The sequence below is a fragment of the Flavobacterium hibernum genome (genome assembly GCF_000832125.1).
In the GTDB taxonomy this organism is placed as follows: domain Bacteria; phylum Bacteroidota; class Bacteroidia; order Flavobacteriales; family Flavobacteriaceae; genus Flavobacterium; species Flavobacterium hibernum.
On the sequence record NZ_JPRK01000008.1, the window covers coordinates 1 to 57,671 of the forward strand.

The following is a 57,671-nucleotide window of genomic DNA, read 5'->3' on the forward strand; positions in this document are numbered from 1 at the left end:
CCTCACTTGTCAGTACTTCGAAGAGCGTATATCGCTGTTGCGGGTGCAAAAGTAGACCCTTTATTTGCATTTCCAAGCTTTTTAAGGAGTTATTTTTAATCTTTTTTATCTCTTTTTCTTAACTCTCTGATAACACTAAACTTAACTTTCTATGTTTTTAAACTTTTGAAAGGTTTTTCCTTAACTGTTTGTGCTTTTTGTAATTTTTACTTTTATAAGGGGGGCTGTTTTGTCGACTTTGCAACTTTTTACTGATTATATAGAGATTTAGCATCTACAATATAAGGTACAATGACATCTCTATCAAACTCGCAAAGACACTAAGGAGCTAAGTTTTGTTTTATACTTATATATAATAGGTATTAAAAAACAAACCCGACACGTTATAAAACCTGTCGGGTTGTGGAATCAAAATCTCTCCTTATTATAAGGAGAGATTATTTTTTACTTTGAGTCTTTGCTCTACCTTCCCAATAATTCATGAGTTCTTCATAGTTTACTGGATTCGCAGATTTCTGATTAACTAAGCGACCCGATTCGAATGCTCGCAAAAGAATGGTTTCTATTAAATAATCTTCATTAACCTCAAAGGGTTTATATTCCGTTTTTAAACTTATGTCAAACAAATTTGCAGTAGTATTCGACACAAAGGCCTTGAATCCGCTTTTTAAGGTTCTAATTAATTCATAGGTTGTTATTCCGGTTTGCCTATGGATTAGTTTTACGAGAATCTGACCTTGTTTACGAGATAACTTTTTAAGTCTTTCTTCAAATTCATTATTCAGATAGTCTTCTACAATCTTAAAGTACTTTTTCTTTTCGCGATTGGTTTTCAAACGAGCCATGCCGCTATTTAAAGCTGTTAATCTATCCGCCGCTAATCTGGCGTACGGATATACTTTGTAAACTCGGTTCTGAAGAATCAAGAATTGTTTTTGTGCCTCGGGATCTAACTTTTCTTTAGAAATAATTATCTCAGGCAATTCTATAGTATCGTTTAAAATAGAGTCTTTTTCGGTTAATATATATCCCATTTCCTGATTTGGCTTTGGTGTAACCTGCGCCTGACTTGAAAAGGAAATTAATATAAAGAATAAAAGGCAGTAACTAAATTTCATCGAATCATAATTTAAGTGTAAAATTATATATTTATACACAACTCTAATACCAAATTTATAAATTAGCAAAAAAATATTTTTATGAGTACTAAATCTATCTTAAAAGATACATCAATTGCTTTCCTGGAAAGCTACTTAAATAACGCCTCTCCTACCGGATATGAGAGTGAAGGGCAAAAACTTTGGATGAATTATTTAAAACCTTATGTTGATACTTTTATTACAGACACTTATGGAACGGCTGTTGGTGTAATTAATCCTGACGCTCCTTTTAAGGTGGTTATTGAGGGACATGCTGATGAAATTTCGTGGTATGTAAATTATATTACAGATGATGGCTTACTATATGTTATTAGAAATGGTGGATCAGATCATCAAATCGCACCTTCCAAAAGAGTTCACATTCATACTAAAAAAGGTATTGTAAAAGGTGTTTTTGGATGGCCTGCTATTCACACACGCTTACGCGACAAAGAGGAAGCTCCAAAAATTAGCAATATTTTTATCGATTTGGGTTGCGAAACTAAAGAACAGGTTGAAGCCATGGGCGTTCATGTTGGCTGTGTAATTACATATCCGGATGAATTTATGATTTTAAATGAAAACAAATTTGTTTGTCGCGCTATCGATAACAGAATGGGTGGTTTTATGATTGCCGAAGTTGCTCGTTTATTGAAGGAAAACAAAAAAACACTTCCTTTTGGTTTATATATTGTAAACTCTGTTCAGGAAGAAATTGGGCTTCGTGGTGCAGAAATGATTGCACAAACGATTAAACCAAACGTTGCTATTGTAACAGATGTTTGTCATGATACGACTACTCCAATGATTGATAAAAAGGTAGAAGGCGATCTTAAAATGGGTAAAGGTCCTGTAATTGCATATGCTCCGGCGGTACAAAATAAATTACGTGATTTAATTGTTGACACTGCTGAGGAAAACAAAATTCCTTTTCAACGTCACGCAACGTCAAGAGCTACTGGAACAGATACTGATGCATTTGCTTACAGTAATGGTGGTGTAGCATCGGCGTTAATTTCATTACCATTGCGTTATATGCACACAACTGTAGAAATGGTTCATAGAGATGATGTTGAAAATGTAATTCAATTGATATATGAATCTTTGCTAAAAATTGAAAACAACGAAACATTTTCTTATTTCAAATAAGACACTATTTAAAATGTAAATTCGGTTATTTGCATGAATAACCGAATTTACTAATATAAAAATCATGAAAATATTACTACTCGAAGACGATTTTACTTTATCGAAAGAGGTCTCGGCGTTTTTTACTTCAAAAAAATTCGAGTGTATTCCTTATTATGATGGTTCTTTATTATTAAAAAAGTATTTTCCGTATGAATATGATTTAATCATTCTTGATATAAATGTTCCTGGAACAAATGGTATTGACGTTTGCAGAGGAATTAGAGAAGTAGACAAAAAGACTCCTATAATAATGTTAACAGCTTTTAGCGAAATTGAAGACAAACTGGCTTCTTTTGATAGCGGAGCCGACGACTATTTAGTAAAACCTTTTCACTTCGACGAATTATTCGCCCGAAGCTCTTCACTATTGAGACGAAAAGAAATTCCGCAACAAGTCGAGAAGAAAATAAACATTCTTGATTTAGAGATACTAGAAGACGAAATGAAAGTATATCGCTCAGGCGAAGAAATCAAACTTACTCCAAAAGAATTTAAACTTATTTTGATCTTGGCTCATGCCAAAGGAAAGGTATTATCGAAACAGTTTATTGCCGAAAAACTCTGGGATTATCATATAGAAACAAATCAAAATACGATAGAAGTCTATATTAACTTTTTAAGAAAGAAAATCGATAAGGATCACGAAAAAAAATTAATTCGTACCAAAATTGGTTACGGCTATTATTTAAGCGATCAGGAATGACATTAAAAAATCGGATATCACTTTTAGTAAGTTTACTTTTTACAATCCTTTTTGGATTGGCTTCTACATTGATATTTGTCTTGTATTCTAATTTTAGAAAAGAAGAGTTTAGAGATCGCCTTGAAATCAAAGCTCTTTCGAACATCAAACTTTTAGTAAATGTTAAACAAGTAGACAATCAGCTTTTAAAAATGATTGATCAAAACTCTATTAACAAACTCTATGACGAAAAGACTTTAGTATTTGATTCAAATTATAAATTAATCTACAGTAGTATTGACGATGCAAAAATTAACTGGTCTATTGATGATCTAAAATACCTTAAAAAGAATAAAACCTTTTTTAAGCAGCAAGGCGATTATGAAGTTTATGGAGTTTTTTATGACACAAAAGACAAAGATTTTTACGCCTTAATTTCAGCAACTGATGACTACGGAAAGAGAAAGCTACTTTTCCTGCGTTACACATTAGTTATATCATACATCTTTTTCACCTGTATTTGCTGGGTTTTAACCTCTTTTATGGTCAAAAAAGCAATGAGTCCTTTAGGTCTTTTTCATCAAAAAATAAGAAAAATAAATGAAAATAATCTAGATACTCGTATAGCATCTAAAAACAATAAGAACGAAATCGATTTGATTGCAAATGAATTTAATTTCATGATGGATCGAATTGAAATTTCTTATCAAAAACAAAAAGAATTTACAGCTCACGCCTCTCACGAACTACGAACTCCTTTATCGCGTATAACAGCTAAAATCGAAAATACTATTACCGATGATACGACATCTATAAAAGGTAAAACGTTTTTAAAATCTATTTTACTCGACGTTAATCAATTGACAGAATTGATTAATTCTTTATTGGTTCTTTCTAAAATTGATAATAAAAATCAAGAACATAATGACATCCAGCGTATGGATGAAATTTTGTTTTCGGCAATTGAAAACCTCAACAACAGTTTTCCGGATTTTGTTATTTTATTCGAAATGGAAGAAAATGACAATTTAGACACTGCTCTAGAGATTAAAGGAAACAAAAACTTATTGGAGATTGCTTTAAGTAATATCCTTAAAAATGCATGCGTTTACTCTGATAACAAACAAGCTAAAGTAAAATTTAGCATCGAAAATGATCATCTCGTTATTTCGATTTCAAATACAGGAGAAACTTTAAGTGAAAACGAACAGAAAAATCTTTTCCAACCTTTTATGCGTGGCAAAAATGCCAAAGGAACCAGTGGTTTTGGACTAGGTTTACGCATTGTTCAACGCATTTTAAACCTTCACAATTCTTCCATAACATACAGTACACCAGATATTAACACGAATTTATTTCGAATATTTTTTCATTCGTAACTTATTTTAAGCTATTTTTAAGGTAGATTTTAAGCACTCTTAAAGTCTGTTGATAGCATATTTGTATAAAATAAAAACGATACAATGAGAAAACTATTTGCATTATTACTACTTGTACTATTCAATCAAGTGGTTTTGGCTCAAAAAACACTCACCCTTCAAGACTGTGAAAGCCAATTTCTAAAAAACAATCTCTTTTTATTGGCGTCTCAGTATAACATTGATGCATCAAAAGCATTAACAATTCAGGCTAGAATCTGGGACAATCCAGTACTTAGCGCAGAACTTAATGCTTACAACCCAGAGCGAAATCAGTATTTTGATATTGGAAAAGATGGGCAAAAGGCATTTGCAATCGAGCAGCTTATTTATTTGGGAGGAAAAAAACGCAATGAAGTAAAGTTAGCCCAAACTAATGAAAAATTGGCTGAACTTCAGTTTAATGATTTATTAAGGACGTTAAAACTTCAATTACGAAAAAGCTTCTTCACTGTTTATTACAACACTAAAAGTCTCGAAACCACAGATAAACAGCTCGTTCATATCGAAGATTTAATAAACTCGTACACGGTACAGGCTCAAAAAGGAAACATTCCGTTGAGAGATGTAGTGCGTTTACAATCCTTATATCTAAATTTTAAAAATGAACGTATGGAAGTTGTAAATGATAATATTGAAGAGCAAGCAAGCTTAAAATTATTACTGAATACTTCTGATAATATTGTTCCTGTTGTTACTAGTGAAGATTTTAACAAATACACGAAAACAATTCCTTTTGATTTGAAAGTCTTACAAGATGATGCAATAATGAATCGGCCAGATTATTTAGCTCAACAAAAAACTATTGAGGCAAATGAGATAAATGTAAAATGGCAAAAATCTCTCGCGATTCCAGATATAACTGTTGGAGCAAACTACGATCAAAGAAGTGGCGCTTTTAATAAAGAGTCGAATTTAACCTTAGGAATTCCACTACCACTTTGGAACAAAAACAAAGGGAATATTAAATATGCCAAAACAATTCTGGAACAATCTAAAATTGAAAAACAGAATTTTGATCTTCAATTGCAAACAGAAATTACATCGGCCTGGAACAAGTGGGATGAATCTCGTAAGAACTATGTTGTTATAAAACCTACTGTAAATTCTGATTTTGAAGCTGTTTACAACGGAATCCTGAAAAATTTTCAGAAACGAAATATCAGCTTATTAGAGTTTACTGATTTTATGGAAAGCTACAATCAAGCCCAAATTCAAGTAAATGAATTAAAAAAGAAAGTGGTGCTTTCTGGCGAGGAATTAAATAGTACAATCAACAAAGACTTATTTTAAAACGGAACAAAATGAAACATAAACTAATTATAGCAATTGCTCTTGTAGCTTTATCAATTACAAGTTGTAAAAAAGAAGTCGAAAACCCAGAAACAAATACCTCATTTGCACTAAGCGATGCCATGCTAAAAACTACTACAACGGACGAAGCACAAACGCAACCTGTAAAAAATGTATTGAGTTTTTACGGAAAAATTACTGCCGATAACAACAAAATGATTGACGTTTATCCGCTTGTTGGAGGAAATGTAATTAAAGTGAATGTTGAACTGGGAGATTATGTAAAAAAAGGACAAGTTCTGGCTACTATAAAAAGTACCGATATCGCCGATTTTGAAAAACAATCTATTGATGCTAAAAATGATTTGTTGGTCGCAAAAAATCATTTGAAAGTTGCTCAGGAATTATTTGACGGAAAATTAAACTCAGAGAGCGATGTTCTACAGGCTAAATCTGAAGTAAATAAAGCACAATCGCAATTGGGTAAAATTCAGGAAACTTACAAAATTTATAATATTAAGGCTGGTTCTATTTATGAAGTTACAGCTCCAATTAGCGGTTTTATCATTCAAAAAAGTATAAATCAGGATATGCTTTTAAGAAGTGATCGCTCTGAAAACATTTTTGATATTGCAGAAATTAGCGAAGTTTGGGCATTAGCCAACATTAATGAAATTGACATTAATAAAGTAAAATTAGGAATCGATGCAGATGTTACCACTTTAAGTTATCCTGATAAAGTTTTTAAAGGAAAAGTCGATAAAATCTTTAATGTTATTGATCCCGAGACTAAAGCGATGCAAGCACGTGTCAAACTTCAAAATCCTGGTTATATGTTGAAACCAGATATGAATGCCAATATAAAACTGTCTTATAGCGAAGGTGAATCTATGATTGCAGTACCTAGCAAAGCAATCGTTTTTGATAAAAGCAAAAATTTTGTAATGATTTTCAAAGATCGTAACAACATAGAAACCAGACAAGTTGATGTATATAGAGTAGTTGGAGATACTACTTACATTTCTAGTGGTCTAAAAGAAAATGAAAGAGTTATTACCAATAATCAGTTATTTATTTATCGTGCTCTAAACGAATAGTTAAATGGAAAAATCTGTAAATATATTGAGTTTTGCAACGTTGTTTTTTACAACTATAGCATTTTCGCAAGAAACAGATTCTATTCGCAAATACAGTCTGAAATTTCAAATGACTTCTATCTATCAATATCATCCGGATTTTAATGCCGATTATTCTGGTACCAATAGTATGAAATCTCAAGAAGAAAGTGCTTTATCATTAACCTCAACTTTATATCTCGATGTTCCGCTTTGGAAGGGTGCAACTGCAACCTTTAATCCAGAAATGTCCGGAGGGCAAGGTTTATCGCAAGCACATGGTTTAGGAGGTTTTCCTAATGGAGAAACTTTTAGAATTGGAGACACAAAACCTGTTGTTTATGTTGCAAGAATGCTTTTGGAACAAAAATTTCAATTTAAGAATAATAAATCATTGCAATTGGTTTTTGGAAAATTTGGATTAGCAGATTATTTTGATAACAATACTTACTCGCACGATCCTAGAACACAGTTTTTAAACTGGTCGTTAATGGCACAAGGAGCTTGGGATTATGCGGCAAACACTCGAGGTTATACAGATGGATTATATGCCAATTATCAATTTGGAGATTGGCAAGTAAGAGCTGCTCTTACCGCTGTACCAACTATTGCAAATGGTCCAAATGTGGAATTTCGATTTAATGATTCTAATGCCGTAAATGTAGAAATTGAGAAAAAAATAACTTTCAATAACAATGACACAAGTAATATAAAATTGCTTGGATATAGAAATGTAGCCGGAATGGGAAATTATAACGAGGCCAATTCAAATTTTATAACCACTCCCGATATTGAAAGTACAAGGCAGAATGGTCGCACCAAATATGGAATAGGTTTAAATATGGATTATTCGCATGGAGATACATGGGGACTTTTTAGCCGAATAAGTTATAACGACGGTAAAAATGAAACCTGGGCATTTACAGAAATTGACAGATCGGCACAATTGGGTATTAATCTACAAGGAAAAATGTGGAACAGAACAAATGATTTTGCCGGTGTTGCAATAGTTGCCAACGGATTGTCTAAGCCTCATGAGGAATACCAAAAACTTGGCGGTAACGGTTTTATGATTGGCGACGGTACTTTAAATTATGCAGCAGAACAAATTGTCGAAGCTTATTATTCATTCTTAGTTCCTAACACACATATTACGCTTTCACCAGATTATCAGTTTGCAATGAATCCTGCCTATAATAAAGATAGAGGACCAATTCATTTTTTTGCATTACGTTTTCATACTGAATTCTAACTCGAAATGTTAGGTTAGACTACGGAATCAAATAATGGAAATATTACAATTTAAAATAAAAATTCATCATTAAAAATACTTTTTAAAATGAACAAATTCATACGAAATATTATCGCTTTCTCGCTTAAGAATAAAGCATTTACTTTTTTTTGGGTAGGATTACTGGCAGTTGCAGGATTTATTTCTTTCAAGAATATGCCCATAGATGCTTTTCCTGATGTAACCAATACGCAAATCATTATTATTACGCAATGGAACGGGAAAAGCGCCGAGGAAGTAGAACGTTTTGTTACTTCGCCAATCGAGATATCGATGAACTCTGTACAAAAAAAGACCAGTGTTCGTAGTATTACCATGTTTGGTTTATCGGTAATCAAAATTATTTTTGATGATGGTGTCGATGATACTTTTGCCCGTTTGCAAGTAAATAATTTACTAAAAAATGTTTCGCTCCCAGATGATGTTGAACCAGATGTTCAGCCGCCTTATGGACCTACAGGGGAAATTTTTAGATATATCGTAAAAAGTGACAGTCGAGATAGTAGAGAATTGTTAACCTATCAAAACTGGGTAATAGATAAACAACTACGTTCTGTTCCCGGCGTTGCGGATTTAAATGTATTTGGTGGACAAACTAAAACTTATGAAGTTGGAGTTGATCCTATAAAATTAGCAAAATACAACATTACGCCACTACAGGTTTATAATGCCGTAAATGGAGGAAACTTAAACGTTGGTGGTGATATTATCGAAAAAAATGGTCAAGCTTTTGTCGTACGTGGAGTTGGACTTTTAAAATCTGTTCAGGATATTGAAAATATTATCGTAGACGATGCACACGGAAATCCAATTTTAGTCAAAAATTTAGCTACCGTTTACGAAAGTGCTATGCCAAGAGTTGGACAAACTGGTCTAGCCAAAAATGATGATGTTGTCGAAGGTATTATTGTAATGCGTAAAGGCGAAAATCCACAGGAAACCTTAGCCCTAATTAAAGCAAAAATCCAAGACCTTAACGATAATATTCTACCAAAAGACATCAAATTAGAAACTTTTTACGATCGTGATAATTTAATGAATTTCACTACCGAAACGGTAATGCATAATTTATTCGAAGGAATTATTTTGGTTACTTGTGTTGTGTTTCTTTTCATGGCCGATTGGAGAACTACATTTACCGTTTCGATTGTAATACCGCTTTCCTTATTATTTGCCTTTTTATGTCTGAAAATGATGGGAATGAGTGCCAACTTACTGAGTTTGGGAGCAGTCGATTTCGGGATTATCATTGATGGTGCCGTGGTAATGGTCGAAGGATTATTTGTGGTATTAGACCATCGAGCACATCAGTTAGGAATGACAGCCTTTAATAAAATTGCAAAAGGAAGTTTGATTAAGAAAACGGGAGCCGAAATGGGTAAAGCCATCTTCTTTTCTAAATTAATTATTATTACCGCATTATTACCAATATTTTCATTTCAGAAAGTAGAAGGAAAAATGTTCTCTCCCCTAGCTTACACTTTAGGATTTGCCTTGATGGGAGCATTGCTTTTTACATTAACATTAGTTCCCGTCTTATCACATATACTTTTAAATAAAAATGTAAAAGAAAAAAACAATCCATTTGTTAATTTCTGGGATAGAATTGTTAGTAAAGGTTTTGCCTGGACTTTTAAGCATAAAGTTCAAACTCTTATAGGTTCTCTGGCTCTTTTAGTAACGGTTTTCTTTTCGGCCACATTTTTAGGAACTGAGTTTTTACCGCAATTAAACGAAGGTGCTTTATGGGTTACTGCAGAGTTACCAATGAGTACATCATTGCCTGAAAGTGTAAAAACTGCTGCCATTATTCGAAAGGATCTGGAAAGTTTTCCTGAGGTAAAAAAAGTTTTATCGCAAACAGGGCGAAGTAATGACGGAACAGACCCGAATGGTTTTGGTTTTATACAGCTTCAAGTCGATTTAAAACCAAAATCTGAATGGACGCGAAAAATAACCATGGATGATTTGATAAATGAAATGGATCAAAAACTAAAAGTTCATCAAGGAATTACCTATAATTACTCGCAACCTGTAATTGATAACGTTGCCGAATCTGTAGCTGGATTTAAAGCATCTAATGCCGTTAAGATCTATGGAGATGATTTAGATAAATTAGATGAATTATCGAATGAAGTTCTGGCAAAAATTAAAAACATTCCTGGAATAAAAGATGCAGGAGTACTTAGAAATGTTGGACAACCAGAAATTAGTGTAGTTCTAGACAGAGATAAAATGGCTGCATATGGAGTTACATTAACAGATGCTCAAGCAGTCTTGGAACTTGCTTTTGGAGGAAAAACAGCCACTCAAAAATATGAAGACGAGAAGAAGTTTGATGTTAGGGTACGTTTTTCTAAAGAATATCGTAAAGATGAAAATGATATTGCCGAACTTAAAGTTCCAACGATTAGCGGAATCAAAATTCCACTAAAAGAAATATGCGAATTAAAAACGATTACCGGTCCTGCTTTTATTTACAGAGATAATACAAAACGTTTTATTGGAGTAAAATTCTCTGTTCGTGATCGTGATTTAGGAAGTACTATTGCAGAAGCTCAATCAAAAGTAGCTAAAATGAAACTGCCAACAGGATATACTGTGGGTTGGACTGGTGAATTTGAAAATCAAGTTCGAGCCAGCGCACGCTTGGCTCAGGTTGTACCAATAAGTTTAATTGGAATCTTTGTTTTATTGTTTATTCTATTTGGAAATATTAAAGATTCACTATTGGTTTTGGCAAACGTACCATTTGCAATAATTGGAGGAATAATAGCTTTACATCTTACTCGAATGAACTTTGGAATATCGGCAGGAGTTGGTTTTATTGCTTTACTTGGAATTTGTATTCAAAATGGTGTTATTCTTATATCTGAATTTCACCATAATTTAAAAGCAAAATTCACCCTCGAAGAATCGATTTTCTTAGGAGTTAAAGCCAGAACAAGAGCTGTAGTAATGACTGCGTTAATGGCATCTATTGGTTTAATGCCTGCTGCAATTTCAACCGGAATTGGTTCAGAATCGCAAAAACCATTGGCTATTGTAATTATTGGTGGTTTAGTTACGGCAACAATATTAACGCTTTTAGTTTTCCCAATTCTATTTTGGGTATTCAACAGAAAAAAAGACGTTCCAATTGAATAAAAAATTCTAAGATTAATTAATTGGTTAAATTAATTTGATTAGGTTTTAAAGGAAAAAGCATCATTAGTTTTAATGGTGCTTTTTTTATTACAATAAATCTTAGTTTCTTATCTTGCGTTTGTTTAACTCTTTCATAAAAAACTATTAATGAAATACATCTATTTTTTAATTTCTGTTTTTACGGTCACTTTTCTTGCTTCAATCATAAATCCAAAAGAAGGTTTTACGTGTTTTCTTGAAGTAATTCCTGCGATTATAGGTTTTATAATATTAGCTTTTACCTTCAAGAAATTCAGATTTACAAACTTCACCTATACGCTAATTCTAATTCATTGTATTATTTTATTTGTTGGCGGACATTATACTTATGCCGAAGTTCCGTTGTTTGATTATATCAAAGAAATATTTCACCAATCTCGAAATAATTACGACAAAGTAGGTCATTTTGCCCAAGGTTTGGTTCCTGCAATGATTATAAGAGAATTGTTTATTCGCAAAAAAGTAATCAACAACAAAAGCTTCTTTAACTTTATTATTGTTAGTATTTGTTTGGCAATTAGTGCCACATACGAATTTATAGAATGGTTTGTTTCCTTAGCAACCGGAGACGGTGGCGATGCTTTTCTAGGAACTCAAGGTTATGTTTGGGATACACAATCTGATATGTTGTTTGCAACTATTGGAGCAATTGTGGGATTGATTTTATTTTCCAGGATTCAAGATAAACAAATTCAGAAGATTCAATTTTAAATTATCCAATCGCACCAGAGTTTTGTCTCAAAACTCATTTATAAATTAGTCTAAAGTTTATATATACCTTTCGACAATGCCAGGATCAACTTTAAATGCTGCAGAAAAATATAAAAAAACATATTCCTTAATTGTTTTTACCGCAAAGAACGCAAAGATTTTTATGTAAGAATGCTTCTAAAAGCACAAAGTTCGCTAAGCTAAATCAAAATAAAGCTTTGCGAACTTTGCCTTTTTTTATAAAAGCTGCGAGTAAAAAACTTAGCGTTGTCTGCGGTAATTTTTTCTGTACAGGATTTAATGTTAATCTTAATACTATTTTATACACCTAATTATAAAAATGAAAAACGACCTTCTGCTCAAGGAAGGTCGTTTCATGTACTAACTCAAAACTCTCGATTTAAACTGTTATTTTAAATCTTTCAAAATGGCAATTGCATCTGCCGCATTTGATAATTGTGCATATTTTAAAGCTGTGAAACCTTTATCATTTTTAACAGAAGGATTTGCTCCGCTTGCCAATAAAACTTTTAAAATTTCAACTTTGTTATAACGTGCTGCGATCATTAAAGGTGATAAATCTTCAGACATTTCGTTTACATCTGCTCCGTACTCGATAAGTTTTTTTACGAATGCAAGATCTCCTTTACCAACTGCCACATTCATTGGTGTTGAAAAACTATTTGAAATTTCGATTTGTGGTTTCACAAATGATTTTTGATTTGATGCCATTGAAACATTTGCAAATGCTACTAAAGCAACTCCTAAATAAACGATTGAATTTTTCATAATGATTGATTGTTAATTGATTGATTAATGATGATTTTTAATTTCTATGTAAATGTAATTCTAATTCATGTATTATGTATAACAAAGTACTATGTTTTAACTAATTCTTAACATTTCCTTAATAAAAGCTGATCAAACTTAAAAGTAATGTTATCTAATTAAATACTTCTCTATAGTAAGACTCCATTAAAAGCGAAATGTTACACTTAAAATGAAAATTTATAAAAAAAATCATCAAAAAAAATAGTATGCCACAAATCCAAGCCTTTAGTTTTTTAACTTTACTATAAATAAAAAGACTTAAAACGAGCGAATTACGATTTAACTAATCAAACAAAAACAGTTAATAACCTTAAAACCACAAACTATGGGAATTCTCAAAAAAATTCTGGTCATCCTGATTCTAATTGTAGCCATTGTACTAGTAGCTGCCTATTTTATGCCAAAGAATTATGCGATAGAAAGAGAAATAACGATTAATAAACCTGTTGATACTGTATTTAATTATGTTAAGTACTTAAAAAATCAAAATCAGTTTAGCGTTTGGGCAAACATCGATCCTAAAATGAAATCGACTTACAAAGGAACTGATGGAACTGTTGGATCGATATCGGCATGGGAAAGCGAAGTAAAAGAAGTTGGAGTTGGCGAACAAGAAATTACAAATATTACCGAAGGTAAACGTATTGACTTTGCTTTACGTTTTAAAAAACCAATGGAAGATACCGCTGTTGGTTTTATGTCAACTGAATCTGTCACAGCAAATCAAACAAAAGTAAAATGGGGAATTAGTGGTGTTATGCCTTACCCAATGAACATTATGTTGCCTATGATGAAGATGGATCAAATGATTGGAAACGATTTACAAAAAGGTCTTGAAAATCTAAAAGATAAATTAGAAAAATAATCTATTCGTCTAATAAATAAAAAAGCATCAGCGATAACTGATGCTTTTTTTTACGTCCTATTTTTTATTTTTCAAAATGGCAATCGATTCTGTTGATTGTGCATACTCTGCGTAATTTATTGCTTTTAAACCTTTTTCATTCTCAATTCTGGGATTGGCTCCGTTGTCCAATAAAACTTTAACGATTTCAAATTTATTAAAACGCGCTGCCAACATTAAAGGTGACATATCTCTGACCATCTTATTTACATTGGCTCCGTTTTCAATTAATTTTTTAACAGTTTCAATATCTCCTTCACACACTGCGTAATGTAATGGTGAGACTTCACTTGCAGGAGAATCGAATTGATCCTTCACTAATAGTTTGATATTGGATGCATTTGACACGTTTGTAGACATAGCAAGGGCTATACCTAGAATAATTACTGATTTTTTCATGTTGATTGATGATTATATGATTGATGTAAAAATTAAATTAATGCTTAAAATATCATTCTTAATTTTCTTTGATTACTCTATTAGTATTATAAACAATCAAATAAGTTACACCTAAATGCAAAAAAAATAAAAAATAAAAAAATGCAACTCGAACAAAATCCTCATTATACTTCTCTTAATTCTATATAGTCTTTTTTTCTAAAGTGCCTTTTTTGTATAGTCATCCAAATATTCACATCAATATTCCAACACATGTTGATGCCTTAGCAGAATTTATTTTTTTGTCTTTTTATTAATCTATGCAAAACAAAATGCCTTGCTATATAATAGCAAGGCATTTTTTATTTTAATAAACTTATGTCTTAAATAATTACTCTTTATTCGTAAGGTATTCAACTACATTTTTTTCGATACGCTGATCAATATTAGCAATGTCAGCTTTTACGAATTTTTCGCCTAAGATATTCTCGTACAACTCAATGTATCTTGCAGAAACTGACTCGATATATTCATCTGTCATATCTGGAATTTGCTGTCCATCTTGCCCTTGAAAACCATTCTCGATCAACCAACGACGAACAAACTCTTTAGATAATTGTTTTTGCTCCTCCCCTTTTTCTTGTCTTTCCTGATATCCATCTGCATAAAAATAACGAGAAGAATCTGGAGTATGAATTTCGTCAATTAAAACGATAACACCATCTTTAGTTTTTCCGAATTCGTATTTAGTATCTACTAAAATTAAACCACGAGAAGCAGCAATTTCAGTTCCTCTTTGAAACAAAGCGCGTGTATATTTTTCTAAAACAATATAATCTTCTTCCGTAACAATTCCTTTAGCCAAAATGTCTTCGCGAGAAATATCTTCATCATGAGAACCGTTATCAGCTTTTGTAGTTGGCGTAATAATTGGCTCAGGAAATTTATCGTTTTCCTTTAAACCTTCGGCCATAGTTACACCACAAATTTGTCTTTTTCCTAAAGCATATTCACGAGCCGCATGTCCTGAAACATAACCACGAATAACCATTTCTACTTTAAAAGGATCACATAAATGTCCAACAGCTACATTTGGATCTGGAGTTGCGATTAACCAATTTGGAACAATATCTTCGGTTAATTCCATGAATTTTGTTGCAATCTGATTCAGAATTTGTCCTTTGTATGGAATACCTTTTGGTAAAACCACATCAAAAGCCGAAAGCCTATCTGTCGCTACCATAACCAAAAGATCGTCGTTGATGTTGTAAACTTCTCTAACTTTTCCACGGTAAACTGATTTCTGATTCGGGAAATTAAAGTTTGTAGTTGTGATTGTATTACTCATTATCCTAGTGTTGTGTTGTTTTTTATGAATGCAAATTTAAAACTAATTAAAGTAAAAAAAGAATCTATTCAGATTCTTTTTTTTAGTCGCGGTTTTCGGTATTCAGTATTCAGTCTCAGTATACTGTTTACAGTCTCAGTTCAAAAACTCATATTAAAAGCTTTGTCAAAGTTTTAAATTTTGACAAAGCTCAAGTAAAAAATTAACTGTATACCGCGACTGAAAACTGTGACTGAAAAACTTATTTCTTAAGAAGCGTTGAATTAAACAAATTCAAGATTCTGCTATATTCGTCAATCCAGGAATACGTTTCTTTAAATCCGTGGGATTCTACAGGGAATGAGGCAAGAGTCCAATTCTTTTTTTGCAATTCAATAAAACGTTGCGATAAACGAACAATATCTTTATACTCCACATTATCATCAACCATTCCGTGTAACATAACTAGATTTCCTTTTAAGTTATCTGCAAAATAAATTGGAGAGCTTTTTTTGTAAGCATCAGGATCTGTCTCTGGAAAGTTTAAAATATTTCCCGTATATCCGTGATTGTAATGTGCCCAATCTGTAACAGAGCGCAATGCAGCACCCGAGGCAAATTCGCCCGGAGTCGTTAACATTCCCATTAAAGTAATAAATCCACCGTACGAACCGCCATAGATACCTACTCGATTTGCATCGATTCCGTATTTTTCCACCAGCAGTTTCTTTCCATCCAATTGGTCAGATAAATCTTTTCCGCCCATAAAGCGATAAATTCCAGTTCTAAAATCTCGTCCATAACCATCGCTTCCTCTATAATCGATATCTAAAACTGTATATCCTAAATCTGTCAGCATGTTATGAAACATGTATTCTCTATAATAATTGCTCCAATAATTGTGTGCATTTTGCAAATATCCTGCACCATGAACAAATATTACAGCTGCTTTGTTTATGTTTTCAGATTTTGGAGTATATAATCTCGCATTTACAGAAATCCCATCTTGCGCTTTAAAGGTTATTACCTCTGGTTCTCTCCATTTATATTTTTTGAAATCCGAAGAAACCGAAGAGGTTATTTGTTGTAAAGTTGTATTCTTTTTATTTTCGGCAACATAAAAATCCCAAGGAATATTTTTATAGGAATAACGAACCAATAATGATTTTTCGTCTGGAGAAACTACCACTTCATGCGCGCCATCTTTGGTTAAAATTGGTTCTAATGAACCTCCAGCAGTATTTAACTTGTAAAAGTTTCTGTTTCCAGGATGTGTGGTATTTGTAGTTAAATAAAATACTTTTTTATCTCTGGATAATGCTGCATCGCGAACTTCCCAATTTCCGTTTGTTAATTGCGTTTTCTTATCAGTCTTTAAATTATACGTGTATAAATGCGAATAGCCTGTTGCCTCAGATTGAAAATATACTGTTTCGTTGTCTGCTAAAAATCCAAGAACTCCAGAATCAAATGAATATGATGGAATTCCCGGGCCACCAATCCATGCATCATCATGTTGGTGTTCGATTTCTTTAAAAGTTCCGTTTTCAAGATTTAAACTTACCATCCATCTGTCTTTATTATCCTGACTTCTAATTTCGACAATACTTCTAGAACCGTCTACGTTATATACGGGAGCCTGAACGGTAATTAATTTATCTTCTTTGGCTTTATTTTTTAAATTATCATACGATTCGTAATACTTTGGTACATCTTGAATATGACTTAAAGTCGAAAAATTAACATAGTAAACGGTATCTTTTGCTACCGAATAAATTCCAAATTTGGTTTTGACCAAATTAGCTGTAGAAACTTTTTCTTTAGTATCGGGAGTTTTATTATAACCATCATCTGTTATAAAAACTTCCATTTTTTCAAGTTTAACATCTGCTTCTTCGACTAAACTAAATGTGGCAAAAGTTCCTTTTGGATTTGCTTTTAGATTGTACAAATTGTCTTTTCCGTAGAAATACTCTTTTGCAAAATCAGATTTCACAGCTTTATTTTTAGCCATATTCCATTCTTTTTTTGCTTCCTTATCTCTAATAAACTGAAATAACTCTTTTTGCTGCGTTTTTAAGAATGAATCTTTCTCTGGAGTCTTTTCTTTTTTAGTTCCTTTATTAAAGTTTGTAATTTGCAGAACTGTTCCTTCTTTAGCATCGTACTTAAAAATATTATTTCCTTGCTCAAAAAATACTATTCCTGCCGTTGCGCCAAGCTCCAGATTTGAAATTGCGGTACTTTGTTGAATAATTTTCTTAACAGCTTTTGTAGAAATTGTATAAGAATATAATCCTCCATTATCAATATAATAAACCACATCTGAACTTGGTTTTCTTTTAAAATCAAGTTTAGAAAAAGCTGCTTCTTTCGGTTCGACCAAAACAGGTTTTACAGCTCCTTTTTGCCAAGAATATGTACTTTCGCCAAGATCATTAGTTGGATTCCATTCAAAATACACTTTTTTTCCGTCCAAAGACCAGCGTCCGTTTGTTGGTTGATTTCCAATAAAAGATTCGCCTTTCATTATTTCTTCAAGCTTCAAAGTTTGGCTGTTGCCCGATATTGAAAGAATTAAAAAGGCAAGAATTAAAATGTTTTTTGTCATGGTTTTTTCTTTTGAAAAACAAAAATACACTTTGAAAATTATTAAAAAAACATTTCTGCAATTTGCTTGTAAAATCCTTAGTATATTATTCTTTTCATAAAAAAATCCTTGAAGAATTATCTCCAAGGATTCTATTTTTGTTAAAAGTTTAAAATTACAATTTCAATAACTTTCAATAATCTGTTTCGATCTAATTGCCACAATTAACTTTGGGCAAATTCTTTATTTAAAATTTTTGAAGCAATATATTTAGCTACACCATCTTCGGCATTTGTAGCAATAACTTCTAAATTTGGTAAAGTTTCTTTCAACAAAGCCGGAGCATTCCCCATAATCAAACCTTTTCCTGTTGCTGATAACATTTGAACATCGTTGAAACCATCTCCAAACGAAACTGCTTCACTTAATGTAAAACCAAGTTTTTCTAATACTTGTTCAATCGCAACAGCTTTATCTATTGATTTATCCATAAACTCCAAACAAGTTGGTAAACTGAATGCATGATGTAAATGTTCTGAAGAATTAGCTAAAATGGCATCTTTTAGTTTTACTAATTTTTCATGATTATCGCATGAAAAGAAAATTTTGATAGCACCAAAATCTTCAAGATTTTTATAATCTACCAATTCTGGACGATATTTCATATCAGCTTGAAAAGCATTTAATTTTTCGTTCCATTTATTGGTTTGCCAAACATTTTCTTTGAACAGAACTACAGTAATTTCAGGGTCAATTTCAACATTTAGGGCCGCTTTTACAACATCGCTATTCAAATTAAAAGAAAAAAGTTCTTCTTTCTCTGGTGAATGAATTCTTGCTCCGTTTGAACTTACCAAATAAACTGGCACTTCAAGAGTATCAATAATAGCCATTGCATCGAGGTGATGACGCCCGGTTGCCACTACAATAAGATAATTTTGATTGTGAAGTTCCTGAAAAATTGATTTAGTATAGTCTGATATTTTATGTTGTGGGTTGAGTAAAGTTCCATCAAGATCACTTACTACAACTTTTATATTTTTAAGTTTTGTCATATTAAAAGTCAAATATTTATAAAGTGCAAATTTACGGCTTTACGCTCAGAAGAGCAAAGAATAAAAACCTTTCAAGCCCGAAATAGGACAAGTTTATTATTTATTTAACTATTACGTTAAATATTGCATTATAAATACTCTAAACTTTTATAATGCCTGATTTGTATAAATTTAAGGCTTTCTCAACAACCATTTCAATTTGCTTTAAAGGCAAATCTTCGTTTGCATCAAAAAGCATAATTTTCATTCTCGAACGAGCTTCCTGAATTAAAAAGGACTCATCAAAGTGCTTTCCCTCAACAATCCCGATATAAGGCTGTTTGTATTTTTTATGCATCCATAAATAGCAGAACATTTTTCCTTTATAGCAGAAAAATGGCATTCCGTATTTTAAAACATGTGTGATATCATTGTCTTGTTTTAGAATAATTTCTCTTAATGCCAAAAACACACCTTTTGCAGGTTCTTCTTGTTTTAAATAGAAATCATCTAATGGTGTCATTTTCTAATCTTTTGTGTTCTTGCAAAAACAATTTTTAATGTATCTGAACATTGAGAATTTACCTTAAGTTTATAAAACAAGGAATCATTTTTAATGTAAAATGTTTCTTTTTCAAAAATTGCAAAAGATTTATCCTCTAAAGGATTACAATCTGTAATGGTCAGAACATCTTTTCTATTATTTTCCCCAAAAGGAATACAAAATATAAACGGAAACATTTTATAGCAAGTATCACTACTTGTACTATTTAATTCTAAAGAATCTCCAACTATCTTCCATTTTCCTTTAGAAATTACACGCCATTGACAACCTGCACTTTGATAACTAAATGAACTGTCTAAATTTATTTTAATACTTGATCTACCAGGAACTATATATTCAGTATCATACCAAGTACCAACGAATTTATTTGGCAAACTTTCTGATTTCTTACAGGACAATAAAAAAAACAATATCAAAAAACTAAATATCCTTAAATTCATCACTTGAGTTTATTCCTTTCCAATTTAAAATTTATCAAAAAAAATATTCGTTTTATACATTTCTTATAAAGATATGCATAAAACGAATATTAATAAATGTCAAAACACATTTCACGATTTACATTTGACATTTTATAAAATTAATCGTGATTTTCTATTTGTTTATAGGCATCAATTACCTTTTTCACTAATCTGTGACGTACTATATCTTTATCATCCAGATAAATAATTCCAATTCCGTCAACGTCTTTCAGTACCAAAATTGCTTCTTTAAGACCCGAAATAGTTCTACGAGGTAAATCGACCTGTCCAGGATCACCCGTAATCATGAATTTTGCATTTTTCCCCATACGGGTCAAAAACATTTTCATTTGCGAATGCGTTGTGTTTTGAGCTTCATCCAGAATTACAAAGGCATTATCTAGAGTACGCCCACGCATAAATGCTAATGGCGCAATTTGTATAATTCCTTTTAAAATGTAATCTTCGAGCTTTTCGTTGGGTAACATATCGCGCAAAGCATCATAAAGAGGTTGCATGTATGGATCTAATTTTTCTTTCATATCGCCGGGCAAAAAACCAAGATTTTCTCCTGCTTCTACCGCTGGTCGCGTTAATATGATCCTTTTTACTTCTTTGTCTTTAAGTGCTTTTACAGCCATTGCAACACCTGTGTAGGTTTTTCCAGTTCCAGCCGGACCAACCGCAAATACCATGTCATTTTTTTTAATGGTATCTACCAACAATTGCTGGTTGGGCGTCATGGCTTTTATTATTTTACCTCCAACTCCATGAACCAATATTTTGTCATGATCTAATGATTTTCTTTCATCCTGACCATCACTCATAATTACACGTTCAATTACATTGTCGTCAATGTTGTTGTATCGGGTAAAATGAAGCATAAGCCTCTGAAATCTTTTTTCGAATTCATCTAAAACTTCTTTTTCGCCAAATGCTTTCAAAGTCGTCCCTCTCGCTACTATTTTAAGCCTTGGGTAGTACTTTTTAATTATTTCAAGATGAGTGTCTTGAGCGCCCCAAAAGTCTTTTGGAGCGATGTCTATGAGCTCGATAATTCTTTCGTTCAAATGAGATAGTTTTAAATTAAAAATAAATCAGTTTTATAAAATTAGTGTTGTCGGGTGTTTTATTTTAAGTCGCAGTTTTAAGTCACAATCACAGTTTAAAATCACTTTTTTTTTTAAAACTGAAAACTGAAACTGAAAACTGACTCATTTTTATAATTTGTCTTTTCTTTCTTTCAATTTGCATTTACTATTGCTAGCTTTGCACTTCTCAAATTTAATGAAAATTAGATTTAAATACTACCAATAGTTATAAACAAAATTATGTCAATAATTACCCTTACTACTGATTACGGCTTAAAAGACCACTTTGTTGGTTCGCTAAAGGGTAAAATACTTTCTGAGTATCCAGAGGTTACAATTGTTGACATTTCGCATGACATTGATCCATTTAACACTGCCGAAGCTAGTTACGTTATTGGCGCAGCATATTTGAGTTTTCCAAAAGGAACTGTACACTTAATTGGAGTTGATATTGAACGTAATAAAGAGAATCAACATATTGTGATGCAATGGAATGATCATTTCTTTATTTGTGCCGATAATGGAATTTTAAGTATGCTTACGCAGAAGATTGTTCCGCAAAAAATTGTTGTTATTAATATCCATGATCGTTTTCCGAGTGAATTTACCGATCTAGATATTTTTATAAAAGTGGCCTCTCATATTTCTAAAGGCGGCTTGCTTAATGTAATTGGAAAAGAAATAACCGAAATCAAGCAAATTACAGAATTACAACCAGTTGTCTCAAATGATGGTAGTTCTTTAAAAGGATATGTGATTTATATTGATCATTTTGGAAATGTTGTTACCAATATTTCTAAAAAACAGTTTTCAGAAGTTGCCCGCGGACGATCTTATGAAATTGTAATGAAACCAAAAAGCATCAAAACAATTTTGCCCAATTATTCGGCTATTGCTACTTCTGATAAATATCCGATAAAAACTTACGAAGGAGAAAAACTTGCTATTTTTAATGAAGCTGGTTTTCTTGAAATAGCCATTTTTAGAAGTAATCCAACAAATGTAGGTTCTGCAAATAGCCTTTTAGGATTGAATTATCGCGATGTAATTACGATAAAGTTTTTATAAAAAAATAGCCCGCTGATTTTACAGATTTAGGCTGATTTACACAGCTTTTTTTATTCTATTTTCGTCGTTCCTCTAAACAACAATAACATAGCAAAACTATACTTTCAGAATATTTTATTTTTTCCTAAAAAGAACAATCAATTTTGGTATTTTTGCGCACCTGTAAGCGATTTTTAATCTAAAATCCATTATCAGAAATCTAAAATTACAAATATGTTTGTTAGAATTGTAAAAATGAGTTTTCATGAAGAAAAAATTCCTGATTTTCTGGAAAATTTCGAAACCGTGAAAGACAAAATACGAAATGCAGATGGAAATCGTTTTTTAGAATTGTATCAGGACAAAAATAACAAATCTATCTTTTTCACTTACAGTTATTGGGAAACCGAAGAGGATTTGGAAAATTATAGAAAATCTGAGCTTTTTAATACGGTTTGGGATTTCACAAAAAAACTATTCAATGCAAAACCGGAAGCCTGGAGTGTGGATAAAGTTTTTAGTTTAAATTAATTTGTTTCAAGTTATGTGCTGAATCTGAAAATTGAAATGAATTAACCGCAAAGAACGCAAAGATTATATTTAAAGGTTTTAGAAAACACAAAGTTCGCAAAGCTGAAACCTGAAACAAATTAAACTTGAAACAAAAATAAGTTACATGAAATCAATCATTTTACGAGAAATAAAATCCTTTTTTGGCTCTCCTATTGGCTATTTGGTCATTGCTATTTTCTTAATTAGCAATGGTCTATTTTTATGGGTTTTTGAAGGAGATTACAATATATTAAATACGGGTTATGCAGATTTGACTCCGTTTTTCACATTAGCACCTTGGATTTTAATTTTCCTGATTCCGGCTGTTACGATGAGAAGTTTCTCTGACGAAAAAAAACAAGGAACATTAGAATTACTTCTAACCAAACCCTTATCGATTTGGGAAATTGTAAACGGAAAGTTTTTTGGTTCTCTCCTACTCATCATTTTGGCAATTATTCCAACATTTATATATGTAAAAGTAATTTCTAATTTAGGCTTACCCGAAGGAAATATTGATATGGGAAGCACGATAGGTTCTTACTTTGGATTATTGTTTTTAATTGCTGCTTATTCTGCAATCGGGATATTTACTTCTACCTTATCAGAGAATCAAATTGTAGCTTTTATTATTGCCGTTTTTCTATGTTTTATCTTATATTTTGGCTTTCAAGGTTTAGCTTCGCTGATTCCCGGAAACTCTAATATAATTTCGGCATTTGGTATGCAAGATCATTTTAAGAGTATGAGTCGAGGCGTGATCGATTCTCGCGATGTTATTTACTTTCTAAGCATCACAGTATTATTTCTCTCTTTTACTGTTTATCAATTAAAATCTTTTAAAGCATAATGAAGGCATCTACTCAAAAAAATATCAAAACATTAGGTATTACTGTTTTTGTTTTAATCGTTTTAAATGTGCTAGGAAGTTTATTCTTTCACCGATTTGACTTGACTAAAGACAAACGATATACTTTATCCGAAACTTCTTTGCAAATCGTAAAGCAGGTTAAAAATCCTCTTTCGATCAAAATTTATATGCAAGGCGATTTGCCTGCTGATTTTAGACGTTTGCAACTAGAAACAAAACAATTATTAGAAGAATTTCAAGCCTATAACAGTAATATTGTTTTCGAATTCGTTAACCCAATGGAAAACGGAGAAGAAAATATGGATGTTGTAAAATCTCTGTATCAAAAAGGTCTTACACCCATAAACATTACCGTTGACGACAAAGGAAAACAATCGCAGGCAATGGTTTTTCCGTGGGCAGTGGCAGTTTACAATAACAAGGAAGTAAATATTCCTTTATTGAAAAACATCATGGGTGCTTCGACTACTCAAAAAGTAATTGGATCGATTCAGCATTTAGAATATTCTATTGCAGATGGAATCAATAAAATTACTAAAGACAAACAAAAAAAGGTTGCCATTATAAAAGGAAATGGGGAATTGAACGAAATTCACATTGCTAAGTTATTAAGGCAAATTCGCGAAAGTTATTACATCGGACCATTTACTTTAGATTCTGTTGCTAAAGATCCAAACGGAACTTTAAGTGCTCTAAAAAAATATGATTTAGCTATTATTTCTAAACCTACTGAAGCTTTTTCTGACGAAGAAAAACAAGTTTTAGATCAGTTCATTATGAATGGTGGAAAAACGCTATGGCTAGTTGACCAAGTTGCTGCCGATATGGACAGTTTATATAATCAAGCTGGTGCAACTTTGGCTTATCCAAGAGATTTGAATTTGAATGATATGTTTTTTAAATACGGATTTAGAATTAATCCCGACTTGGTAAAAGACGAACAAGGAAGTCCTATAAAACTAGCAACTGGCGAACAAGGAAGTGCAACTCAATATCAGGATTTTGTTTGGAAATATGCTCCACAAGTATATCCTACAAGTCAGCATCCTATTGTAAAAAACCTGGGCGGAATAAAATTTGATTTTGCCAGCCCGATTGATACTTTGAAAAACGGAATCAAAAAAACTGTTTTGCTACAATCGTCTCAATATTCAAAAACAATTGGAACTCCCTCAGAAATTAATTTGAATATTGTAACAGAGAAAACTTCTCCTCAGGATTATTTAAACAAAGGAAACATTCCGCTTTCTGTTTTGTTAGAAGGCTCTTTCCATTCTGCTTTTGAAAATCGTGTTTTACCTTTTAAAGAAAACTCATTTTTAGCCAAAGGAAAACCAAACAAAATGATTGTTATTTCTGATGGAGATTTAGCCCGAAATCAATTAGACAAAAATATGATGCCGGTAGAACTCGGTTACGATCAACGCACCGGAAACTTGTACGACAACAAAGATTTTATGATGAATTGTATTAATTATCTACTGGACGATACAGGACTTATTAACATTAGAAGCAAAGATGTCAGCTTACCATTATTAGACAAAGAGAAGGTTTACGAAGATTACACAATGACGCAATTCATAACTATCGGACTTCCAATTCTAATTTTATTGGTTTTCGGTATAGCATTTACTTACTTACGAAAAAGAAAGTACAGTAAATAGATGTTAATAAAAAATTTGCAAAACTAAGATTGTTTACGATATATTTGTAAAGTCTATTTTAGTTGATAAAGACTAAAGAAAACAGCAAAAATAAAACAAAAGAGATGAAATTTATAGTATCGAGTTCGTACTTATTAAAACAATTACAAGTTTTAGGTAGTGTAATTAACAGTAACAATACGTTGCCTATTTTAGATAACTTTTTATTTGAATTAGACAGCAATGAGTTGACAGTTTCGGCTTCGGATCTAGAAACTACAATGTCTGCTACATTATCAATTGATTCTACAAGTAAAGGAAGCGTTGCTGTACCTGCTAAACTTTTGCTTGAAATTTTAAAAACATTCCCGGAACAACCTTTAACTTTTACAGTTGAAGAAAACAATACAGTCGAAATTAGTTCAAACTCAGGAAAATATGCATTAGCATATGCTGCGGGAGAAGAATTTCCTAAAGCGGTTCATCTTGAAGAACCATCTGTAACACTTGTTCCTGCAGATGTTTTGGCAACTGCTGTAAGCAAAACTATCTTTGCTGCCGGAAACGATGATTTACGTCCGGTAATGTCTGGAGTTTTCTTTCAATTCTCACCAGAAGGATTAACTTTTGTTGCTACAGATGCTCATAAATTAGTAAAATATGCTCGTACAGATGTAAAAGCATCTCAAGTTGCTGACTTTATTATGCCTAAGAAACCTTTAAATATCTTAAAAAGTATTTTAGGAAGTTCTGATGCCGAAGTAAAAATTGAATACAACGATTCGAATGCGACTTTCTCATTTGATAATTATATTTTAATGTGTCGTTTAATTGATGGTAAATACCCTAACTACGAAGCGGTAATACCTAAAGAGAATCCAAATAAATTAATGATTGACCGTTCTTTATTTTTAAGTTCAGTTAAACGTGTTGCGATTTTCTCAAACAAAACAACACACCAAATTCGTTTAAAAATTGCCGGAGCTGAATTAAATGTTTCCGCAGAAGATATTGATTACTCAAACAAAGCCGAAGAAAGATTGACTTGTGATTATCAAGGAGATGATCTTCAAATTGGTTTCAATTCACGTTTTTTAACTGAAATGTTAACCAATTTACAATCAGATATGATTATGTTAGAAATGTCATTACCTAACAGAGCTGGAATCTTAACACCTGTAGATGGTTTAGAAGAAGGTGAAACTGTCACAATGTTGGTAATGCCTGTAATGTTAAATAGTTAACATCAAAAGTTCTTTTTGTTACAGGGATTTTTTTTAGTTTCGAATTAAAGATATATCATTGTAAAAAAAAAATATCGCTATTAACCAACCATTTTTTATACCTAGAAACCGCAATTCTCTCAAAAGAATTGCGGTTTTTTAGTTTTACACTGTTTTTTTTCAAATTAAAATGCAATGAAACTTTTTGTCGATTTTTACCGCAAAGCACACAGCGTTTTTTTTCTATACTGGAGCTTTATAAAAAAGGGAAAGTTCGCAAAGCTTTGCGAACCTTCCCTTTATAAAAACAATCTAAATATAAAAACCTTTGTGTGCTTTGCGGCTAAATCTCACAACCAACTTGAAACCCAAAACAAATTTTCTTTAACTTTGTAATATGAAAATAGAAATTTGGTCGGACATCATGTGTCCGTTTTGTTATATCGGAAAAAGACAACTGGAAACAGCCTTAGCTGAATTTCCAAATAATGAATTTGAAATCGAGTGGAAAAGTTTTCAGCTTGATCCAACTATTACTCCTCAATCAGGAAAAGATGTTTATACGTTTCTAGCTGAACGTAAAGGTATTTCTGTTGATCAATCTATAGAAATGCATAAAGGTGTTGTAGAACGCGCAAAAAGCGTTGGTTTAGACTATCATTTTGACAAAGCCATAATCTCAAACTCCTTGACAGCACATCGTATTATTCATTTAGCCAAAACTAAAAACTTAGGCGACGAAATGGAAGAAATTTTCTTTAAAGCTTATTTTACTGAAGGAAGGGATTTGAACAACAAACAAACTCTAATTGAATTAGGCACTAGAGCAGGTTTAGACACAAAAGAAGTACAAGAAGTTGTTGAAAATGAAGATCTGTATTTAAATGACGTTCACGCAGATATTCACGAAGCAAATCAAATAGGCGTGCAAGGTGTTCCCTTTTTTGTTTTTGACCGAAAGTACGCTGTTTCTGGCGCACAACCTATTGAAGCCTTTGTACAAACTATTAAAGAGGCACAAAAATAATTTTTAGCTTTTTTACAATAAATTAGCTTTTATTAGACTTTACTAAAAAGCAAGACATGAGTATTCAATGTCTTGCTTTTTTTGTGCAATACTTTATCGTGTTTATAATTTAGTATAACAATATAACTTTATACTTTTTACTTTCAGATATGGCTACTACCAAAACTACATATTAACGATAAAACTACTCCCTTTTCAGGTTTCAAAACCATCAATTACTCATTTAAACTATCGTTTATTACCCTGAAAATGCATAATTATTAAAAAAAAACATATTTTTTTATCAAATTAATCAATCAAACCATCCATATAACAACACAAAAAACCAATACATAACACCTTGACTAACAATACAGTTTACCAAAAAACAATATAAATCCAAATTATTTCCAAGCTACAATTAATATTTTATTACACTCTCTTAAGTTTTCATTTGTAAGATTTTGCAGTATTTTCTTTATATTTGTTTAAGTCAGTTGTTTCCATATTAACTCTAATATCAGAAATTATATGAAAAAAATACCACCGTTCTACTGTCAAATTTCAGCTAATGGAATTCCTTTTCTAATAACTGAAATTGTTCTACTCTTTCTTGACGCATTCAACTCAAAGAATATTAAAATCTCTTTATAATATTATTATCAAGATCCTTTATTAAAAGGGCTTGTAAATTATCATTGTTACATTCTCTAAAACATTTATAAATTATGAAGCAGAATAATTTTTTGTTGTTAGTATTCTTTTGTTCCTCTTTACTTTTATCCAGCTCCATATACGCACAATTAATGGCTGTAGAATCGAAAGACACACTGAATGGAAAACCAAAAGTTACAGCAAGACTTATGGGCCGCCTTAAATTGAACGGAATGTATGATATTAAAGGAAGTCTAAGCGGCAACAGCTCTTTTCTTATTCACAAAAATGATGTCACCGGTACTGATATACCCGCTTTTAGTATGGATATGCGTCAATCTCAATTACGCTTTGTAAGTACAATTCAATTAAATAATGGTAAAGAAATAAAGTCAATGCTTGAAGCCGATTTTGAAGGTGCTAACAACACATCGCAATTTAGACTTCGTCATGCTTATATAAAATATGACCACTGGACAGTAGGACAAACTTGGTCAAATTTTGGAGATTCTTCGCTATGGCCAGCTCCTTTATTAGATTGGGATGGCCCAACCGGTATGGTTCTCTCGCGCAGAATTCAGATTCGTTATACTGCAAACTTTGTAGAAAATGGACATACTGCTTTTGAAATTTCGGCAGAATATATGGAACCACGTCGTTTATACGATTATACATTAAGCCCAAATTATGGCGTCGATTATACTCCCTCTCGGGCTCCTGATGCCGTTGCTGGTATAAGATATGCTTTTGACAATGGAGGTTTTATGAAATTAGCAGGATTATATCGTAGTGTCGCTTATGACTCTAAAAATATTTCAGCAGGAGATACAGACTTTAATTTTGCTTCTAAAAATGGTGGAGGTGTTACTGCGATTACAAGTATATTTTTTAGAAAAAAATCAGGCTTAGTAAACAACTTACAAGCGCAATGGACTATTGGGAAAGGAATTAGTGATTATTTTTTAGCAATTGGCGGCTCAGGTCTTGATGGTTTTGCCAGTTCTGATTTTTCAGGAAAACTAAATCTTTTACCCGTACATGCAGGTTTCATTTCCTACGAACGCTATTTGAACAAAAAATTTCATTCGATGGTAATGGCATCTTACAATCATTTTTATGAAGGCGCAAGTACCCAGGCAGGATGGGATCGAATGACCAATTATCAATTTACTCTAAATGCTTCTTACGATTTTCTTGATTTTCTCACAATTGGAGTGGAACCACAAATTGGCTACAAACAACTACAATATGATAATGGCAATACACAAGGCGCAAATGCAGTCCGAATAAACTTTGGAATGTTATTTAATTTCTAATATCAGGATCAACTCAATAATACAAAATAAAATGAAAAAATTAATACTTGTAGTTTTGTTGTGCATTGCAACAACAATGGCTTTTTCGCAACAAAAGCCCAGAATTATTATCCTTGCCACTGGTGGAACTATTGCAGGCGAAGGAAAATCTGCAGATAAAGCCGGATATACTGCCGGTAAAATTCCAGTATCAGAACTTATAGGAAGCATACCTACCGTAAAATCAATTGCTGATATTACTGGGGAACAAATATCATCTGTAGGCAGTCAAGATATGAGTTTGGAAATATGGCGAAAACTGGCTATTCGTATTAATGAAATATTCAAAAAAAATGAAGCCGATGGTATCGTTATAACTCACGGAACTGATACTCAAGAAGAAACCGCCTACTTTCTTGACCTTGTTGCGGCACATGATTTACCAATTGTACTTACCGGTTCTATGCGTCCGGCAACAGCAATTAGTGCAGACGGCCCAAAAAACCTTTTTGATGCTATTACTGTAGCTGCCGACCCCAAAAGTAAAGGTCGCGGAGTACTGGTTTCTTTTAACGAATCTATATATGATTCCAGAGAAGTAACTAAAACGAGTACAACCAAAGTAAATGCTTTTAAATCTCCAAATTCAGGACCACTTGGAGAGGTTTATGACGGACATGTCGAGTATTATAAATCGTCTTTAAGAGAGACTTCTAAAGGAGGACCTTTTGAAATTAGCAATAATACAAAACTACCAAAGGTTGAAATTGTTTATATGTATGCAGATGCCTCTCCGGATTATATCGATTATCTTGTAAAACAAAAAGTAAACGGTATTATAATCGCTGGTGTTGGAAATGGTAATTTCTCTAAAGCCTTTACTGATGCTATAAAAAGAGCAACTAATGCAAATATTACAGTATGTCGCGCAAGCCGTTGTCTTGAAGGCAGAGTTGTATTAGATGGCGAAACTAACGACAATGAATTGGGAACTATAGTCTCTGATGATCTTAGCCCTCAAAAAGCAAGAATATTATTGATGCTTGGACTTACAAAAACAAATGATAAAAAAGAACTACAGAATTATTTCTTCCGTTTTTAATTATCAAACCTTATTAATCCTAAATAAATCCGTTTATGATATTAGTACAACTGGCCATACTTCTGGCTATGATCTTGATAGGATCTCGTCTTAAGGGTATTGGTCTTGGTGTTATGGGAATGATAGGACTACTTATATTTGTCTTGTTTTTTCATATGCGTCCCGCAGACCCACCCATTGCAGTACTTCTTATTATTTTAGCCATTGTTACCACAGCAGCTACTTTACAAGCTGCAGGAGGTTTAGACTATTTAGTAAGTATTGCTGAAAAAATTATTCGAAGAAATCCTAAACACATCACATTTATAGCACCATTTACAGTTTACTTTTTGTGTTTATTTGCAGGTACAGCACACATTGTATATTCGCTGCTTCCAATTATTGCCGAGGTATCGGCAAAAAAAAGAATACGACCTGAAAGACCATTAAGTATATCAGTAGTTGCTTCTCACATGGCACTTACCGGAAGTCCAATGAGTGCAGCAACAGCTTCATTGGCGGCTATATTAGCCTATTCAACCGCTGTAGTCGACATTATGAAAGTATGCATTCCAGCATGTTTGATTGGAATTGCCGCAGGCGTTTTTTCGGTATGGAAAAAAGGCAAGGAGCTTAATGAAGATCCTGAATTTCTAGAGAAAATGAAAGATCCAATATTTGCAGAAAGCTTAGAGCAAACATCTGAAGCTAATAGAGTCTTAAAACCTGGTGCAAAAACTGCTGTGCTTATTTTTGGCTTAGCCATATTATCAATTATCTTTTTTGGAGCTTTTCCACAATTCCTTCCTAATGTAGGCCCGGGAGCTGCAGGATTTGCTGTTGGTGCAGATGGAGCTGTTAATCTTACCGGATTAATTATAATGATAACATTATCAGCTTCGGCTCTTATAATGATTATTACAAAAACATCGCCAACTTTAGTATCAAAAATGAGTTTATTTACTTCAATGGCAACCGCTTTAGTATCCGTTCTTGGAGTTGTATGGATGAGCGCTACCTTTATGGCTACGAATCAAGGTTTAATAGAAAGTACTTTTCGAGAGATCACGTCAGAGTATCCTTTTACATTTACATTTGCCTTAATTATTATGGGTGCTTTAACTTTTAGTCAGGCTGCGACCACTAAAATTATGATGCCAATAGGCTTATCTTTAGGAATTGGTCAACCACATCTTATTGCGATGTTTCCTGCTGTTAATGCCGATTTTATTTTACCCGGATACCCAACATTGGTTGCTGCAATGGATTTTGACCGTACTGGCACAACTCGTATTGGAAAATATGTAGTAAATCATAGTTTTATGCTACCAGGTCTTGTTACAATCGCCGCAACTGTAGCTTCAGGTTTTGTATTAAGCATGTTTTTATAATAATAAAATCTTAAAAGTTTTCTTTATGATTTTTAAAAAGAAAACTTTTAAGATTTTATTATCGAAAAACTAAGTCAAAACAACAATGTTCTTCGACTTCGATTCGAATAACTATTTCAGAAAAAATCTAGATTCTAAAATCTACAATTTTAAATAACCCCCATTTTCTGCATTAAAAAAGTAGCGCTTTTATTTTTGCAGATTCCATTACGAAGTTTATAATCAAAATGAAGATCATTATTTTTGATTTCAACCTCAAAACACTGATTCGTTAAAATATTAGGATATTCATTTGTTGTTAAACAAACTTCAATATCATGCGTTGCAATAGCACCTATAGCATTCTTAGCCATTATCTTTTTTACAACCTCAATAGTTCCATTTCGTTTATCATCAGAGTTTGTTCCTCTTAAAATTTCATCTAATAAAACAAAAGCAGGACCGTTTTCTAAAGCATCCATAATTTGTTTTAAGCGCTTAATCTCAGCAAAAAAGTACGATTCACTATCAGCCAAAGAATCAGATAATCTCATTGAAACCAAAACAGGCAGCGGATGAATGTTAGCTTTTGAAGCACAAACAACAGAACCAATTCCTCCTAATACCATATTAATACCTAAACTTCTTAAAAAAGTACTTTTCCCAGACATATTTGATCCTGTTAAAATCACAAAATTTTCAGGATAAAAGTGAGTGTCATTTGCAACTCTCGTTGCCGGATTAAGCAAAGGATGACTTAAATCAGAAAATCCAATTTTATACTCCGAATTGATTTCTGGAAACACAAAATCAGGATTATTATAGGCTAAATTCGCTAAACTATTTAAAGCTTCAAATTCACCAATAATTTCAATCCATTTTTCAAGTTCTGTAGAATAGTTTTGTTTCCATTTTAAAAGTGCTTTTAAAACATGAAGATTGAATAAAAAAGTTCCGTTAAACACAATAGCCGTTACTAGATTATTAATTGTATCCATTCTCGAAAATAATTCCGATAATTGTTTCAAATGTGCACTTGCGGTCTCATTCTTAAAAACTAATTGTTTTTGTAAATCTTTTAATTTCTTAGACTGAAACGTTTCTGTTTCAATTTTATCAACTAATAAACTATATTGTTTGATTATTTTATCTACGTTATCAGCTTTAGCAATTTCAGATTGAATTCGTTTGAAAGATTGTCCTAAAACAATCAAATTTGCTATAAAAATATACGTTAGATAGGATAGTAAAATTATTTTTGAAGTAATAAAATATGCTATTAAAAAACCAAAAAATAAAGCAGGAAGAACTACTGAAAATACCACCAATAATTTGGGTAGTACATTATTTTTAAATGAATTCCAATGTAACAGAGAATCATATGAATTTTTAGAATCATTACTGATCATTGCTAAAGCTAAAAAATCCTGACGCCAATCTATTTTAGTTTTTAGCTCGTTAATCGCTTCCTGATTTTCCAGAATCGCTTCATTAGGCAATAACTTTAATAATTGATTTGCTAATGTTTTTTTTCCGATAAAAGTGGCTGTTCTATTTATATTTTGAAACAAAGAATGATCTCCAAAAACATCCAAATCGTAAGCATATGGATGATGAAAATCATTAAATTCGATTCCGTTTTCAAAAGGAATCTTCTCTCTTTTCAAATACGTAATTTCATTTTGATTCATTCTTAAAATTGCTGTAGTCAACTCTTTTTGAAAAGACAATTTCGAATGAATTCGCATTAAAATAATAAAACCAACAAAAGACAAAAAAGCAAAAACTACGTAAAGTATCTCACTTGTCTTGATGTAATAAAACATTAAAAACAAACAAAGAAAAACACTTAACAAACGCAAAAGACTTATGCTATTGTATCTTTTATTGATTCTACTAAAAACTTTACTATAGTGCTCAACTTTATTTTGATATACTTCCATTTTTTAAATTTAATGAAATACAAATATAGTTTTTACACTTACAAAATCACTATTCACGAACAATTGAATTTTAAGTTTCATGCATAACTAAAACTGGAACTGAAACTTCTTTTGCTATTTTTTTCGAAAAACTAGATTCAAAAATACTCTCAAAGAAAGATCTTTTATGTGTTATAGTTGTTAATACATCAACATCTTTATAAAGTATAAAATCAAGAATTGTCTCTTTGACTTCATCACTTGGCAGGACTAAAAATTCTACGTTTTCACCGGCAAATTCTTTTTCCCACTCTTTAATAGTAGCATCAGAAACATCAGTGTTCGAAGTCCTAACATATAAGCTCTTTACTTTTGCATTAGTTTTCTTTGCAATTTCAATTACTTTTCTAAGTTCTGCTTTATCTTTTTCACGATAACGAGTTGTAAAACCAATTATTTTTATCTTTTTATATTTCGCATTTGCAGGAACGCATAAAATAGGAACCTTAACTTCTGAAATTACAGAACTAGTATTTGATCCGGTAAAGAACTTTGTCCAGTCGGAAACACCAGAAGTCCCCATTATTACAAAATCAATTTTATCTTCCTCAATAGCATTCTTTAAATTAAAAATTAAATCCCCATCCATTAAACGATGTTTAATAACAATATCATCTAGTTTTCGTTCCGTAGCAATTGCTCTAAGCTTTGGAATTTCATCTTTAAACATTTCAAATTTTGCCAATTCTATTGAACTATAAATTGAAGCATAATTTTCAGGGAAAAATTGACTATCGTAAACCGGAATCTCAAAAGTATGTAGCAAAACAAGTTCGGCCTTAACGACTTTAGCAAATTCTAAAGCATGAACGAAAGCATTTGTTGCTGCTTCAGAAAAATCTGTGGGAAATAATATCTTTTTCATTTTATTTGAGATTAGGAGGTTTGTTTCTCAAATTTAATCATTATAAAATCAAAACAACCTGATAATTATCAGTATTTTAACATTTAATTTTTACAAAAAATCAACCTTTTAAACAATTAGAACTATTCTTTTCTACAATAGTTCTAATTCGCATCATTAGGGCTTTTTTTATACCTTTGTACTATGATAAATCAAGATTCTATAGTTGCATTAGCCACTCCATCTGGAGCTGGAGCTATTGCTATTATTCGTATTTCAGGCTCAGAAGCAATTTCTATTGGAAATTCAGTTTTTAAATCAATAAAAAACAAAGACCTAACCAAGCAAAAAACACATACTTTACATCTTGGTCATATTGTTGATGATTCAAAAACACTTGACGAAGTATTAGTTTCTGTTTTCAAAGGCCCAAACTCCTATACAGGCGAGAATACCATTGAAATCTCTTGCCATGGATCAACTTACATTCAACAGCAAATTATTCAATTACTTTTACGAAAAGGATGTCGAATGGCGGATGCGGGCGAATTTACCTTGAGAGCCTTCCTTAACGGAAAACTTGATCTATCGCAAGCAGAGGCCGTTGCCGATTTGATTTCATCAGATAACGAAGCATCTCACCAAATTGCAATGCAACAAATGCGTGGTGGTTTTAGTAATGAAATAGCCAAATTGCGTGAAGAACTTTTAAACTTTGCCTCTTTAATTGAACTTGAATTAGATTTTGCAGAAGAAGACGTAGAATTTGCAGATAGAACTCAATTTTATGAATTATTAAATAGAATTGAATTTGTTTTAAAACGCCTAATCGATTCTTTTGCAGTTGGGAATGTTATTAAAAATGGGATTCCTGTTGCAATTGTTGGAGAGCCAAATGTTGGAAAATCAACTTTACTAAATGCTTTATTAAACGAAGAGCGCGCTATTGTTTCTGATATTGCTGGAACAACTAGGGATACTATTGAAGACGAATTAGTTATTGGAGGAATTGGTTTCAGATTTATTGATACTGCTGGAATACGCGAAACAAAAGACGTTGTAGAAAGCATTGGTATTAAAAAAACTTTCGAAAAAATAGATCAGGCACAAGTTGTAATTTATTTATTTGATGGTTTAAAATTTCAGGTTTCAAGCTCTGAGTTTGTTTCTGAAATCGAACAAATAAAAAATAAATATCCGCTAAAACCTTTAGTAATAGTAGTAAATAAAAAAGACATACTATCTATCGACGAAGTTTCAAACATTACAACCAAGTTAGAAAATCTAAATGCAAAACTTTTATTGATTTCGGCGAAAGAAAAAATTGGTGTTGATGACTTAAAAAATGAATTACTTTCTTTTGTTAATACAGGTGCTTTACGCAACAATGAAACCATCGTTACCAACACAAGACATTACGACTCTTTATTAAAAGCTTTAGACGAGATTACAAAAGTAAAATTCGGACTTGAAACAAATCTTTCAAGCGATTTAATTGCACTTGATATTCGCGAGGCTTTATATCAATTCGGATTAATTACTGGCCAAGTATCTAACGACGAATTATTAGGGAATATTTTCGCCAACTTTTGCATCGGGAAGTAAATGACTATACAAGATTTAATAGGAGATTATTCCGTTTCCGGGAGTAATCAAGATGAAACCAATCAAATAACTTATAAAGGAATTGTCGTTTATAAATGTATAACTAAAGATATACTGGAAGGATTTTGGTCTGAAAAACATGGAAATCCTCTCTATTTAGGAACCGAGTATTGTTTAAGAATGAAAAGCAATGAACAATTAAACTAGATTATACTTAACATCTAGCCCCAAATTATAGAGCCTAGAGTTAAGATCGTGGTTTAGACAAGTTTCTGTCATACATAATAATAGTTCCCGCCACAGCAACATTTAAACTCTTTTCTGATTTAAATTTTACCAAATTATGACATTTATCCATTACTTTTTTGGATAAGCCATGATCTTCGGCCCCCAATAAATAAACACAGCGTCTTGGATGTTCAAAGGTTTCTAGATCAGAAGCTTTTTCATCTAATTCCACACCAACTAATCGCGCTCCTTTTGGTAAGTTTTCAAAAAAGGCTTCAAAAGTATCATAATGAAAATAAGGAATTGCTTTTACCGCATCATGTGTGTCACAGGCTTGTTTGGCATATCGATTACCAATTGTAAATATAAAAGTAGCCCCTAAGTTTTGAGCAGATCGCCACAAAACACCAAGGTTTTCGGGTGTTTTACCATTTTGTATTCCAATCCCAAAATATTCATTTATAAAGTTATCATTCATAAAAGCAAAAGTACAAACTGTAAGTACAAAAATCAACTTTTATTGACATGAAGGAAGCATCCATATTGAAATACTTTAAAATTCACAATTCTAAAAATATTTCGATTGAGAACTTACCAATTAGATTATTCGTAAAACTTGAGTTTATTGCAAAAAAAAACTTCAATTAGCCAAGCCAATTGAAGTTTTTAGTACTCAGAGCGGGACTTGAACCCGCACGAACATTACTGTTCACTGGATTTTAAGTCCAGCGTGTCTACCAATTTCACCATCCGAGCATGATGTGGTACCTCCAGGGATCGAACCAGGGACACATGGATTTTCAGTCCATTGCTCTACCATCTGAGCTAAGGTACCTTATTCTATTATAAAAATAAGAATAAAAAACCCTGTCTTTAGAACAGGGTTTTTGAAAAGAAAGGCGACGACATACTCTCCCACATAACTGCAGTACCATCTGCGCAGGCGGGCTTAACTACTCTGTTCGGGATGGGAAGAGGTGAGCCCCGCCGCAATAACCACCTTAAGGTCGTTGTTACTTGAGGTAACTTTTTTAATTAACAATTGATAATTCACAATTTATAATTAAAAATAATATCTTAACATACTGAGATAAAGAAAAGTACTTTTATTTACTATTTTAGAAAGTTTCTCCCCCCGATTTACATCGGGGGAAAAGGGTGTACATAAGCTTACGGATTATTAGTACTACTCGACTATGACATTACTGCCTTTACATCTATAGCCTATCAACGTGGTCATCTTCCACGATCCTTAAAAGAAATCTCATCTTGTGGTGGGTTTCGCGCTTATATGCTTTCAGCGCTTATCCCTTCCAAACGTAGCTACTCTGCGGTGCCCCTGGCGGGACAACAGATACACTAGAGGTTTGTCCAATTCGGTCCTCTCGTACTAGAATCAGATCCACTCAAATTTCTAACGCCCACAGTAGATAGAGACCGAACTGTCTCACGACGTTCTGAACCCAGCTCGCGTGCCACTTTAATGGGCGAACAGCCCAACCCTTGGGACCTTCTCCAGCCCCAGGATGTGACGAGCCGACATCGAGGTGCCAAACCCCCCCGTCGATATGAGCTCTTGGGGGAGATCAGCCTGTTATCCCCGGCGTACCTTTTATCCTTTGAGCGATGGCCCTTCCATGCGGAACCACCGGATCACTATGCTCTACTTTCGTACCTGATCGACCTGTATGTCTCTCAGTCAAGCTCCCTTATGCCATTGCACTCTACGCACGGTTACCAAGCGTACTGAGGGAACCTTTAGAAGCCTCCGTTACTCTTTTGGAGGCGACCACCCCAGTCAAACTACCCACCAAGCAATGTCCTCTCCTAAGAGAGTTAGGCCTCAGATAAACAAAGGGTTGTATTTCAACAATGACTCCACAACGCCTGGCGACGCCGCTTCAAAGTCTCCAACCTATCCTACACATCATTTATCCAAGGTCAATACTAAGCTATAGTAAAGGTGCACAGGGTCTTTTCGTCCCACTGCGGGTAAACGGCATCTTCACCGTTACTACAATTTCACCGAGCTCATGGCTGAGACAGTGTCCAGATCGTTACACCATTCGTGCAGGTCGGAACTTACCCGACAAGGAATTTCGCTACCTTAGGACCGTTATAGTTACGGCCGCCGTTTACTGGGGCTTCAATTCAATGCTTCTCCGAAGATAACATCTCCTCTTAACCTTCCAGCACCGGGCAGGTGTCAGGCCCTATACTTCATCTTACGATTTTGCAGAGCCCTGTGTTTTTGATAAACAGTCGCCTGGACCTCTTCACTGCGGCCCTGATTACTCAGGGCGACCCTTCTCCCGAAGTTACGGGTCTATTTTGCCTAATTCCTTAGCCATGAATCTCTCGAGCACCTTAGGATTCTCTCCTCAACTACCTGTGTCGGTTTACGGTACTGGTACTAATTACCTGAAGTTTAGAGGTTTTTCTTGGAAGCCCTTAGGCGCACTATCTCTTTGTCCGAAGACTCCGAGTACTATCGTATTTCCCCAAGCCGCGTGGATTTGCCTGCGCAGCTTATAGGTAGGTACTTCAACGAACTATTCCGTCAGTTCGCGGCGCTTTCATCACTCCGTCACCCCATCACAGTAATTAGTAGTACGGGAATATTAACCCGTTAGCCATCGACTGTCCCTTTCGGGTTCGCCTTAGGACCAGACTAACCCACAGCTGATTAGCATAGCTGTGGAAACCTTAGTTTTTCGGTGTGCGGGTTTCTCGCCCGCATTATCGTTACTTATGCCTACATTTTCTTTTCTAACCAGTCCAGCATGCCTTACGACACACCTTCAACCCTGTTAGAATGCTCCCCTACCACTTACAGTCAGACTGTAAATCCATAGCTTCGGTAATACGCTTATGCCCGATTATTATCCATGCTCGTCCGCTCGACTAGTGAGCTGTTACGCACTCTTTAAATGAATGGCTGCTTCCAAGCCAACATCCTAGCTGTCTGGGCAGACAAACCTCGTTCTTTCAACTTAGCGTATATTTGGGGACCTTAGCTGATGGTCTGGGTTCTTTCCCTCTCGGACTTGGACCTTAGCACCCAAGCCCTCACTGTTATGAAACATTATATAGCATTCGGAGTTTGTCAGGAATTGGTAGGCGGTGAAGCCCCCGCATCCAATCAGTAGCTCTACCTCTATATAACTTTACGCATAACGCTGCACCTAAATGCATTTCGGGGAGTACGAGCTATTTCCGAGTTTGATTGGCCTTTCACCCCTACCCACAGGTCATCCGAAGACTTTTCAACGTCAACCGGTTCGGTCCTCCACTGTGTGTTACCACAGCTTCAACCTGCCCATGGGTAGATCACACGGTTTCGCGTCTAACACTACTGACTAAAGCGCCCTATTCAGACTCGCTTTCGCTACGGATCCGTGGCTTAACCACTTAACCTTGCCAGCAACGTTAACTCGTAGGCTCATTATGCAAAAGGCACGCCGTCACCCCACGAAAGGGCTCCGACCGCTTGTAAGCGTATGGTTTCAGGATCTATTTCACTCCGTTATTCACGGTTCTTTTCACCTTTCCCTCACGGTACTGGTTCACTATCGGTCTCTCAGGAGTATTTAGCCTTAGCGGATGGTCCCGCCAAATTCAGACAGGGTTTCACGTGCCCCGCCCTACTCAGGATACCACTATCTATTATACTCGTTACCCATACGGGACTATCACCCTCTTTGGTGTCACTTTCCAGTAACTTCCGGTTCCTTGTACATAAAATGTCGTGGTCCTACAACCCCAACATTGCCGTAACAACATTGGTTTGGGCTAATCCGCGTTCGCTCGCCACTACTTACGGAATCACTTTTGTTTTCTTCTCCTCCGCCTACTTAGATGTTTCAGTTCAGCGGGTTTGCCCACCTATCGGTGTACTATGTCTTCAACATAGTGGGTTGCCCCATTCAGGTATCTACGGATCAATCGGTGTGTGCCCGTCCCCGTAGCTTTTCGCAGCTTATCACGCCTTTCATCGCCTCTGAGAGCCAAGGCATCCCCCATACGCCCTTATTTTGCTTATTGTACCAATCATAAATTAATATGACCGTTTTTTTTTGTCTTTTATTATTCGTATTACTACTATAACAAAAAACGCTTTCTACTTTTTATTATTTTCTTATCTCAATATGTCAATGAACTTTTATTGTCTATCTTTATAGACAATCAGTGGAGAATAACGGAGTCGAACCGTTGACCTCCTGCGTGCAAGGCAGGCGCTCTAGCCAGCTGAGCTAATCCCCCATTTTTCAATCTTAGATTGTAGAATTCAGATTTTAGATTTTTTAATTCTTCTCTAATTTCTTTTGGTGAATTCCAACTTCTAGAATTTCCTTTTTCAAGTTAAATAGTAGTCCCGGGCAGACTCGAACTGCCGACCCCTACATTATCAGTGTAGTACTCTAACCAGCTGAGCTACGAGACTCTGTTTTACTTAAAATTTATTATTTGAACTAACAGCAAGAGTAATTGAATCTGGTGATTCAGAACCTATAAATGAACATCTTTTTTCCTCAACGTGTGCAAGCACTAACATTTGAGGCTCTAGAAAGGAGGTGTTCCAGCCGCACCTTCCGGTACGGCTACCTTGTTACGACTTAGCCCTAGTTACCAGTTTTACCCTAGGCAGCTCCTTGCGGTCACCGACTTCAGGCACCCCCAGCTTCCATGGCTTGACGGGCGGTGTGTACAAGGCCCGGGAACGTATTCACCGGATCATGGCTGATATCCGATTACTAGCGATTCCAGCTTCACGGAGTCGAGTTGCAGACTCCGATCCGAACTGTGACCGGTTTTATAGATTCGCTCCTGGTCGCCCAGTGGCTGCTCTCTGTACCGGCCATTGTAGCACGTGTGTAGCCCAAGGCGTAAGGGCCGTGATGATTTGACGTCATCCCCACCTTCCTCACAGTTTGCACTGGCAGTCTTGTTAGAGTTCCCGACTTGACTCGCTGGCAACTAACAACAGGGGTTGCGCTCGTTATAGGACTTAACCTGACACCTCACGGCACGAGCTGACGACAACCATGCAGCACCTTGTAATTTGTCTTGCGAAAGATCTGTTTCCAAATCGGTCAAACTACATTTAAGCCTTGGTAAGGTTCCTCGCGTATCATCGAATTAAACCACATGCTCCACCGCTTGTGCGGGCCCCCGTCAATTCCTTTGAGTTTCATTCTTGCGAACGTACTCCCCAGGTGGGATACTTATCACTTTCGCTTAGCCACTGAAATTGCTTCCAACAGCTAGTATCCATCGTTTACGGCGTGGACTACCAGGGTATCTAATCCTGTTCGCTACCCACGCTTTCGTCCATCAGCGTCAATCCATTAGTAGTAACCTGCCTTCGCAATTGGTATTCCATGTAATCTCTAAGCATTTCACCGCTACACTACATATTCTAGTTACTTCCTAATAATTCAAGTCTAACAGTATCAATGGCCGTTCCACCGTTGAGCGATGGGCTTTCACCACTGACTTATTAAACCGCCTACGGACCCTTTAAACCCAATGATTCCGGATAACGCTTGGATCCTCCGTATTACCGCGGCTGCTGGCACGGAGTTAGCCGATCCTTATTCTTACAGTACCGTCAAGGTTCTACACGTAGAACTGTTTCTTCCTGTATAAAAGCAGTTTACAATCCATAGGACCGTCATCCTGCACGCGGCATGGCTGGATCAGGCTTGCGCCCATTGTCCAATATTCCTCACTGCTGCCTCCCGTAGGAGTCTGGTCCGTGTCTCAGTACCAGTGTGGGGGATCTCCCTCTCAGGACCCCTACCCATCGTAGCCTTGGTAAGCCGTTACCTTACCAACTAGCTAATGGGACGCATGCTCATCTTTTACCGTTGTGACTTTAATAGTGGCTTCATGCGAAGCTGCTATGCTATGAGGTATTAATCCAAATTTCTCTGGGCTATCCCTCTGTAAAAGGTAGATTGCATACGCGTTACGCACCCGTGCGCCGGTCTCTTGGTCCGAAAACCAATACCCCTCGACTTGCATGTGTTAAGCCTGCCGCTAGCGTTCATCCTGAGCCAGGATCAAACTCTTCATCGTATATTGTTTGTTCTAATAAATCAGAACTAAGTATTATGCGACGTTTTCTCTATCGGTTCTTCTAAAATCTCTCGATTCCATTACTCTTATTCTTTTGTTTTAACATCTCTGTTAAAACGGCTGTCAATTCAATATGTCTACGAACGTGTTTCTTTTTTAATATCGCTTGTTTCTCAAAGCGGGTGCAAAAGTAAAAAACTTATTTATATCTGGCAAGAAAATTTTAAAGTTTTTTTTGAAAATTTCTTTCCAACTTTCCTTCAATTCCTAACCAGTCTTTCAATGAGCTTCCCTTGTTTTGCGGGGTGCAAATGTAATATCCATTTTCTAATCTCACAAGCTTTTCTTAACATTTCTTAGAAAATAAATTTTCATTTCTGTTAATCTCACTTGTCAGTATTTCGAAGAGCGTATATCGCTGTTGCGGGTGCAAAAGTAGTCCCTTTATTCAGTTAAACAAGCTTTTTAAGGAGTTATTTTTGATCTTTTTTATAAGTAACTGTCTTTATGCTTCTTACAGCGCTAAGTTTTTTTGATCTTTGTAGGGTTTTAGTTGGTTTTGTTTGCTTTTTCTGGATTGGCATGAATCTCAACAAAACACAAAACTAGATTTTATTGGTGGTTTTGGTTTCGCGCAGAGACGCCAAGGCACTAAGTTTTGATTTTGGAGCGTTTTATTTCTCTTTTATTACAACAAGCCTCTTTTGAAAGATACTCCCCTAGCCCCAATAGTAGTAGAAATCCCTTTGTGCCGGCGTTCGGCACAAAAGATTGGAACGGATAGCGGGAGATAGCTCCTAAACAAAATTCCAAATTTTTTCAAATTCCAAATTCCAAAATTAAAACGCTACGACTTTGGGCAGCCAGACATAGTCACTCTTATATATAATTAGGTACCACAAAAAAAAAACGACAGCTTTTTAAAACTGTCGGGTTTGGGGTTTGAAATCTTACCTTATATATAGGAGAGGGAAAACCCTACTTATATATTGTTTATGTCATCTATTACTTCTTTTGTAATGTGGATACTTTTGAGCTTGGCCTGGTGGTCGAAAATTGGACTTGTTGCCATTAGCTCGTCTACGCGTGCGTAGTCGATGAACTTTTTAAGATCTATTATTAGCTGTTCTTTGTTTCCTGTAAAAGTACATGCGGTCATTTGATTGACATGGAAACGTTCTTCTTCGCTCATTATCTCGTACAACGAATCTACTGGTGGTTGTAAACCTTTGCGGTCGTTTCGAATTAAGTTTAGAAACATTTGATACAAACTTGTCGATAGTCTCTCAGCTTCTTCATTTGTATCGGCTGCGATGATATTTACACAGGCCATTGTTTTGGGTTTGTCTAAAAACTCTGAAGGCTGAAAGTTTTCGCGGTAGAACTCAAAAGCCTGAATCATTTGGCGTGGTGCAAAATGTCCAGCAAATGCATATGGTAACCCATAGGCAGCGGCAAGTGCAGCGCTTTCTGTACTTGAACCCAGAATCCAGATGGGAACGTTTGTTCCTTCAGCCGGAAAAGCTCTCACTTTTGCAACTGCATTTTCGGCAGAAAAGTAATCCTGAAGTTTGGTTACGTTTTGAGGAAAGCGTTGGGCTTGTTCAAAAAAGTCTTTTCTGATGGCCTCTGCAGTTGCCTGATCTGTTCCCGGCGCTCTTCCTAATCCTAAATCGATCCGATTTGGATAAAGTGTTTCCAAGGTTCCAAATTGCTCGGCTACTATTAAAGGAGAGTGATTCGGTAACATGATTCCTCCAGAACCTACTCGTATGTCTTTTGTTTGACTTGCGATATAACCAATTAGGACTACGGTCGCTGAACTGGCAACGTGCGCCATATTATGATGTTCTGCTAACCAAAAACGCTTATAACCTAAGTTGTCTGCGTGTTGAGCTATTTCTTTTGTTTTTTGAAATGTTTCTTTTGCGTTGCTATCTTGTGCGATGATAGCTAATTCTAATATTGAGATTGAAATTGGATCTTTCATATATAAAGGTAGCTTTTATGCAAAATTACTTCATTTACTGCAAAGCTTAACCTTTTTCATGTTAATAGAATTATAAAATTTATCACTGTTAAATACTTTAATGATGTTATATTTAATTGAAATACCGCCGTTATGTAGCCTAAAAATCAATTTTATAATAAAAGAAACAACTTTATAATCTTAAAATTATTTTTTTTTGCAAGAATTTCAGATGAATCAAAAAAGAGAACTAATTTTAAACCTAAATTTGTATCTCAAAAATAAATTCCGACCCTAGACTTTCCTCAAATGACACATAAAATTTTAATTATAGACGACGAAGAGAAACTTAGAAGTCTACTGGCACGTATTATAAAATCGGAAGGTTTTGAAGTTATTGAAGCTAAAGATTTAAAGTCTGGTTTTAAAAAACTCGAGCAAACTGATATCGATGTTGTTTTATGTGATGTAAAACTGCCTGACGGTAATGGTGTTGATTTTCTGCAAAATATAAAAGGAAGTTTTCCTTTGATTGAAGTTATTTTATTGACTGCTTTTGGCAATATTCCGGATGGGGTTCAGGCGATGAAAAATGGTGCTTTTGATTATATTGTAAAAGGTGATGATAATGACAAAATTATTCCGCTTTTATACAAAGCTGTAGAAAAAGTGCATTTGCAAAAGAAAGTACAACAACTGGAAAAGCGTATTGGCGACAAATATTCTTTTAATACAATTATTGGAAAATCAAGAGGAATCGAACAAGTCATTGATCTTGCCAAGAAAGTTGCAAAAACTGATTCGACTGTTTTGCTTACAGGTGAAACGGGAACCGGAAAAGAAGTTTTTGCACAAGCGATTCATGAAAATAGTAATCGTGTAGGTAAATCTTTTGTGGCGCTAAACTGCAGTACTTTTAGTAAGGAAATTTTAGAAAGTGAATTGTTCGGACATAAACAAGGTGCTTTTACCGGAGCTTTAAAAGACAAAAAGGGCTTTATTGAGGAAGCAAATGGAGGAACTTTATTCTTAGACGAAATTGGAGAAATGCCAATTGAACTTCAAGCTAAACTACTACGCGTTTTAGAAACAAGTGAATATATCCCAATTGGTGATACAACTCCAAAGAAATCAAATTTCAGATTAATTGCGGCAACCAATAGAGATCTAAAAACAGAAAGCGAAGAACACCGTTTTCGCTCTGATTTGTATTTTCGTCTGAACATTTTTGAAATCACACTTCCACCATTACGAGAGAGAATCAAAGATATTGCGCCAATTACAAATTATTTTATTAAACAATTTTCAGAAAAAACAAATAAGAAAACGCTGAATGTTACTGATGATTTTCTTCTGAAATTAGAGAATTATTCTTGGCCTGGAAATATTCGAGAACTTAAAAATATTATTGAACGATCTGTGATTCTAAGTAGTGGAGACACTTTGATTTCTGATGTTTTACCTTATGAAATGCAACATCAGCCTGAAAAAGCTACAAAATCAATGTCAGCTTTTTCTATGCAAAGTATTGAGAAACTACATATTCAAAAGGTTTTAAATTACACCAAAGGCAATAAAGCCGAAACAGCTCGTTTACTCGAAATAGGAATTGCTACTTTATATCGCAAGTTAGAAGAATACAGTATTCAATAACAATTGCAAAAATCAAATTTCAAATTAAAACATATCACCATTAACAATTAATAATTCAGAATTAATAATTAAAATCATCTTATCATTTCAATAAAAGCTTATCATTTTGATAGGCTTTTTTTATGTCCCTATTTTGGCACAAAACCATAAAACCATCACCAACAACACTTTACCTATTATTTCGTAATTTAGGTCTAACTTTTGGCATAAGAGAGGAGAACATAAAATTCATTGTTATGAAAAATCAAGTCACCACAATCTACAAACAAGCCGAACGCTTTGCCGAGATAACCAAAAAATCAATAATTTCTGGTAACATCGTGCGGGCAAAAAAATGTCTAGCACTTGCTGAACGCTTATTTATCACTGGAAGTATCGAAACTAAAAATGCCATTTCTAATGTATACATTTTTTCGGTTTCATCTTTTATGGAAATGCGCCACTGCAACATATCACACCTTTTTCCTCAAACGCTTAAAGCAGAATATATCAAACAAGTTAATACTTCTGGAGTATAAAATGTTTAATCGGTTAGCTGTTTAGTTGGTTAATCGTAAAGATTCTAAATCTAAAAATCAGCATTCTAAAATCTAAAATAAAATCTATGTTAATCACTTTTCTTTTACTCGCATTGGCAGTTTTACTGTTTGCTATTTGTTTTAAATCAGTAGAATTTTTTGAAAAAATCTAAATCATGACTGCACTATTTATTGTTTCTATCGCCGTTTTCGCCTATTTGGTTTATGTATTAATCAAACCCGAAAAATTTTAACGAAGTAAAATGTTGTAAGTGAGGTGTGAAATGCAAAAATCATATTAAAATAATCGCTGTCTTTTACCTCTCACATTTTACAATTAACAAATCACATATTATGAACACAGAATTACTAGGCGTCATCAGTATTTTTATCATTACAATAGTTTTAGCTATTCCGTTAGGAAAATATATTGCTAAAGTTTATTCGGGTGATAAAACACTGCTTGACCCGATTTTCAATCCAATTGAAAAATTTATTTTTAAAATAAGCGGAATCAATTCTGCCGAAGAAATGAACTGGAAGCAACACTTAAAAGCACTTTTAAGCATAAACATGGTTTGGTTCTTTCTTTGCTTTTTTATTTTATTGTTTCAAGGATCATTGTTTTTAAATCCTGACAACAACCCATCAATGAGTCCTGATCTAGCGTTTAATACTGCTATTTCGTTCGTAGTAAATTGCAATTTACAGCATTATTCAGGTGAAAGCGGTGTTTCTTACCTATCGCAAATGTTCTTGATGTTCTTGCAATTCGTTTCTGCTGGTGTTGGATTAGCTGCCGCAGCTATGATTTTCAATGCAATGCGGGAGCGAGCAACTGATAAATTGGGAAATTTTTACAATTATTTCATCAAAAGCTGTACTCGTATTTTATTACCGCTTTCTGCAATTGTAGCTACTGCACTGATATTTAGTGGCACACCCATGACTTTTGAAGGAAAAGATGCGATTACAACATTACAAGGTGATCATGTCGAAGTTTCTCGTGGGCCAGCTGCAGCATTTATTGCTATAAAACATATAGGTACAAATGGTGGTGGTTTTTTTGGAGCCAACTCGGCACATCCGCTAGAAAATCCAACTTATTTTACTAATGCCGTTGAGCTTTGGGCGCAAATGATTGTTCCGTTTGCAATGATTTTTGCTTTAGGTTTTTATCTAAAGAAAAAGAAGTTATCGTATGTGATTTTTGGTGTCATGACCATTGGATTTTTACTACTTGTTATCCCTACGGTTATAAGTGAAATCAACGGAAATCCTGCTATCGAGAAAATGGGAATTGCTCAAACAACCGGAGCAATGGAAGGAAAAGAAGTTCGTTTTGGACCCGCAATTTCAGGATTCTGGAGCATTGCAACAACCGTAATTTCTACAGGTTCCGTAAATAGTATGCACGATAGTTCAATGCCGGTTTCCGGAGCTATGGAATTACTTGCCATGATGGTGAATGCATTTTATGGCGGTTGTGGCGTTGGTATTCTAAACTTTTACATTTTCATAATTCTTGCAGTATTTATTTCCGGTTTAATGGTTGGTCGAACACCTGAATTTCTAGGAAAGAAAATCGAAGCGCGAGAGGTTAAGATTGCTGCTTTTATCGCAATCCTGCATCCTTTATTAATATTATCAGGAACTGCTTTAGCTTCTTATTTTGCTGCTCACGATACCGCAATGGGCTATTGGTTCAATGGAAACGCAACTGGCTGGTTAAACAATCCCGGACATCATGGTTTCTCAGAAATGTTATATGAATATACTTCGAGTGCTGCCAACAATGGTTCTGGTTTTGAAGGTTTAGGAGATAACAATCCGTTCTGGAATATCACTACTGGTATTGTCTTATTGTTGAGTCGTTTCATTCCTATAGTTGGGCCGTTGGCTATCGCAGGATTATTGGCTAATAAAAAATACATCCCGGAAAGTGCAGGAACTTTAAAAACTGACACTTCTATTTTTGGTGTAATGGTTTTTGCTGTGATCGCGATTATTGCTGCTTTATCATTCTTCCCAGCGTTGGCGCTTGGACCATTGGCAGAATATTTCCAAATGCGTTAGATGTGAAAAAGTGAAATGTGAGATGTAAAAGCTAATTGTGACCTTTTCACTTCAACATTTCATAAAAACATCTCACCATTATTGATTTGCCAATCTACTTTCAAGGTTTTTAATTAACCCATAAATAAGCTTCCCTATGACGTCTAATTTTTCAATTAATTGTTCAAAGTTTTTATCAGTAATGAAATTTAATTCTTTACTCAGTAAAATTAAAGTATCAAGTTCCGATAATGAGCCTAATGAAATATGCAAAAAATGGATGAATTCTTTTAGACCTTTTCTTGCAGCTCCCTTGGCAATATTAACTGGAACAGAAACTGAAGCTCTACGGATTTGGGAAGTAATTCCAAATTTTTCCTCAGCTGGAAATTGCCTCGTAACTAAATAAATTTCTTTAACGAATTCAAAACTTTTAATCCATGAATTCAATTTTTTATGTGGTTTCATATTTCAAATAAATAATCATTTACAAAAGTAGGAAATTTCACATTTTATATCTAACGTTTTACATAAAGAAAAATGACAACTAATAAATCCAATTCATTGTTTGAAAGTAAGCAAGTAAAAGAAGCTCTAGTGCAATCTTTTGTGAAGCTGAATCCAAAAATGATGATCAAAAATCCGGTAATGTTTACCGTAGAAATAGGAACTGCCATTATGTTTGCTGTTTGTGTTTCTATATTAATGGGAGCAACTGACCAAGGTAGTTTTACTTATAACTTAATTGTGTTCTTAATTTTACTTGCAACACTTTTGTTTGCCAATTTCGCAGAGGCTATTGCCGAAGCAAGAGGAAAAGCACAAGCTGATAGTTTAAGAAAAACAAGGGAAGAAACTCCTGCAAGACAAATTTTGCCTAACGGAGAAATCAAAAACATCAGTTCATCTGAATTAAAAAAAGGAGATATTTTCGTTTGCGAATCAGGAGATTTAATTGCAACTGATGGTGAAATTATCGAAGGTCTAGCCACCATTGACGAAAGTGCTATTACGGGAGAAAGTGCTCCTGTAATTCGGGAAGCAGGTGGTGATAAATCTTCTGTAACCGGAGGAACAAAAGTATTATCTGATAAGATTAAAGTAATCGTAACCTCTGAACCTGGCGAAAGCTTTTTAGACAAAATGATTGCTTTAGTTGAAGGTGCAAGCCGTCAGAAAACACCAAACGAAATTGCCTTAACTATTCTGTTAGCGGCATTTACCTTAATCTTCGTGATTGTTTGTGTTACCCTAAAACCATTTGCAGATTATGCAAATGCGCCAATCACAATTGCTGCTTTCATCGCTCTTTTCGTTTGTTTGATTCCAACCACAATTGGAGGCTTACTTTCTGCGATTGGTATTGCGGGAATGGACAGAGCGTTGCGTGCCAACGTAATTACAAAATCCGGAAAAGCGGTTGAAACTGCCGGAGATATTGATGTTTTGCTTTTGGATAAAACGGGAACAATCACGATTGGAAACAGAAAAGCAACTAATTTTTATCCTGCAAAAGGTGTTTCAGAAGAAGATTTTATAAAGTCTGCTGTGTTAAGTTCACTAGCAGATGACACTCCGGAAGGGAAAAGTATCGTGGAACTGGCAGGTGCCGAAACTGCCAATAAATTATCAATTGAAGGTGCTACTTTAATCAAATTTACCGCTGAAACCAGAACTTCCGGAGTTATTTTAAAAGACGGAACCAATATTAGAAAAGGTGCTCAGGATGCTGCAAAAAACATTACAATTCAAGCTGGTAATAATTTCCCTGAAGATACTGCTCAAAAAGTAATTGATATTTCGTCTAAAGGAGGAACTCCATTGGTCGTTATTAAAGATAATCAGGTGCAAGGGGTTATTGAATTGCAGGATATTATTAAAACGGGAATGAAAGAACGTTTTGACCGATTGAGAAAAATGGGTGTAAAAACAGTGATGGTTACTGGAGATAATCCGCTTACAGCGAAATTTATCGCAGAAGCTGCCGGTGTTGACGATTTTATTGCGGAAGCGAAACCTGAGGATAAAATGAACTACATCAAAAACGAACAAAACCTAGGGAAACTTGTCGCCATGATGGGTGACGGAACGAATGATGCTCCTGCCCTTGCACAAGCCAATGTGGGTGTTGCTATGAATAGCGGAACTCAAGCTGCGAAAGAAGCGGGAAATATGGTCGATCTTGACAATGATCCAACTAAATTAATTGAGATTATTGAAATTGGGAAACAACTTTTAATGACTCGAGGTACTTTAACTACTTTTTCTATTGCAAATGACGTTGCGAAATATTTTGCTATTGTTCCTGCTCTTTTTATTACTGCGATTCCTGCGCTTGAAGGATTGAATATCATGCGTTTGCATAGCCCTGAAAGTGCGATTTTATCAGCAGTAATTTTTAATGCGATCATCATTCCGATATTGATTCCGTTAGCGTTGAGAGGTGTTGATTATAAACCAATTGGTGCAAGTGCTATCCTAAAAAGAAACCTATTGATTTATGGTTTAGGCGGATTGATTGTCCCTTTTATCGGAATTAAATTAATTGATTTAATCGTAACACTTTTTATTTAGTGAAATGTGATTTGTAAAATATGAAATGATCAAATCAAAAAAACACAGATAACCATTTACAAATCACTTTTTACATCTAACATCTTACACAAGAAAACATGAAAAATATATTTTCACTATTAAAACTTACACTGCTTACAATAATTTTATTTGCAGTTATTTATCCCCTTGCGATTTACGGAATTGCACAATTTGCTCCAAATCATGGAAAAGGAGAAACTCTTTCGGTTAATGGAAAAGTAATCGGATATCAAAAAATTGGACAGAAATTCGATAAGTCAAATTATTTCTGGGGAAGACCTTCAGCCGTTGATTATAATGCAGCAGGAAGTGCCGGAAGTAACAAAGGACCTAGTAATGCTGAATATTTAGCTTTAGTTCAAAAAAGAATTGATACGCTTTTACTTGTTCACCCTTATTTGAAAAAATCTGAAATTCCATCAGATATGGTGACTGCTTCCGGAAGTGGTTTAGATCCTAATATCTCTCCTCAAGGTGCTTTGATTCAGGTGAAACGTGTTGCCAAAGAAAGAAAATTGGATGAAGCTAAAGTAAAAGCTCTGGTTGAAGCAAACATTAATACTCCAAAAGTTATGGGAACTCCAACCGTAAATGTGTTGGAATTGAATGTTGCGCTTGATCAATTGAAATAATACGTTTTTAAACCCGACAGGTTTTAAAAACCTGTCGGGTTTGACAAAGATTTTCGTCTGCTTTGTCATTTCGAGGAACGAGAAATCTTAGCAAGAAACTCCACAAAGAATATCAATCTGTGTCGATCTAGCAACGGAGATTTCTCGTTCCTCGAAATGATAAATCGAGACGTTGACAAACCAAATTTTATAATAAATACCTAACAGGCTTTAAAAAACCTGTTAGGATAATCATTGCCCTTTTTTACTCCAAATGTCCTAGCCCCGATAGTAGTGGAAATCCTTTTGTGCCGGGGTTCGGCACAAAAGATTGAAACGCATAGCGGGATTAGCTCCTAAAAAATCTACTAATAATTAATTGACCCTTTCGGGTTTGAATACCACACTAACAAAATGAAAAAAATAATACTTACCGCTTTAATTGCCTTTGGTTTTACCAATTTACATGCACAGGAAGAAACAAAAAGTCCGTTTACGTTTTCAGGATATGTAGAGACTTATTATAGTTATGATTTTGGAAAACCGGAAGATCACACACGCCCGAGCTTTTTTTACAATTTTAATAAAAGTAATGAAGTGAATATTAATTTAGGTTTGGCAAAAGTGAATTATTCGAAAGATAATATTCGCGGGAATTTTGCTTTGATGGCTGGAACTTACGCTGAATATAACATGGCGGCGGAACAAGGTTTATTGAAAAATATCTATGAGGCAAATGTGGGTGTGAAGATTTCACAAAGCCATAATTTATGGATTGATGCGGGGATTATGCCGGCTCACATAGGTTTTGAAAGTGCAATTGGAAAAGATTGCCAGACTTTAACCCGAAGCATTTTAGCAGAGAATTCTCCTTATTATGAAACGGGTGTTAAAATTGGTTACACGTCTGAATCTGGAAAATGGTATTTGGCTGGAATGTATTTGAATGGCTGGCAGCGTATCGAGAAGGTTGAAGGAAATCATACGCCAGCTTTTGGAACTCAAGTAACTTACAAACCATCAGACAAAGTGGTTTTGAACTGGAGCACTTATGTTGGAAATGAACAACCGGATATAGACAAAAAATGGCGCTATTTTAATAACTTTTATGGACAATTTAAGGTAACAGATAAAACAAATGTTACAGCTGGTTTTGATGTAGGATCGCAACAAGCTGCTAAAAACAGTAATAAATACGACACTTGGTTTTCACCAGTTTTAATCCTGCAATACAAACCAACAGATAAAATTCAGTTGGCGGCACGTGGCGAATATTATAGTGACGAAAAAGGTGTAATTATTGTTACAGAAACACCAAATGGTTTTAAAACTTACGGATTTTCAGCTAACTTTGATTACTTAATCACTGACAATGTTATGTTTAGATTAGAAGCAAGAAATCTTTCTAGTAAAGATGAAATATTTACAAAAGATGATTTGCCTACGAATACAAATGCGTTTGTAACGACTTCGCTGGCAATTAGTTTTTAGAAAAATATTTCTTGCCACAGATTAAAAGAATATAAAGGTTTTTTTTTCGCCACGAATTAACGAATTTTGATTTAAAATAATTCGTGAATTCGTGACGAAAAAATCTAGACAAAGCAATTCAATCATCCTTCTAATCTTTGTAATCTGTGGCAAAAAAAACAAATACTTTGTGACTTAGCGACTTTGTAGCAAAAAAACATGAAAGAAGAAAAAGAAAATAATGCACAGCACTTTCTTGATTTAATTCAGAAATCACGAAAGGGAAAATTTAAAGTCTACATTGGAATGAGTGCGGGCGTTGGTAAAACATATCGGATGCTTGAAGAAGCACATTCATTATTAAAAAATGGAATTGATGTAAAAATTGGTTACATCGAAACGCATATGCGAAAAGAAACGCATGAGCTTTTATCTGGTTTGCCCGTAATTCCGCGGCGAACCATTTTCTATAAAGGGAAAGAACTCGAAGAACTCGATGTTCAGGCCATTATTAACCTAAGACCTGAAGTGGTAATTATTGACGAACTGGCGCATACCAATATTGAAGGAAGCAAAAACGAAAAACGCTGGCAAGATGTTCTGGAAATTCTGGAAGCAGGAATTAATGTAATTTCGGCAGTAAACATTCAGCATATCGAAAGTTTAAACGAAGATGTAAAACGCATCACAAATATTGATGTCCACGAACGAATTCCCGATAATGTTTTGCGACTGGCTGATGAAGTCGTAAATATCGATTTGACGGCCGAAGATTTGATTGCACGTTTAAAAGAAGGAAAAATTTACACGGCAGATAAAATTCAGACCGCTTTGACTAATTTTTTTAAATCTGATCAAATTTTACAATTGCGCGAATTAGCTTTAAAAGAAGTAGCAAGTCAGGTCGTTCGAAAAGTCGAAAATGAAGTACCTCAAATTCACGCTTTACGACATGAAAAACTTTTGGCTTGTATTAGCAGTAATGATAAAACAGCCAAAATTGTGATTAGAAAAGCAGCCCGCCTAGCGAGTTATTACAACGGATCGTGGTATGTTTTGTACGTAGAAACACCTAAAGAAAGCAGCACAAAAATCGCTTTGGACAAACAACGACATCTAATCAATAATTTTAAACTAGCTGTTCAATTAGGTGCAGAAGTTATTAAAGTCGAGAATAAAAATATTGCAGATGCAATTTTAATTACTGTCGAAGAAAAACATATTACAACTGTTTGCATCGGGAAACCACATTTGAATTTATTTAAAGTAATTTTGTCTACAACAATTTTCAGACGCTTATTAAATAGCCTCTCTTTATCAAACGTAGACCTTGTTATTTTATCCTAAAAATTTCTAAACCATATAAGTTATATAAGTTCATTTAAAATTTTAACCGCAAAGAATACGAAAGTTTTTTTGCTAAAAAAACAGTGAGAACGCGAAGTTTTTCGCCTTTGGTTTAATTATACGGCCTCTTATATTTTCTTATATTACTTACATGGTTCAAAAAAATAAAATGTTTTAAAACAAACATCATGAGAATTAAAACTAAATTGAATCTGGGAGTTGGATTATTATTTTTAATGATTATCATACTTTCACTAGTAAGTGGATATTCTGTTTTTTTAATAAAAGCAGACACCGAGAATATTTTAAAAGCAAATTATAATACATTAGAATATTCCAGAAATATGATTTTGTCTTTGGATGAAATTAAAGTGAGTACAGATAGTAAGATTGGTACTTTTAAAGAATATCTCGAGAAACAAACCCAAAATGTTACTGAACCCGGAGAGAAAGAAGCAACTGCTAATCTTGAAAAAAGTTTTGCTGTTTTAGAAAAAAACGGAACTAATGAAGCGGTAAAAACACAAATCAGAAAAGACATTTTTGCGATTATGAAACTCAATCTTGATGCCATAAAGCAAAAAAGTGATATTGCTAAACTTACTGCCGAGAATGCTAATTTATGGATTGCCATTGTGGGAAGTTTATGCTTTTTAATTGCCTTTAATTTACTCGTTAATTTGCCCAATAATATTGCAAATCCAATTAAGGAGTTAACACTGAGTATTAAGGAAATTGCGAATAAAAATTATTCGGAACGAGTACACTTTACCAATCACAACGAATATGGAGATTTAGCAAAATCATTTAATACGATGGCGCAAAAACTCGAGGAATATCACAACAGTAATTTGTACAAACTTTTCTTTGAGAAAAAGCGATTGGAAACTTTAATCAATAATATGCATGATCCTATTATTGGTTTGGATAATGATGGTATAATTTTGTTTGTGAATGATGAAGCTCTGAAAATTATTGGAATGAAATCTGAAGATGTTATTGGGAAATCTGCTTCTACTCTAGCCTTGTCTAATGATTTAATTCGTTCGTTAATTTTGAAAGAAGTAGCAAATGATTCTCAGAAAAAACAGCCAATGAAGATTTTTGCCAACGGTAAGGAAAGTTATTTTGATAAAGAAACCATCAATATCACGATAACGCCAACCGGAGAAGAAAAGGAAATCAATATTGGCGATGTGATTATTCTTCGAAATATTACCTTATTTAAAGAATTAGATTTTGCCAAAACTAATTTTATAGCCACCGTTTCGCACGAATTAAAAACGCCAATTGCTTCTATAAAATTAAGCCTTCAATTACTTCAAAATAACAAAACGGGCGATCTAAATGATGATCAGAAACAATTGATCGAAAGTATAAAAGATGACAGTCAGCGTTTATTGAAAATTACCGGCGAATTACTTAATTTATCACAATTAGAAACAGGAAACATTCAGTTAAATATCGATAAAAGCAATCCGTATGCTATTGTAAATTATGCTGTTGAAGCTGTAAAAATTCAAGCCGATCAAAAACAAATTAAATTAGTAATTGATGCCCACGAAAATTTACACGATGTAAAAGCTGATAGCGAAAAAACGGGTTGGGTTTTAATTAATTATTTATCAAACGCCATTACTTATTCTTCTGAAAAAAGTACAATTACAATTAAATTAAAAGAAGAAAATGATCATATTGTTTTTCAGGTTATCGATACCGGAAAAGGAATTGATGCAAGATATAAAGACAAAGTTTTTGATAAATATTTTCAGATTCCAGGAAGTCAAAAAACAGGAACAGGATTAGGTCTAGCCATTAGCAAAGAATTTATTGAAGCGCAAAATGGAACTATTGGTGTTGAAAGCAATTTAGGACTTGGAAGTACTTTTTGGTTTTCGTTGAAGGTTTAAATATCATTTATTAATAGATTTTTTTTGATTTTCATTTCTATTGCCTGTCTGAGGAGAAGTCGAAGACCTTTCGTGTTATAAAGCTCTTCGACTTCTCCTCAGGAAGATCTCAAAAATAGCATAATATTTAGCCAATCTTAATACAAATATCTCATTTAAAAATAACAGATTAACATTGCCTTAAGGTTCTATTAAGCTCAAAATACCTGAATCAAACATTCGTTATTATTGCAATTTATAATTATAACGAAAGATGTTTTACAAAACGATTTCCTTGGTATTTCTATTCGGATTCTTTTCTGCAAATGCGCAACAAAATGATTCAATAGTTAAAATTGACAGTACTTCACACAATTTAAAATTCAATTACAAGCAATTAATTATTCCTGGAGTATTAATTGGTTATGGAGTAATTGGAATTGGAAATGATCAACTTTTGAGTTTCAATCATCAAATCCAAAATGAAGTTACCGAAGATATTGATAACAAAATTACCATTGATGATTTCTCGCAATATGCGCCTGCTGCATCTGTATATGCTTTGAATGCTTTTGGCGTAAAAGGCAAAAACAATATGCGTGATCGTTCTGTAATACTTGTGACTTCGTACGCTATTATGGCAACGACAGTTTTGGGTTTAAAGACACTTGTGCATGAAGAGCGCCCCGACGGAAGCAATAACAACTCTTTTCCTTCTGGTCACACCGCCACCGCTTTTATGGGAGCCGAATTTTTATGGCAGGAATATAAAGACAAATCGATTTGGTACGGAATTGCAGGTTATGCCGTGGCAACCGGAACTGGATTATTTAGAATTTACAACAATCGTCATTGGTTAACCGATGTTGCTGCCG

General features: G+C 34.1%; 43 protein-coding genes, 4 tRNA genes and 3 rRNA genes (1 of these 50 running past the window's edge). 29 read left to right on the top strand and 21 right to left on the bottom strand.

The window, feature by feature from the left end:
• Positions 1–437: 437 nt before the first annotated feature.
• Positions 438–1,118, bottom strand: coding sequence for a DUF4294 domain-containing protein (locus tag IW18_RS09170; protein ID WP_041517306.1), 681 nt, complete (start codon positions 1,116–1,118; stop codon positions 438–440).
• 81 nt (positions 1,119–1,199) lie between these two features.
• On the opposite strand from IW18_RS09170, the gene IW18_RS09175 reads away from it, so the two are divergent.
• The 8 genes from IW18_RS09175 to IW18_RS09210 all read left to right on the top strand — a co-directional run bounded on the left by IW18_RS09175 (position 1,200) and on the right by IW18_RS09210 (position 12,026).
• The gene (locus IW18_RS09175) at positions 1,200–2,288 is read left to right on the top strand and encodes a M42 family metallopeptidase (protein ID WP_041517307.1); all 1,089 of its coding nucleotides are present in this window, start codon (positions 1,200–1,202) and stop codon (positions 2,286–2,288) included.
• Positions 2,289–2,352: 64 nt separating this feature from the next.
• Positions 2,353–3,033 carry a response regulator transcription factor gene (locus IW18_RS09180; protein ID WP_041517308.1) on the top strand — a complete coding sequence of 227 codons (681 nt, stop codon included), beginning with the start codon at positions 2,353–2,355 and terminating at the stop codon, positions 3,031–3,033.
• On the top strand, positions 3,030–4,391 hold the full coding sequence (locus tag IW18_RS09185) for a HAMP domain-containing sensor histidine kinase (protein WP_041517309.1): 1,362 nt from the start codon (positions 3,030–3,032) through the stop codon (positions 4,389–4,391). Before IW18_RS09180 ends, IW18_RS09185 begins: the two co-directional genes overlap by 4 nt.
• A gap of 84 nt (positions 4,392–4,475) precedes the next feature.
• The gene (locus tag IW18_RS09190; RefSeq protein ID WP_041517310.1) at positions 4,476–5,723 is read left to right on the top strand and encodes a TolC family protein; all 1,248 of its coding nucleotides are present in this window, start codon (positions 4,476–4,478) and stop codon (positions 5,721–5,723) included.
• An 11-nt stretch (positions 5,724–5,734) separates the two neighbouring features.
• The gene (locus IW18_RS09195) at positions 5,735–6,820 is read left to right on the top strand and encodes an efflux RND transporter periplasmic adaptor subunit (RefSeq protein ID WP_041517311.1); all 1,086 of its coding nucleotides are present in this window, start codon (positions 5,735–5,737) and stop codon (positions 6,818–6,820) included.
• A gap of 4 nt (positions 6,821–6,824) precedes the next feature.
• Entirely contained in the window at positions 6,825–8,090 is a 1,266-nt protein-coding gene (locus tag IW18_RS09200; protein ID WP_041517312.1) for a carbohydrate porin, read from the top strand.
• An 87-nt stretch (positions 8,091–8,177) separates the two neighbouring features.
• The gene (locus tag IW18_RS09205) at positions 8,178–11,276 is read left to right on the top strand and encodes an efflux RND transporter permease subunit (RefSeq protein ID WP_041517313.1); all 3,099 of its coding nucleotides are present in this window, start codon (positions 8,178–8,180) and stop codon (positions 11,274–11,276) included.
• Positions 11,277–11,423: 147 nt separating this feature from the next.
• The gene (locus IW18_RS09210; RefSeq protein WP_041517314.1) at positions 11,424–12,026 is read left to right on the top strand and encodes a DUF2238 domain-containing protein; all 603 of its coding nucleotides are present in this window, start codon (positions 11,424–11,426) and stop codon (positions 12,024–12,026) included.
• Positions 12,027–12,434: 408 nt separating this feature from the next.
• Here the strand turns inward: IW18_RS09210 and IW18_RS09215 are convergent, their stop codons facing one another.
• Complete coding sequence (locus IW18_RS09215) at positions 12,435–12,815, bottom strand: ankyrin repeat domain-containing protein (protein WP_041517315.1); 381 nt, start codon at positions 12,813–12,815, stop codon at positions 12,435–12,437.
• A gap of 367 nt (positions 12,816–13,182) precedes the next feature.
• Between IW18_RS09215 and IW18_RS09220 the strand changes: the two genes are divergently transcribed.
• On the top strand, positions 13,183–13,722 hold the full coding sequence (locus tag IW18_RS09220; protein ID WP_041517316.1) for an SRPBCC family protein: 540 nt from the start codon (positions 13,183–13,185) through the stop codon (positions 13,720–13,722).
• A 57-nt stretch (positions 13,723–13,779) separates the two neighbouring features.
• Here IW18_RS09220 and IW18_RS09225 read toward each other — a convergent pair whose 3' ends face one another.
• The 7 genes from IW18_RS09225 to IW18_RS09255 all read right to left on the bottom strand — a co-directional run bounded on the left by IW18_RS09225 (position 13,780) and on the right by IW18_RS09255 (position 21,186).
• The gene (locus IW18_RS09225) at positions 13,780–14,160 is read right to left on the bottom strand and encodes an ankyrin repeat domain-containing protein (RefSeq protein WP_041517317.1); all 381 of its coding nucleotides are present in this window, start codon (positions 14,158–14,160) and stop codon (positions 13,780–13,782) included.
• Between the two features lie 370 nt (positions 14,161–14,530).
• Positions 14,531–15,487, bottom strand: coding sequence for a phosphoribosylaminoimidazolesuccinocarboxamide synthase (locus tag IW18_RS09230; RefSeq protein ID WP_041517318.1), 957 nt, complete (start codon positions 15,485–15,487; stop codon positions 14,531–14,533).
• Between the two features lie 241 nt (positions 15,488–15,728).
• Complete coding sequence (locus IW18_RS09235; RefSeq protein ID WP_041517319.1) at positions 15,729–18,077, bottom strand: S9 family peptidase; 2,349 nt, start codon at positions 18,075–18,077, stop codon at positions 15,729–15,731.
• 203 nt (positions 18,078–18,280) lie between these two features.
• Positions 18,281–19,111, bottom strand: coding sequence for a Cof-type HAD-IIB family hydrolase (locus IW18_RS09240; RefSeq protein WP_041517320.1), 831 nt, complete (start codon positions 19,109–19,111; stop codon positions 18,281–18,283).
• Between the two features lie 139 nt (positions 19,112–19,250).
• Positions 19,251–19,613, bottom strand: coding sequence for a DUF1801 domain-containing protein (locus tag IW18_RS09245; protein WP_041517321.1), 363 nt, complete (start codon positions 19,611–19,613; stop codon positions 19,251–19,253).
• Entirely contained in the window at positions 19,610–20,029 is a 420-nt protein-coding gene (locus tag IW18_RS09250) for a hypothetical protein (RefSeq protein WP_041517322.1), read from the bottom strand. Before IW18_RS09250 ends, IW18_RS09245 begins: the two co-directional genes overlap by 4 nt.
• A gap of 206 nt (positions 20,030–20,235) precedes the next feature.
• Positions 20,236–21,186: a PhoH family protein gene (locus IW18_RS09255; RefSeq protein WP_041517323.1), complete on the bottom strand. Its 951-nt coding sequence runs from the start codon at positions 21,184–21,186 to the stop codon at positions 20,236–20,238.
• Between the two features lie 261 nt (positions 21,187–21,447).
• On the opposite strand from IW18_RS09255, the gene IW18_RS09260 reads away from it, so the two are divergent.
• From IW18_RS09260 to IW18_RS09305, 9 genes are all read left to right on the top strand, one after another.
• Positions 21,448–22,275 (top strand): SAM hydrolase/SAM-dependent halogenase family protein, encoded by an 828-nt coding sequence (locus IW18_RS09260; protein WP_041517324.1) that lies wholly within the window; start codon positions 21,448–21,450, stop codon positions 22,273–22,275.
• A 213-nt stretch (positions 22,276–22,488) separates the two neighbouring features.
• Positions 22,489–22,785 (top strand): putative quinol monooxygenase, encoded by a 297-nt coding sequence (locus IW18_RS09265; RefSeq protein ID WP_041517325.1) that lies wholly within the window; start codon positions 22,489–22,491, stop codon positions 22,783–22,785.
• Between the two features lie 145 nt (positions 22,786–22,930).
• Complete coding sequence (gene gldF, locus IW18_RS09270; RefSeq protein ID WP_041517326.1) at positions 22,931–23,656, top strand: gliding motility-associated ABC transporter permease subunit GldF; 726 nt, start codon at positions 22,931–22,933, stop codon at positions 23,654–23,656.
• A complete protein-coding gene (gene gldG, locus IW18_RS09275) occupies positions 23,656–25,341 on the top strand; it encodes a gliding motility-associated ABC transporter substrate-binding protein GldG (RefSeq protein WP_041517327.1) in 1,686 nt (561 codons plus the stop codon). Before gldF ends, gldG begins: the two co-directional genes overlap by 1 nt.
• Positions 25,342–25,445: 104 nt before the next feature.
• Positions 25,446–26,564 carry a DNA polymerase III subunit beta gene (gene dnaN, locus IW18_RS09280; protein WP_041517709.1) on the top strand — a complete coding sequence of 373 codons (1,119 nt, stop codon included), beginning with the start codon at positions 25,446–25,448 and terminating at the stop codon, positions 26,562–26,564.
• A gap of 376 nt (positions 26,565–26,940) precedes the next feature.
• A complete protein-coding gene (locus IW18_RS09290; protein ID WP_041517329.1) occupies positions 26,941–27,570 on the top strand; it encodes a DsbA family oxidoreductase in 630 nt (209 codons plus the stop codon).
• A 785-nt stretch (positions 27,571–28,355) separates the two neighbouring features.
• Positions 28,356–29,519 carry a DcaP family trimeric outer membrane transporter gene (locus IW18_RS09295; RefSeq protein ID WP_041517330.1) on the top strand — a complete coding sequence of 388 codons (1,164 nt, stop codon included), beginning with the start codon at positions 28,356–28,358 and terminating at the stop codon, positions 29,517–29,519.
• Between the two features lie 31 nt (positions 29,520–29,550).
• Positions 29,551–30,600 (top strand): type II asparaginase, encoded by a 1,050-nt coding sequence (locus IW18_RS09300; RefSeq protein WP_041517331.1) that lies wholly within the window; start codon positions 29,551–29,553, stop codon positions 30,598–30,600.
• A 35-nt stretch (positions 30,601–30,635) separates the two neighbouring features.
• Entirely contained in the window at positions 30,636–31,970 is a 1,335-nt protein-coding gene (locus IW18_RS09305; RefSeq protein ID WP_041517332.1) for an anaerobic C4-dicarboxylate transporter family protein, read from the top strand.
• A 149-nt stretch (positions 31,971–32,119) separates the two neighbouring features.
• Here the strand turns inward: IW18_RS09305 and IW18_RS09310 are convergent, their stop codons facing one another.
• On the bottom strand, positions 32,120–33,892 hold the full coding sequence (locus IW18_RS09310; protein ID WP_041517333.1) for a MutS-related protein: 1,773 nt from the start codon (positions 33,890–33,892) through the stop codon (positions 32,120–32,122).
• 70 nt (positions 33,893–33,962) lie between these two features.
• A complete protein-coding gene (locus tag IW18_RS09315; RefSeq protein ID WP_041517334.1) occupies positions 33,963–34,796 on the bottom strand; it encodes a universal stress protein in 834 nt (277 codons plus the stop codon).
• A 183-nt stretch (positions 34,797–34,979) separates the two neighbouring features.
• On the opposite strand from IW18_RS09315, the gene mnmE reads away from it, so the two are divergent.
• Positions 34,980–36,380 (top strand): tRNA uridine-5-carboxymethylaminomethyl(34) synthesis GTPase MnmE, encoded by a 1,401-nt coding sequence (gene mnmE / locus IW18_RS09320; protein ID WP_041517335.1) that lies wholly within the window; start codon positions 34,980–34,982, stop codon positions 36,378–36,380.
• A 247-nt stretch (positions 36,381–36,627) separates the two neighbouring features.
• On the opposite strand, the gene IW18_RS09330 is transcribed toward mnmE, so the two are convergent.
• From IW18_RS09330 to IW18_RS09370, 9 genes are all read right to left on the bottom strand, one after another.
• Positions 36,628–37,086, bottom strand: a complete 459-nt coding sequence (locus tag IW18_RS09330) for an RNA methyltransferase (protein ID WP_041517337.1) — start codon at positions 37,084–37,086, stop codon at positions 36,628–36,630.
• 192 nt (positions 37,087–37,278) lie between these two features.
• Positions 37,279–37,364: transfer RNA gene (locus tag IW18_RS09335), tRNA-Leu, on the bottom strand.
• Between the two features lie 6 nt (positions 37,365–37,370).
• Positions 37,371–37,443: transfer RNA gene (locus IW18_RS09340), tRNA-Phe, on the bottom strand.
• 59 nt (positions 37,444–37,502) lie between these two features.
• Positions 37,503–37,612: ribosomal RNA gene (gene rrf / locus IW18_RS09345) — 5S ribosomal RNA — on the bottom strand.
• 156 nt (positions 37,613–37,768) lie between these two features.
• Positions 37,769–40,652: ribosomal RNA gene (locus IW18_RS09350) — 23S ribosomal RNA — on the bottom strand.
• A 145-nt stretch (positions 40,653–40,797) separates the two neighbouring features.
• Positions 40,798–40,871: transfer RNA gene (locus IW18_RS09355), tRNA-Ala, on the bottom strand.
• Positions 40,872–40,978: 107 nt separating this feature from the next.
• Positions 40,979–41,052, bottom strand: a tRNA-Ile gene (locus IW18_RS09360).
• Positions 41,053–41,175: 123 nt separating this feature from the next.
• Positions 41,176–42,689, bottom strand: a 16S ribosomal RNA gene (locus IW18_RS09365).
• The 16S, 23S and 5S rRNA genes sit together here with 4 tRNA genes alongside, the layout of an rRNA operon.
• Before the next feature lie 982 nt (positions 42,690–43,671).
• Complete coding sequence (locus tag IW18_RS09370) at positions 43,672–44,679, bottom strand: LLM class flavin-dependent oxidoreductase (RefSeq protein ID WP_041517338.1); 1,008 nt, start codon at positions 44,677–44,679, stop codon at positions 43,672–43,674.
• Positions 44,680–44,967: 288 nt separating this feature from the next.
• Here IW18_RS09370 and IW18_RS09375 point away from each other — a divergent pair, with 288 nt between their 5' ends.
• The 4 genes from IW18_RS09375 (at position 44,968) to kdpA (ending at position 48,905) form a co-directional block, all read left to right on the top strand.
• Positions 44,968–46,311, top strand: coding sequence for a sigma-54-dependent transcriptional regulator (locus tag IW18_RS09375; protein ID WP_041517339.1), 1,344 nt, complete (start codon positions 44,968–44,970; stop codon positions 46,309–46,311).
• 236 nt (positions 46,312–46,547) lie between these two features.
• Positions 46,548–46,829, top strand: coding sequence for a DUF7674 family protein (locus IW18_RS22920; RefSeq protein WP_084607940.1), 282 nt, complete (start codon positions 46,548–46,550; stop codon positions 46,827–46,829).
• 176 nt (positions 46,830–47,005) lie between these two features.
• On the top strand, positions 47,006–47,083 hold the full coding sequence (kdpF, locus tag IW18_RS22925) for a K(+)-transporting ATPase subunit F (RefSeq protein ID WP_084607941.1): 78 nt from the start codon (positions 47,006–47,008) through the stop codon (positions 47,081–47,083).
• Positions 47,084–47,183: 100 nt separating this feature from the next.
• Positions 47,184–48,905, top strand: a complete 1,722-nt coding sequence (gene kdpA, locus IW18_RS09385; RefSeq protein WP_041517341.1) for a potassium-transporting ATPase subunit KdpA — start codon at positions 47,184–47,186, stop codon at positions 48,903–48,905.
• A gap of 78 nt (positions 48,906–48,983) precedes the next feature.
• Here kdpA and IW18_RS09390 read toward each other — a convergent pair whose 3' ends face one another.
• Positions 48,984–49,352 carry a four helix bundle protein gene (locus tag IW18_RS09390; RefSeq protein ID WP_041517342.1) on the bottom strand — a complete coding sequence of 123 codons (369 nt, stop codon included), beginning with the start codon at positions 49,350–49,352 and terminating at the stop codon, positions 48,984–48,986.
• A gap of 72 nt (positions 49,353–49,424) precedes the next feature.
• On the opposite strand from IW18_RS09390, the gene kdpB reads away from it, so the two are divergent.
• From kdpB to IW18_RS09420, 6 genes are all read left to right on the top strand, one after another.
• The gene (gene kdpB / locus IW18_RS09395; protein WP_041517343.1) at positions 49,425–51,458 is read left to right on the top strand and encodes a potassium-transporting ATPase subunit KdpB; all 2,034 of its coding nucleotides are present in this window, start codon (positions 49,425–49,427) and stop codon (positions 51,456–51,458) included.
• Positions 51,459–51,556: 98 nt separating this feature from the next.
• Entirely contained in the window at positions 51,557–52,111 is a 555-nt protein-coding gene (locus IW18_RS09400; protein WP_041517344.1) for a K(+)-transporting ATPase subunit C, read from the top strand.
• Between the two features lie 393 nt (positions 52,112–52,504).
• Entirely contained in the window at positions 52,505–53,581 is a 1,077-nt protein-coding gene (locus IW18_RS09405; protein WP_041517345.1) for a porin, read from the top strand.
• A 198-nt stretch (positions 53,582–53,779) separates the two neighbouring features.
• The gene (locus tag IW18_RS09410) at positions 53,780–54,907 is read left to right on the top strand and encodes a histidine kinase (protein ID WP_041517346.1); all 1,128 of its coding nucleotides are present in this window, start codon (positions 53,780–53,782) and stop codon (positions 54,905–54,907) included.
• A gap of 188 nt (positions 54,908–55,095) precedes the next feature.
• Positions 55,096–56,817: a HAMP domain-containing sensor histidine kinase gene (locus IW18_RS09415; RefSeq protein WP_041517347.1), complete on the top strand. Its 1,722-nt coding sequence runs from the start codon at positions 55,096–55,098 to the stop codon at positions 56,815–56,817.
• A gap of 253 nt (positions 56,818–57,070) precedes the next feature.
• Positions 57,071–57,671 carry the 5' portion of a phosphatase PAP2 family protein gene (locus tag IW18_RS09420; protein WP_041517348.1) on the top strand. The gene runs 161 nt beyond the window's last position, so only the first 601 of its 762 coding nucleotides appear in the window; its start codon is at positions 57,071–57,073; the stop codon falls past the right edge of the window.

Bases quoted from the DNA above. Each gene is read 5' to 3' on its own strand.
- IW18_RS09170 (WP_041517306.1), bottom strand. From the start codon at position 1,118: ATGAAATTTAGTTACTGCCTTTTATTCTTTATATTAATTTCCTTTTCA.
- IW18_RS09175 (WP_041517307.1), top strand. From the start codon at position 1,200: ATGAGTACTAAATCTATCTTAAAAGATACATCAATTGCTTTCCTGGAA.
- IW18_RS09180 (WP_041517308.1), top strand. From the start codon at position 2,353: ATGAAAATATTACTACTCGAAGACGATTTTACTTTATCGAAAGAGGTC.
- IW18_RS09185 (WP_041517309.1), top strand. From the start codon at position 3,030: ATGACATTAAAAAATCGGATATCACTTTTAGTAAGTTTACTTTTTACA.
- IW18_RS09190 (WP_041517310.1), top strand. From the start codon at position 4,476: ATGAGAAAACTATTTGCATTATTACTACTTGTACTATTCAATCAAGTG.
- IW18_RS09195 (WP_041517311.1), top strand. From the start codon at position 5,735: ATGAAACATAAACTAATTATAGCAATTGCTCTTGTAGCTTTATCAATT.
- IW18_RS09200 (WP_041517312.1), top strand. From the start codon at position 6,825: ATGGAAAAATCTGTAAATATATTGAGTTTTGCAACGTTGTTTTTTACA.
- IW18_RS09205 (WP_041517313.1), top strand. From the start codon at position 8,178: ATGAACAAATTCATACGAAATATTATCGCTTTCTCGCTTAAGAATAAA.
- IW18_RS09210 (WP_041517314.1), top strand. From the start codon at position 11,424: ATGAAATACATCTATTTTTTAATTTCTGTTTTTACGGTCACTTTTCTT.
- IW18_RS09215 (WP_041517315.1), bottom strand. From the start codon at position 12,815: ATGAAAAATTCAATCGTTTATTTAGGAGTTGCTTTAGTAGCATTTGCA.
- IW18_RS09220 (WP_041517316.1), top strand. From the start codon at position 13,183: ATGGGAATTCTCAAAAAAATTCTGGTCATCCTGATTCTAATTGTAGCC.
- IW18_RS09225 (WP_041517317.1), bottom strand. From the start codon at position 14,160: ATGAAAAAATCAGTAATTATTCTAGGTATAGCCCTTGCTATGTCTACA.
- IW18_RS09230 (WP_041517318.1), bottom strand. From the start codon at position 15,487: ATGAGTAATACAATCACAACTACAAACTTTAATTTCCCGAATCAGAAA.
- IW18_RS09235 (WP_041517319.1), bottom strand. From the start codon at position 18,077: ATGACAAAAAACATTTTAATTCTTGCCTTTTTAATTCTTTCAATATCG.
- IW18_RS09240 (WP_041517320.1), bottom strand. From the start codon at position 19,111: ATGACAAAACTTAAAAATATAAAAGTTGTAGTAAGTGATCTTGATGGA.
- IW18_RS09245 (WP_041517321.1), bottom strand. From the start codon at position 19,613: ATGACACCATTAGATGATTTCTATTTAAAACAAGAAGAACCTGCAAAA.
- IW18_RS09260 (WP_041517324.1), top strand. From the start codon at position 21,448: ATGTCAATAATTACCCTTACTACTGATTACGGCTTAAAAGACCACTTT.
- IW18_RS09265 (WP_041517325.1), top strand. From the start codon at position 22,489: ATGTTTGTTAGAATTGTAAAAATGAGTTTTCATGAAGAAAAAATTCCT.
- gldF (WP_041517326.1), top strand. From the start codon at position 22,931: ATGAAATCAATCATTTTACGAGAAATAAAATCCTTTTTTGGCTCTCCT.
- gldG (WP_041517327.1), top strand. From the start codon at position 23,656: ATGAAGGCATCTACTCAAAAAAATATCAAAACATTAGGTATTACTGTT.
- dnaN (WP_041517709.1), top strand. From the start codon at position 25,446: ATGAAATTTATAGTATCGAGTTCGTACTTATTAAAACAATTACAAGTT.
- IW18_RS09290 (WP_041517329.1), top strand. From the start codon at position 26,941: ATGAAAATAGAAATTTGGTCGGACATCATGTGTCCGTTTTGTTATATC.
- IW18_RS09295 (WP_041517330.1), top strand. From the start codon at position 28,356: ATGGCTGTAGAATCGAAAGACACACTGAATGGAAAACCAAAAGTTACA.
- IW18_RS09300 (WP_041517331.1), top strand. From the start codon at position 29,551: ATGAAAAAATTAATACTTGTAGTTTTGTTGTGCATTGCAACAACAATG.
- IW18_RS09305 (WP_041517332.1), top strand. From the start codon at position 30,636: ATGATATTAGTACAACTGGCCATACTTCTGGCTATGATCTTGATAGGA.
- IW18_RS09310 (WP_041517333.1), bottom strand. From the start codon at position 33,892: ATGGAAGTATATCAAAATAAAGTTGAGCACTATAGTAAAGTTTTTAGT.
- IW18_RS09315 (WP_041517334.1), bottom strand. From the start codon at position 34,796: ATGAAAAAGATATTATTTCCCACAGATTTTTCTGAAGCAGCAACAAAT.
- mnmE (WP_041517335.1), top strand. From the start codon at position 34,980: ATGATAAATCAAGATTCTATAGTTGCATTAGCCACTCCATCTGGAGCT.
- IW18_RS09330 (WP_041517337.1), bottom strand. From the start codon at position 37,086: ATGAATGATAACTTTATAAATGAATATTTTGGGATTGGAATACAAAAT.
- IW18_RS09370 (WP_041517338.1), bottom strand. From the start codon at position 44,679: ATGAAAGATCCAATTTCAATCTCAATATTAGAATTAGCTATCATCGCA.
- IW18_RS09375 (WP_041517339.1), top strand. From the start codon at position 44,968: ATGACACATAAAATTTTAATTATAGACGACGAAGAGAAACTTAGAAGT.
- IW18_RS22920 (WP_084607940.1), top strand. From the start codon at position 46,548: ATGAAAAATCAAGTCACCACAATCTACAAACAAGCCGAACGCTTTGCC.
- kdpF (WP_084607941.1), top strand. From the start codon at position 47,006: ATGACTGCACTATTTATTGTTTCTATCGCCGTTTTCGCCTATTTGGTT.
- kdpA (WP_041517341.1), top strand. From the start codon at position 47,184: ATGAACACAGAATTACTAGGCGTCATCAGTATTTTTATCATTACAATA.
- IW18_RS09390 (WP_041517342.1), bottom strand. From the start codon at position 49,352: ATGAAACCACATAAAAAATTGAATTCATGGATTAAAAGTTTTGAATTC.
- kdpB (WP_041517343.1), top strand. From the start codon at position 49,425: ATGACAACTAATAAATCCAATTCATTGTTTGAAAGTAAGCAAGTAAAA.
- IW18_RS09400 (WP_041517344.1), top strand. From the start codon at position 51,557: ATGAAAAATATATTTTCACTATTAAAACTTACACTGCTTACAATAATT.
- IW18_RS09405 (WP_041517345.1), top strand. From the start codon at position 52,505: ATGAAAAAAATAATACTTACCGCTTTAATTGCCTTTGGTTTTACCAAT.
- IW18_RS09410 (WP_041517346.1), top strand. From the start codon at position 53,780: ATGAAAGAAGAAAAAGAAAATAATGCACAGCACTTTCTTGATTTAATT.
- IW18_RS09415 (WP_041517347.1), top strand. From the start codon at position 55,096: ATGAGAATTAAAACTAAATTGAATCTGGGAGTTGGATTATTATTTTTA.